Origin of the sequence: Methylobacterium sp. 190mf, assembly GCF_900107945.1 — a bacterium.
In the GTDB taxonomy this organism is placed as follows: domain Bacteria; phylum Pseudomonadota; class Alphaproteobacteria; order Rhizobiales; family Beijerinckiaceae; genus Methylobacterium.
The window spans coordinates 110,943-166,794 of the sequence record NZ_FNVI01000006.1; the positions used below are offsets into that span (position 1 = coordinate 110,943).

Annotated in this window: 51 protein-coding genes and 1 pseudogene (2 of these 52 only partly in view); 23 read left to right on the forward strand and 29 right to left on the reverse strand. The window is 73.8% G+C overall.

Features of this window, described 5'->3' with window-relative positions:
• Positions 1-507: the 3' portion of a DUF502 domain-containing protein gene (locus C4T42_RS09035; RefSeq protein ID WP_042672775.1), read on the forward strand. 288 nt of this gene lie to the left of the window's left edge; only the last 507 of its 795 coding nucleotides appear in the window; its start codon lies beyond the left edge, outside the window; the stop codon is at positions 505-507.
• 311 nt (positions 508-818) lie between these two features.
• Here the strand turns inward: C4T42_RS09035 and C4T42_RS09040 are convergent, their stop codons facing one another.
• A complete protein-coding gene (locus tag C4T42_RS09040; RefSeq protein WP_042672773.1) occupies positions 819-1,142 on the reverse strand; it encodes a hypothetical protein in 324 nt (107 codons plus the stop codon).
• Between the two features lie 297 nt (positions 1,143-1,439).
• Positions 1,440-3,659, reverse strand: a complete 2,220-nt coding sequence (recG, locus tag C4T42_RS09045) for an ATP-dependent DNA helicase RecG (protein ID WP_244603191.1) — start codon at positions 3,657-3,659, stop codon at positions 1,440-1,442.
• 98 nt (positions 3,660-3,757) lie between these two features.
• Between recG and C4T42_RS09050 the strand changes: the two genes are divergently transcribed.
• Complete coding sequence (locus tag C4T42_RS09050; protein ID WP_042672765.1) at positions 3,758-4,642, forward strand: alpha/beta hydrolase; 885 nt, start codon at positions 3,758-3,760, stop codon at positions 4,640-4,642.
• Positions 4,643-4,923: 281 nt separating this feature from the next.
• Positions 4,924-6,138 (forward strand): UbiH/UbiF family hydroxylase, encoded by a 1,215-nt coding sequence (locus C4T42_RS09055; protein ID WP_042672770.1) that lies wholly within the window; start codon positions 4,924-4,926, stop codon positions 6,136-6,138.
• Positions 6,139-6,315: 177 nt separating this feature from the next.
• On the opposite strand, the gene C4T42_RS09060 is transcribed toward C4T42_RS09055, so the two are convergent.
• Positions 6,316-6,660 (reverse strand): hypothetical protein, encoded by a 345-nt coding sequence (locus tag C4T42_RS09060; RefSeq protein WP_020093275.1) that lies wholly within the window; start codon positions 6,658-6,660, stop codon positions 6,316-6,318.
• Between the two features lie 161 nt (positions 6,661-6,821).
• The gene (locus C4T42_RS09065) at positions 6,822-8,165 is read right to left on the reverse strand and encodes an AMP-binding protein (protein WP_244603192.1); all 1,344 of its coding nucleotides are present in this window, start codon (positions 8,163-8,165) and stop codon (positions 6,822-6,824) included.
• A 487-nt stretch (positions 8,166-8,652) separates the two neighbouring features.
• Here C4T42_RS09065 and C4T42_RS09070 point away from each other — a divergent pair, with 487 nt between their 5' ends.
• Positions 8,653-9,432 carry an invasion associated locus B family protein gene (locus C4T42_RS09070; protein WP_020093277.1) on the forward strand — a complete coding sequence of 260 codons (780 nt, stop codon included), beginning with the start codon at positions 8,653-8,655 and terminating at the stop codon, positions 9,430-9,432.
• Between the two features lie 89 nt (positions 9,433-9,521).
• On the opposite strand, the gene C4T42_RS09075 is transcribed toward C4T42_RS09070, so the two are convergent.
• Genes C4T42_RS09075 through C4T42_RS09090 form a run of 4 tightly spaced genes read right to left on the reverse strand, consistent with a single transcriptional unit; the run spans position 9,522 to position 12,137 of the window.
• On the reverse strand, positions 9,522-10,628 hold the full coding sequence (locus C4T42_RS09075) for a DUF4424 domain-containing protein (RefSeq protein WP_103985012.1): 1,107 nt from the start codon (positions 10,626-10,628) through the stop codon (positions 9,522-9,524).
• Positions 10,629-10,640: 12 nt separating this feature from the next.
• A complete protein-coding gene (gene hspQ / locus C4T42_RS09080) occupies positions 10,641-10,979 on the reverse strand; it encodes a heat shock protein HspQ (protein ID WP_012318638.1) in 339 nt (112 codons plus the stop codon).
• A 47-nt stretch (positions 10,980-11,026) separates the two neighbouring features.
• The gene (locus C4T42_RS09085) at positions 11,027-11,404 is read right to left on the reverse strand and encodes a hypothetical protein (RefSeq protein ID WP_042672764.1); all 378 of its coding nucleotides are present in this window, start codon (positions 11,402-11,404) and stop codon (positions 11,027-11,029) included.
• 10 nt (positions 11,405-11,414) lie between these two features.
• Positions 11,415-12,137 carry a DJ-1/PfpI family protein gene (locus C4T42_RS09090; protein ID WP_020093280.1) on the reverse strand — a complete coding sequence of 241 codons (723 nt, stop codon included), beginning with the start codon at positions 12,135-12,137 and terminating at the stop codon, positions 11,415-11,417.
• Between the two features lie 53 nt (positions 12,138-12,190).
• On the opposite strand from C4T42_RS09090, the gene C4T42_RS09095 reads away from it, so the two are divergent.
• Positions 12,191-13,174: a helix-turn-helix domain-containing protein gene (locus C4T42_RS09095; RefSeq protein ID WP_042672762.1), complete on the forward strand. Its 984-nt coding sequence runs from the start codon at positions 12,191-12,193 to the stop codon at positions 13,172-13,174.
• 174 nt (positions 13,175-13,348) lie between these two features.
• On the opposite strand, the gene C4T42_RS09100 is transcribed toward C4T42_RS09095, so the two are convergent.
• The 6 genes from C4T42_RS09100 to C4T42_RS09125 form a co-directional block, all read right to left on the reverse strand.
• The gene (locus C4T42_RS09100) at positions 13,349-14,398 is read right to left on the reverse strand and encodes a CoA ester lyase (protein ID WP_042672761.1); all 1,050 of its coding nucleotides are present in this window, start codon (positions 14,396-14,398) and stop codon (positions 13,349-13,351) included.
• Positions 14,399-14,540: 142 nt separating this feature from the next.
• Positions 14,541-15,920, reverse strand: a complete 1,380-nt coding sequence (locus tag C4T42_RS09105; protein WP_103985013.1) for a DUF2778 domain-containing protein — start codon at positions 15,918-15,920, stop codon at positions 14,541-14,543.
• A gap of 187 nt (positions 15,921-16,107) precedes the next feature.
• Positions 16,108-17,460 (reverse strand): MFS transporter, encoded by a 1,353-nt coding sequence (locus C4T42_RS09110; RefSeq protein ID WP_042672758.1) that lies wholly within the window; start codon positions 17,458-17,460, stop codon positions 16,108-16,110.
• Between the two features lie 65 nt (positions 17,461-17,525).
• Positions 17,526-21,116, reverse strand: coding sequence for a transcription-repair coupling factor (gene mfd, locus C4T42_RS09115; RefSeq protein ID WP_042672757.1), 3,591 nt, complete (start codon positions 21,114-21,116; stop codon positions 17,526-17,528).
• 380 nt (positions 21,117-21,496) lie between these two features.
• On the reverse strand, positions 21,497-21,727 hold the full coding sequence (locus C4T42_RS09120) for a hypothetical protein (RefSeq protein ID WP_020093287.1): 231 nt from the start codon (positions 21,725-21,727) through the stop codon (positions 21,497-21,499).
• Positions 21,728-21,752: 25 nt separating this feature from the next.
• Positions 21,753-22,049 carry a succinate dehydrogenase assembly factor 2 gene (locus C4T42_RS09125; protein ID WP_020093288.1) on the reverse strand — a complete coding sequence of 99 codons (297 nt, stop codon included), beginning with the start codon at positions 22,047-22,049 and terminating at the stop codon, positions 21,753-21,755.
• 190 nt (positions 22,050-22,239) lie between these two features.
• Here C4T42_RS09125 and C4T42_RS09130 point away from each other — a divergent pair, with 190 nt between their 5' ends.
• The 3 genes from C4T42_RS09130 to C4T42_RS09140 all read left to right on the forward strand — a co-directional run bounded on the left by C4T42_RS09130 (position 22,240) and on the right by C4T42_RS09140 (position 24,153).
• The gene (locus C4T42_RS09130) at positions 22,240-23,217 is read left to right on the forward strand and encodes a quinone oxidoreductase (protein WP_020093289.1); all 978 of its coding nucleotides are present in this window, start codon (positions 22,240-22,242) and stop codon (positions 23,215-23,217) included.
• A gap of 9 nt (positions 23,218-23,226) precedes the next feature.
• Positions 23,227-23,853 carry a bifunctional nicotinamidase/pyrazinamidase gene (gene pncA / locus C4T42_RS09135; protein ID WP_103985014.1) on the forward strand — a complete coding sequence of 209 codons (627 nt, stop codon included), beginning with the start codon at positions 23,227-23,229 and terminating at the stop codon, positions 23,851-23,853.
• 99 nt (positions 23,854-23,952) lie between these two features.
• Entirely contained in the window at positions 23,953-24,153 is a 201-nt protein-coding gene (locus C4T42_RS09140; RefSeq protein WP_056523028.1) for a hypothetical protein, read from the forward strand.
• A gap of 48 nt (positions 24,154-24,201) precedes the next feature.
• On the opposite strand, the gene C4T42_RS09145 is transcribed toward C4T42_RS09140, so the two are convergent.
• The 3 genes from C4T42_RS09145 to rimO all read right to left on the reverse strand — a co-directional run bounded on the left by C4T42_RS09145 (position 24,202) and on the right by rimO (position 27,332).
• Positions 24,202-24,426, reverse strand: a complete 225-nt coding sequence (locus C4T42_RS09145; protein ID WP_091978295.1) for a hypothetical protein — start codon at positions 24,424-24,426, stop codon at positions 24,202-24,204.
• Positions 24,427-24,710: 284 nt separating this feature from the next.
• A complete protein-coding gene (gene dinB, locus C4T42_RS09150; protein WP_042672746.1) occupies positions 24,711-25,793 on the reverse strand; it encodes a DNA polymerase IV in 1,083 nt (360 codons plus the stop codon).
• A gap of 192 nt (positions 25,794-25,985) precedes the next feature.
• Positions 25,986-27,332: a 30S ribosomal protein S12 methylthiotransferase RimO gene (gene rimO / locus C4T42_RS09155; RefSeq protein WP_100252102.1), complete on the reverse strand. Its 1,347-nt coding sequence runs from the start codon at positions 27,330-27,332 to the stop codon at positions 25,986-25,988.
• Positions 27,333-27,689: 357 nt separating this feature from the next.
• On the opposite strand from rimO, the gene pabB reads away from it, so the two are divergent.
• From pabB to C4T42_RS09185, 6 genes are all read left to right on the forward strand, one after another.
• Entirely contained in the window at positions 27,690-29,063 is a 1,374-nt protein-coding gene (gene pabB / locus C4T42_RS09160; RefSeq protein WP_103985015.1) for an aminodeoxychorismate synthase component I, read from the forward strand.
• A complete protein-coding gene (locus C4T42_RS09165; RefSeq protein WP_042672743.1) occupies positions 29,060-29,674 on the forward strand; it encodes an aminodeoxychorismate/anthranilate synthase component II in 615 nt (204 codons plus the stop codon). Before pabB ends, C4T42_RS09165 begins: the two co-directional genes overlap by 4 nt.
• Positions 29,661-30,512 (forward strand): aminotransferase class IV, encoded by an 852-nt coding sequence (locus tag C4T42_RS09170; RefSeq protein WP_103985016.1) that lies wholly within the window; start codon positions 29,661-29,663, stop codon positions 30,510-30,512. The genes C4T42_RS09165 and C4T42_RS09170 overlap by 14 nt, the downstream gene beginning before the upstream one ends.
• Before the next feature lie 35 nt (positions 30,513-30,547).
• On the forward strand, positions 30,548-31,039 hold the full coding sequence (locus tag C4T42_RS09175; protein WP_103985065.1) for a DoxX family protein: 492 nt from the start codon (positions 30,548-30,550) through the stop codon (positions 31,037-31,039).
• A gap of 126 nt (positions 31,040-31,165) precedes the next feature.
• Positions 31,166-31,348, forward strand: coding sequence for a hypothetical protein (locus C4T42_RS09180; RefSeq protein WP_026604943.1), 183 nt, complete (start codon positions 31,166-31,168; stop codon positions 31,346-31,348).
• Between the two features lie 116 nt (positions 31,349-31,464).
• A complete protein-coding gene (locus tag C4T42_RS09185; protein ID WP_042672733.1) occupies positions 31,465-32,010 on the forward strand; it encodes a ferritin-like domain-containing protein in 546 nt (181 codons plus the stop codon).
• Between the two features lie 78 nt (positions 32,011-32,088).
• Here C4T42_RS09185 and C4T42_RS09190 read toward each other — a convergent pair whose 3' ends face one another.
• The 6 genes from C4T42_RS09190 to C4T42_RS09215 form a co-directional block, all read right to left on the reverse strand.
• On the reverse strand, positions 32,089-32,418 hold the full coding sequence (locus C4T42_RS09190) for a hypothetical protein (protein ID WP_020093301.1): 330 nt from the start codon (positions 32,416-32,418) through the stop codon (positions 32,089-32,091).
• A gap of 133 nt (positions 32,419-32,551) precedes the next feature.
• Entirely contained in the window at positions 32,552-32,929 is a 378-nt protein-coding gene (locus C4T42_RS09195) for a hypothetical protein (protein WP_103985017.1), read from the reverse strand.
• A gap of 140 nt (positions 32,930-33,069) precedes the next feature.
• A complete protein-coding gene (gene mazG / locus C4T42_RS09200; RefSeq protein WP_103985018.1) occupies positions 33,070-33,987 on the reverse strand; it encodes a nucleoside triphosphate pyrophosphohydrolase in 918 nt (305 codons plus the stop codon).
• 85 nt (positions 33,988-34,072) lie between these two features.
• Positions 34,073-34,309 carry a hypothetical protein gene (locus C4T42_RS09205; RefSeq protein WP_020093304.1) on the reverse strand — a complete coding sequence of 79 codons (237 nt, stop codon included), beginning with the start codon at positions 34,307-34,309 and terminating at the stop codon, positions 34,073-34,075.
• Between the two features lie 127 nt (positions 34,310-34,436).
• A complete protein-coding gene (locus C4T42_RS09210) occupies positions 34,437-34,682 on the reverse strand; it encodes a hypothetical protein (protein ID WP_042672728.1) in 246 nt (81 codons plus the stop codon).
• A 130-nt stretch (positions 34,683-34,812) separates the two neighbouring features.
• Entirely contained in the window at positions 34,813-36,708 is a 1,896-nt protein-coding gene (locus C4T42_RS09215) for a glycosyltransferase family 2 protein (RefSeq protein WP_103985019.1), read from the reverse strand.
• A gap of 45 nt (positions 36,709-36,753) precedes the next feature.
• On the opposite strand from C4T42_RS09215, the gene C4T42_RS09220 reads away from it, so the two are divergent.
• The 4 genes and pseudogenes from C4T42_RS09220 to C4T42_RS09235 all read left to right on the forward strand — a co-directional run bounded on the left by C4T42_RS09220 (position 36,754) and on the right by C4T42_RS09235 (position 40,739).
• Positions 36,754-37,731, forward strand: a complete 978-nt coding sequence (locus C4T42_RS09220) for a transporter substrate-binding domain-containing protein (RefSeq protein WP_091677468.1) — start codon at positions 36,754-36,756, stop codon at positions 37,729-37,731.
• 72 nt (positions 37,732-37,803) lie between these two features.
• Positions 37,804-38,017 (forward strand): annotated as a pseudogene (locus tag C4T42_RS32370) (hypothetical protein); the annotation flags it as partial.
• Positions 38,018-38,413: 396 nt separating this feature from the next.
• Positions 38,414-40,120, forward strand: coding sequence for a lysine--tRNA ligase (locus tag C4T42_RS09230; protein ID WP_103985020.1), 1,707 nt, complete (start codon positions 38,414-38,416; stop codon positions 40,118-40,120).
• A 7-nt stretch (positions 40,121-40,127) separates the two neighbouring features.
• Complete coding sequence (locus C4T42_RS09235) at positions 40,128-40,739, forward strand: pyridoxamine 5'-phosphate oxidase family protein (RefSeq protein ID WP_091677465.1); 612 nt, start codon at positions 40,128-40,130, stop codon at positions 40,737-40,739.
• Positions 40,740-40,862: 123 nt separating this feature from the next.
• Here C4T42_RS09235 and C4T42_RS09240 read toward each other — a convergent pair whose 3' ends face one another.
• From C4T42_RS09240 to C4T42_RS09250, 3 genes are all read right to left on the reverse strand, one after another.
• Complete coding sequence (locus tag C4T42_RS09240; RefSeq protein ID WP_042672736.1) at positions 40,863-41,762, reverse strand: transglutaminase family protein; 900 nt, start codon at positions 41,760-41,762, stop codon at positions 40,863-40,865.
• Between the two features lie 115 nt (positions 41,763-41,877).
• A complete protein-coding gene (locus tag C4T42_RS09245) occupies positions 41,878-44,415 on the reverse strand; it encodes a circularly permuted type 2 ATP-grasp protein (protein WP_103985021.1) in 2,538 nt (845 codons plus the stop codon).
• A 175-nt stretch (positions 44,416-44,590) separates the two neighbouring features.
• A complete protein-coding gene (locus C4T42_RS09250; RefSeq protein WP_103985066.1) occupies positions 44,591-47,881 on the reverse strand; it encodes a transglutaminase family protein in 3,291 nt (1,096 codons plus the stop codon).
• Between the two features lie 197 nt (positions 47,882-48,078).
• On the opposite strand from C4T42_RS09250, the gene C4T42_RS09255 reads away from it, so the two are divergent.
• A complete protein-coding gene (locus C4T42_RS09255) occupies positions 48,079-49,275 on the forward strand; it encodes a putative zinc-binding metallopeptidase (RefSeq protein ID WP_026604947.1) in 1,197 nt (398 codons plus the stop codon).
• A gap of 80 nt (positions 49,276-49,355) precedes the next feature.
• Here the strand turns inward: C4T42_RS09255 and mntR are convergent, their stop codons facing one another.
• Positions 49,356-49,817, reverse strand: a complete 462-nt coding sequence (gene mntR / locus C4T42_RS09260; RefSeq protein ID WP_020093314.1) for a manganese-binding transcriptional regulator MntR — start codon at positions 49,815-49,817, stop codon at positions 49,356-49,358.
• A 187-nt stretch (positions 49,818-50,004) separates the two neighbouring features.
• On the opposite strand from mntR, the gene C4T42_RS09265 reads away from it, so the two are divergent.
• Complete coding sequence (locus tag C4T42_RS09265) at positions 50,005-51,333, forward strand: Nramp family divalent metal transporter (RefSeq protein WP_020093315.1); 1,329 nt, start codon at positions 50,005-50,007, stop codon at positions 51,331-51,333.
• Between the two features lie 57 nt (positions 51,334-51,390).
• On the opposite strand, the gene C4T42_RS09270 is transcribed toward C4T42_RS09265, so the two are convergent.
• Positions 51,391-53,079, reverse strand: coding sequence for a thiamine pyrophosphate-binding protein (locus tag C4T42_RS09270; protein ID WP_103985022.1), 1,689 nt, complete (start codon positions 53,077-53,079; stop codon positions 51,391-51,393).
• 205 nt (positions 53,080-53,284) lie between these two features.
• On the opposite strand from C4T42_RS09270, the gene C4T42_RS09275 reads away from it, so the two are divergent.
• Together C4T42_RS09275 and C4T42_RS09280 are read left to right on the forward strand one after the other, a co-directional pair.
• Positions 53,285-53,719: a DUF1236 domain-containing protein gene (locus tag C4T42_RS09275; RefSeq protein WP_170868094.1), complete on the forward strand. Its 435-nt coding sequence runs from the start codon at positions 53,285-53,287 to the stop codon at positions 53,717-53,719.
• A gap of 122 nt (positions 53,720-53,841) precedes the next feature.
• Positions 53,842-54,129, forward strand: coding sequence for a hypothetical protein (locus C4T42_RS09280; protein ID WP_020093318.1), 288 nt, complete (start codon positions 53,842-53,844; stop codon positions 54,127-54,129).
• Between the two features lie 42 nt (positions 54,130-54,171).
• On the opposite strand, the gene C4T42_RS09285 is transcribed toward C4T42_RS09280, so the two are convergent.
• A complete protein-coding gene (locus C4T42_RS09285) occupies positions 54,172-55,056 on the reverse strand; it encodes a LysR substrate-binding domain-containing protein (protein WP_082557748.1) in 885 nt (294 codons plus the stop codon).
• 443 nt (positions 55,057-55,499) lie between these two features.
• On the opposite strand from C4T42_RS09285, the gene C4T42_RS09290 reads away from it, so the two are divergent.
• Positions 55,500-55,852, forward strand: the start of a protein-coding gene (locus tag C4T42_RS09290) for an HD domain-containing phosphohydrolase (RefSeq protein WP_103985023.1). It continues 1,114 nt past the right edge of the window; only the first 353 of its 1,467 coding nucleotides appear in the window; the start codon lies at positions 55,500-55,502; its stop codon lies off the right edge, out of view.

Below are 55,852 nucleotides of genomic sequence, written 5' to 3' on the forward strand. Positions count from 1 at the left end.
CTGGGCTTCCTCACGGCGAACCTCGTCGGACGCTCGGTGATCGAGTTCGGCGAGGTCCTGCTGGCGCGGACCCCCGTGATCTCCGGCCTCTACAAGGGCCTGCGGCAGATCTTCGAGACGCTGTTCTCGGCCAACGGCACCTCGTTCCGCACGGTGGGGCTCGTGGAGTTCCCCGTGAAGGGCACGTGGTCGGTGGTGTTCCTGTCCGCCCCGGCGGCCCACGAGGTCGAGGGGGCGCTGCGGGCCCGGGGGGCGCCGGCGGACGACCTCGTCGGCGTCTTCCTGCCCTGCGCGCCCAACCCGACCACGGGCTTCTTCTTCTACCTGCCGCGCGCGGAGGTGGTGGAGCTCGCCATCAGCGTCGACGACGCCGCCAAGCTGGTGATGTCGGCCGGGGTGATCCAGCCGGAGGACCCGCAGGGCCGCCTCAACGCCATGGCGGCCACCTTGCGGACGGCCCAGCAGGCCGGCGGACCGCTGCCCCGCCGGGAGCCGCAGGACGCGTGATGCGGCGCCCGGTCGCCGGCTTCGTCGCCGTCTCGGCGGCCGGAGCCACCCCGTGTCGCGCCACGGTGCAGGACGTCCCGCTGCCCTGGGTCGCTGCGCTGCGCTCGCGATGACGGCAGCGTCGAAGCGGGGACGACCTCCGGTCCGCTCAAGGGGCCTTCCCGAGGCGCCGGCGCGCGATCCAGGCCTCCTGCGCGCCGAGCTCACCGCTCCTCGGCTTGAGGGAGACCGTGGGATTGGCGGCCATCGTCCACGAGAAAGGCCGCCCCGCGCGCGCGGGACGGCCCTGAAATGATCAGACTGCTATCGGCTCAGCGCTGCAGCGAGGCGGTCTGCGGCGCGATGGTCGGCGGCGTCGCCTGCGCGACCGTCACGGCGCTGCGGGGCGCCGTCGGGCCCCAGCCGGAGGCGCATTGCAGGGTGAGGGCGAGGCCCAGCGCGATGCAGAGCCCGTTGGCGGCCAGCCAGAAGGGCCGGGACGCCCGACGCACGGCGGCCTGCAGCTCGTCCGCGGTCTTGCCCGCCGCCTCGGCGGCGCTATCCGAGATCGGCAGGAGCCAGGGCTCGGTCGGCAGGGCGTGGGCACCGGCCATCTCGTGGGAGCCCGGCAGGCCTTGGAACAGTCCGTTCGACATGTCCGTCCTCCAGATTCGTCCGTGATGTCCCGGCTTACCGGGCCATTCGTTCATCTCCAGTTAAGGGAAGAATATGGCTGATGCAAGGTCACGAGGCCTGTCCGGAGCCTCCCGGACCGCCCGTACGGCGCCGCCAAGCTTCCGCGCGATCCCGTCAAACCTCTGAAACGAAACACTTTTCCAGAGAGCCTGTGACATCGGCGCATCGGAGTACCGATCCGGTCGCGCGGCGGCGATTCCGGATCCGGCCGTTCAGGAAGGCCGGACTTTCCTGAACGAATCCGTTCAGGAAACCGTTCATCCGGCCCCGATCAGCCGGATCGCGGCCTCCCGCTCGAACAGGTAGAGCAGCACCCGCAGCGCCTGTCCCCGCGGACTCTTGAGGCCGGGATCGCGCTCCACGATCATCCGCGCGTCGTCGCGGGCGGCCTCCAGCAGGGCGGCGTCGCTCTCCAGCCGCGCCAGCCGGAACGCCGCCATACCGGATTGGCGGGTGCCGAGCACCTCGCCCTCGCCGCGCAGCTTCAGGTCGGCCTCGGCGATGCGGAAGCCGTCCTCGCTCGCGCGCATCATCTCCAGCCGGGCCCGGGACACCTGCCCGAGGGGCCCCCGGTAGAGCAGCAGGCACGAGGAGGCCTTCGAGCCGCGCCCGACCCGGCCGCGGAGCTGGTGCAGCTGCGCCAGCCCGAAGCGCTCCGCGTGCTCGATCACCATGATGGTGGCCTCGGGCACGTCGACTCCGACCTCCACCACCGTGGTCGAGACCAGGAGCTTGGTCTCCCCGGCGGCGAACCGCGCCATGGCGGCGTCCTTCTCGGGGCCGGGCATCTTGCCGTGGATCAGCCCGACCGCGTCGCCGAAGTGCTTCCGCAGATCGTCGAAGCGCTCGGCCGCGGCGGCGAGGTCGACGAACTCCGATTCCTCCACAAGGGGGCAGATCCAGTAGACCCGCTCGCCCCCGGCGATCGCCCGGGCGAGGCCGGCCACGACCTCGTCGATCCGCTCGGTCGGCAAGGTGATCGTCCGGATCGGCTGGCGGCCGGCGGGCTTCTCGTCGAGGATCGAGACGTCCATGTCGCCGAAGAAGGTCAGCGCCAGGGTGCGGGGGATCGGCGTCGCGGTCATGACCAGGAAGTCCACCGCCTCGCCCTTGGCGCCGAGCGCGAGGCGCTGGTGGACGCCGAACCGGTGCTGCTCGTCCACCACCGCGAGGCCGAGGTCGCGGAACGTCACCGCCTCCTGGAACAGGGCGTGGGTGCCGACGAGGATGTCGATCTCGCCCGCGGCGAGGTCGGCCAGCGTGCTTTTCCGCTCCGCGGCCCGGTCGCGGCCGGTCATCAGGCGCAGGCGCAGGGGGCCGGCCAGCGGCCTCAGCCGCTCGAAATGCTGCCGCGCCAGGATCTCGGTGGGCGCCATCAGGGCGGCCTGACGCCCGGCCTCGACCGCCGAGGCCATGGCGAGCAGGGCCACCGCGGTCTTGCCCGAGCCGACATCGCCCTGGAGCAGGCGCAGCATCCGCCGGGGCGCCGCGAGGTCGGCGCGGATCTCCGCCACCGCCCGGCCTTGCGCGCCGGTCAGCGCGAAGGGGAGGGCGGCCTCGAGGCGCCCGCTCAGGGCGCCGTCGCCGGCATTGACCCGGCCGGCCTTGCGCCGCTGGCGGGCGCGCAGGAGGGCGAGCGCCAGCTGCGAGGCGAGGAGCTCGTCGTAGGCGAGCCGCTTCCGGGACGGCGTCGCGGGCGGCGGCTGGAGCGGGTCCTCGGCCTTCGGGGGCGCCTCCTCGGGGCGATGCTCGAGGCGGAGCGCGTCCGCGAAGGCGGGCAGGCGGTTCCGCTCCAGCCAGGCCGCGTCCTGCCATTCCGGCAGGACCGGCAGCCGGTCGAGGGCCGCGACCGCGAGCTTGTTGATCGCCCGGGAGGTCAGCCCCTCGGTGGCGCCGTAGACCGGCTCGACGGCGGGGAGTTCCGCGAGGCCCGCCTCGTCCACGATCCGCGACGGGTGGACCATCTGGCGGGTGCCGTCCCAGAGGTCGATCCGGCCGGTGATGTAGCGGTGCGACCCGAGCGGCAGCATCTTCTCCACCCGGGCTCGGGGCATGCCGAAGAAGACCAGGGAGATGTCGCCGGAGGCATCCTCCACCAGCACCCGGTGCGGGCGCCGGCCGGGCCCGGCCTGGGCCGGGCGGTGCGCCACCACGGTGACGCCGATCGTCACCGGCTCGCCGGTGGGGGCCTCGCTGATCGAGCCCATCAGCTTCCGCGCCACGCCGCCCTGGGGCAGGTGGAACAGCAGGTCAACGACCCGGGCCTCGCGCTCGGGGGTGCCGAGCAGCTTCTCGATGAGCGGCGCCATCTTCGGCCCGATCCCCGGCAGGGCGCGGGCCGGCGCGAAGAGCGGGTCGAGGATGCTGGGCCGCAGAGGTGGGGCGACGGCAGGCGCGGGGGCGGCCTCCGCCGCCGGCGCCTCGGCCGCGTCGGAATCGTTCAAGGCCGGGTCCTGAGTCGCGCGTGCATCTGTCATGGCGGTTCGGCGGACATGGTGCCGGAGGCGCCTTATCATCCGGTGCATCCCGGCGCGCCAGTGCGGCAGGATGGAGACCGACCCCGGAGACCGAATCCATGGCCCGCGACTTCCTGCCGGGTTTCGACCGGCACCGGATCGAGACCGCGCCCGGCGTGACGATCAACGCCCGCTCGGCCGGGTCCGGGCCGCCGGTGCTGCTCCTGCACGGCCACCCGCAGACCCTGTCGACCTGGCTCCACGTCGCGCCGCGCCTCGCCGAGCGGCACGCCGTGGTGGCGATGGACCTGCGCGGCTACGGCGATTCGGCCAAGCCCCCGGGCGGCGAGCGCCACGTCGCCTATTCCAAGCGCGCCATGGCGGCCGACGCGGTGGCGGTGATGCGGGCGCTCGGCCACGAAAGGTTCGCGGTGGTCGGCCACGATCGGGGCGGGCGCGTCGCCCACCGCCTTGCCCTGGATCATGCGCAGGCCGTGGAGCGGATCGCCGTGTTCGACATCGCGCCGACCGCGACCATGTACGCGCGCACCGACAAGGATTTCGCCACGCGCTATTTCTGGTGGTTCTTCTTCATCCAGCCCTATCCCCTCCCGGAGATGCTGATCGGGGCCGATCCGGAATACTTCCTGCGCCACCACGTCGAGGGCCAGTCGAAGACCCCCGGCTCGACCCCGCCGGAGCTCTTCGCCGAGTACCTGCGCTGTTATTCCGACCCGGCGTGCCGCCACGCGATCTGCGAGGATTACCGGGCGGCCGCCGGGATCGACCTGGAGCACGACGCGGCCGATGCCGAGGTCCGGATCACCGCGCCGCTGCTGGCGCTCTGGGGCGCGAAGGGCGTAGTCGGCCGGACCTACGACGTGCTGGAGACGTGGCGCGAGAAGGCGACCGACGTCTCGGGCCGGGCGCTGGATTGCGGTCACACCCTCCAGGAGGAGCGGCCGGACGCGGTTGTCTCGGAGCTTGCGGCGTTCCTGGGTTGACGGGCTGCGGCGCCGTGGCCCCGCGTCGCCGGTCTTGGCAGATCCGCTGAAAAGCGCAGATACGAGACGTGCCGGGCTCGCGAACAGCGTCCCCGGTTGATGACTTCGACACCGCCGTCATCGCGAGCGGAGCGAAGCGACCCAGGGTGGCACCACGCTTCCTGACGTCCCGCTGCCCCGGGTCGCTCCGCTCGCGATGACGGGGCCGCGCATCAACCGGAACCTTGGGAAGCCCGACGCCACACTGTCCCGAGTGGGACGCGTCGATCGTGCAGGACACCATGCCGGAGGACACCAACACCGTCTTCGAGGTCGCCGTGGTCGGGGCCGGGGCCGCGGGGCTCGCCGCCGCCCTGGCGGTCGCCCGCGAAGGGATCCCCACGGCGCTGGTCGGGCGCCACGCCCCGGTGGCGGACGGACGGACCGTCGCGCTCCTCGACGGGTCGGTGCGCTTCCTGGACGCGATCGGCGCCTGGGAGGCGGTGGCGCCGCACGCGAGCCCGCTCTGCACGCTGCAGATCGTCGACGACACCGGCAGCCTGTTCCGGCCGCCGCCGGCGCGGTTCCGCGCCGCCGAGATCGGCCTCGACGCCTTCGGGTGGAACGTCGAGAGCGCCCGCTTGGTCGAGAGCCTGCGCGCCCGCGCCCGGGCGCAGGACAACCTCACCCTGGTCGAGGCGGACGCCGCCGGCGCCGTGCCCGGCGAGGCGGCGGCCCGCGTCGCGCTGGCGGACGGGCGTGCCGTCGAGGCCCGGCTCGTGGTGGGGGCCGACGGGGCCCGCTCGCCGCTGCGGGCCGCCAGCGGCGTCCGCGTGCGCGACTGGACCTACCCGCAGAGCGCCATCACCACGATCCTGGCCCACGCGCGCCCGCACCGCGACGTCTCCACCGAGTTCCACACCCGGTCGGGGCCCTTCACCCTGGTGCCGCTGCCCGGCGGCCACCGGTCCAGCCTCGTCTGGGTGACCGGGGAGGGGGCGGCCCGGCGGCTCGCCGCCCTCGACGACGCGGCGCTGGGGCAGGCGGTGGAGCGGCAGGCCCGGGCGATGCTCGGCGCCATGCGGGTCGACGGCCCCCGCGGCCTCGTGCCGATGCGCGGCCTCGCGGTGGCGACCCCCGTGGCCCCGCGGCTGGCGCTGATCGGGGAGGCGGCCCACGTCTTCCCGCCGATCGGCGCGCAGGGGCTCAATCTCGGCCTGCGCGACGCCGCGACCCTGCGCGACGCGGTGCTGGCCGCCGTCCGCGACCGACGCGATCCCGGCTCCCGCGCCGTGCTCGACGGCTACGCGCGGGCGCGCCGCGTCGACACGGCCGCGCGCACCGCCGCGGTCGATCTCCTCAATCGCAGCCTGCTCACCGACCTGCTGCCGGTCGACGCGCTGCGCGGTCTCGGCCTGCTGGCGATGACGCAGCTCGGACCGCTGCGGCGCCTGGTGATGCGGGAGGGCGTGCTGCCCCGGATCGGCGCGCCGGAGCTGATGCGCGCGGCGCGCTAGGACCGTTCCCGATCGTCTCGCGCCAGCGGCGCCCCCTTTCCCGCGCGGGAGAGGGGACCCGCGCCTCGTGCGGCACCGGCAGTGACAGGGAGCGGTCGGACGGCGCTTCCCGGAGGCGGCCTCAGTCCCGGCGCGAGCGCCCGGACGCCGCGACCTCGGCGCGCGCCGGAGGGGGCCTCAGAGATCCGGCTGGGCGGCGACGTAGGCGCCGAGCCGGGTCGCGAGATCGACCGGGCCGCCGCCTCGGGCCTCGCCCGAATCACCGATGAGGATCACCGGGATGCCGCGCTCGCGCAGCTGGCCGCGGAGGCGGGCCGCGCGGCGGGCGTAGGCGGGATTCCGGCGGGTGGGCGCCTGGAGCAGCACGGCCGCCGGACGGGCGATCACGGTCAGGACGTCGTCGGCCGCCTCCATCGAGGCGGTCACGCTCGCGTATCCGAGGCTGGCCAGCTCGCCCGAGAGGGACCGGTCCACGGCGCGGACGCCGTCGTCGACCACGAGCACTTGTTGCAGCGCACCCATAAGCTTGAGCGGTACTCCATCCCGGACGGCTTGGAAAGATAGCCGTCACGACAATCCGATGCAGAACCCGCGAAGAGGCGGATCGGATCCGTCGGTTCGTGTGCAGATGCGAGATTATCCGCGCCGCCTGAGTGCCGGATGAACCGGCGATCGTCCGCCGTTCAGGCGGAGGGGACGGTCGCGACGGTGGCGGCGATCGCCGCGACCGCCCCGTTCGCGCCCCCGTCCGCGCGCCCGTCCGCGCGGAGCGGGCGGAAGCCCGTGCTTCGCCACGCCAGGGGGTCCGTCGCCGGGATCGCGCCGCGGGTGAGCGGGGAGGCCGCGCAGGCCGCCCCCCGGCAGGCGAGGTCGCCGTCGGCGCCGGCGGCGAGGTCCAGGAGGTCGCGGGGCAGGAAGGCCTGCCCGGGCTCGGCCAGGGTCGCGGCGAGGTCGTCCGGGCCGGGGCGGGTCAGCACGAGCGCCTCACCCAGGACCAGCGAATCGAGGCGCTGCGGGCCCGCGGGCCCGGCGCCCCGCGGGGTCAGCCGGGCGGGCGCGCGGTGGACCACGTCGAGGACCCGGACGGTCCAGGGCAGCGGCAGGGCGGCGAGGGCCGATTCGACCCGCGCCGGGACCACCAGCCGGGTCGGAACCGGCCGCAGCAGGGCGGCGCGGAACCCGGTCTCGTCGAAGGGCAGAACGGTCTCTAGGCCGGCGCCGGCCGCCAGGGCGGTGCCCAGGCCGGTCACGAGGCCGCGCAGGTCGTGGCCGGGCAGGAGCGTCAGGACCCGCTCGTCCGCGGTCAGGGGCAGCGCGTCGAGATGGGCGGCGACCGCCGCCGCCAGCGCCGCGGCGGTGCGGTAGACCGGCCGGCCGGGATCGCCGCCCGCGAAGGTGACGAGGCCGCGGCCCGGCGCCGGCTCGACCACGCCCCGCTCCAGGGCCATCGCGTCGAGGCTGATCACGCCGTCCGGCACGCTCGGGCCGAAGGCCGCGAGGTAGCGCAGGGCGAAATGGCGCATGGCCGCGCGGGTGAGGTCCTCGGCGGGCCGGCGCGCGCCGCGGCGGCCCTCCGTCAGCACGGCCACGAGGCCCGCGGCCTCGATCCCGGCGGAGAGCTCCGCCTCGTCCCAGAGGGCGGGCATCGCGCAGGGCAGGTGGCCGGCCGCCTCGACGGCGAGGTGGGCGAGGGCCGATTCGGCACCGCCCGAATACCACAGCCCGATCCGGCTGCCGGCCGGGAGCCGCCACGCGGCGATCCCGCGGGCGAGCCGCCCGACGATCTCGGCGGCGGCCGCGTAGGTCCAGGTGATGGACGGGCGCCCGCACCACGCGACCCGGTCCCCCGAATCACGCAGGAGGGTGCGCTGCGGGCCCGCCAGGGCGGCGGCGAACAGGCGGGTCGCGAGACCGTCGGACAGGCGTCCGGACAGGACTCCGGACAGGCCGTCGGGCGCATCCTCGGATCGCGCGGACGCGTCCGGTGCGGCGTCTTCCGCCCACTCCGCCACCGCCAACGCGCTCAAACCCGCCGCCCCCGCCGATCCTGCAGAACGCCTATCATCTCGGCCCGACAGGGTTAACCGACCGCTAAGAGCGGCCGCGCCGCCGATCGCTGCCGATCGCTGCCGGAGGGCGTCCGGAAGGCCTTCGGCGGCGTCCGGCGGCGCGGCCCGATCACGCGCTCGTGCCTCGCGGCCGCGCAACGTCGCGCTTGCGGCCGGGCGGATGGGAGCCTATCGGGGGCCGGGCGCGGTCGGGACGGTTGCGACAGCTTCCCCGGCCGCGGTGTCATGCCTTCGCCTCATTCGAGGGGAAAGGCAGGCCGCCCGGTCGCCGGGGAGAGGGATGCGCGCAGACGGCGCCCGTCCCGCCCGATGGCCGGACCGATTCATCCGGAGTTCCGGGCGGCGCGCCAACGCGGCGGGCAGCCGGACGCTCCGGCGGACCTGCCGCCAGGCCGGCTCCGCATCCTGCCAGCCACACCACGTCTCTTCCAAGGGGTCAGAGCCGATGTCCTTCACCCGCACCGCGACGCTCGCCCGCGCCGCCCTCCTCGGCCTCGCGGGCCTCGGTCTCGCGGCCGCGCCGGCCCTGGCGCAGCCGAAGAAGCCCGCCGCGCCCGCGCCGGCCGCCCCGGCGCCGACCGCCCCGGGCACCCCCGCGGCCAACACCCCGGCCGCCCAGACGGGCCCGCAGATCGTCGCGGTGAAGTCCGAGCCGAGCCAGGCCGACTGGACCAAGGTCTGCGGCAAGGACCAGGGTTCGGGCACCGACATCTGCTACACGACCCGCGACTTCGTGTCCGACCAGGGCCAGCCGGTGCTGGCCGTGGCGGTCTACGAGATGAAGAACGCCGCCCAGAAGCAGGAGGTGCGCGTGGTGCGCTACCTGCTGCCGCTCGGCCTGCTGCTGCAGCCGGGCATCCGCTTCAGCGTCGACGGCCAGGCGGCGACCGCCGGCCGCTTCGCGGTCTGCTTCCCGAACGGCTGCTTCGCCGAGGCCGGCGGTGTCGATGCCGGCGTGATCGCCGCGATGAAGAAGGGCACGACCCTGAACGTCTCGGTCCAGAACCAGACCCAGCGCGAGGTCACCTTCGCGGTGCCGCTGGCCGGCTTCGGCAAGGCCTTCGACGGCCCGGCCATCGACCCGAAGGTCCTCGAGGAACAGCAGAAGAAGCTCCAGGCGGAGCTGGAGAAGCGCTCCGAGGATATGCGCAAGAAGCTCGAGCAGCAGCAGGGCGCCGCCCCGGCCGCCGGCGCGGCTCCGGCGCCGGCCCCGGCCGCCAAGTAAGCGCCATCGACCCGCCGCGCGGCGGGTCCGTACCGGGGGCCGGGCCGCGAGGTCCGGCCCTTCGCGTTCGAGCCGCCCGGCGACGAGACCTAACGCGTCCCCGGGGTCGCCGAAGCCGGCTGGACGATCAGCACGCGTAGGTCCTGGTCGGGCACGTAGTCCCGGGCCTCCCAGCGGAACGTGGTCGGCCCGGTCTTCCGGATGTCCGTGCGGCAGAAGCTGACGACCGCCTCCGGGCTGCCCTTGTCGACCGTCAGGGTGAAGCGCCCGATCGGCGCGGCCCAGTTGCGCGCCGTGGTGACGATGTAGGGCACCACGGTCGCCCGCAGGGAGCCGCCGGGATCCGGCGCCTTCGCGTGCAGGCGCCGGATCGCCGCGAGCCCCCCCTCGTCCAGGCAGTAGGTCGCCCGGTAGGCCGCGCGGGACGCCGCCTTCGGCTCGAGCAGGTGGAAACCGGTCACCGGCGCGTAGCTGTGCGCGATGCGGACCTCCTGCCCGGGCGGGAAGGTCTGGAGCCAGTGGAACTTGGCCTCGCCGCGCCACAGCCCCTCGGTCATCCGGTCCGGCGTGTCGGGGACGTCGGGGAAGAGCCCGGCCTTGACCAGCGCGGCCCATTCGGGCGCGCCGATCCGCTTGGCCGCCGCGCTGATCGCCTCGAAGCGCAGCGGGTTCAGCGGCAGGCCGTGACGGCGCAGCAGGTCCGTCACCTCGCGCTCGCCCACGAAGGCGCGCTCCTCCAGCTCGGGCTCGAGGGGCTTGCCGTCCACCGTGACGGTGAAGCCGACGAAGTTCGGGCTGTCGGGCCGGGGCAGCGCCAGGGCCGAGAAGCTGAGTTCCCGCCCGTCGATCGGCGGCAGCGGGAAGGCGATCCGGACCGTGCGCGCCTCCTGAACCTGATTGCGGAACAGGTAGGACACGTCGATCCGATCGCGGGCGATCGACAGGTCCTCGCTCACCAGCGCGATCCCGGGCTCGCGCCGCAGGACGAGGCCGCCGGCATCGAGTTCGGCCGCGCTGTCGTTGGCGCGCGCCGTGCCCGTGAGCAGGCCAGCGAGCAGGCCAGCGCGCAGGCCACCGCGCAGGCCACCGCGCAGGAACGCGGCGGCGAAGCGGGGTTTGGCGACTATCGGGCGGGCTCGTCCGACGGCACGGGCCGTCGCGGCAGACGAGCGCCCGCCGCTTGCCAGGACCTTCACGAACAGGGCGCCTCAGTTCGTGGCGCGGTCGCGCATCCGGTACGCGCCGGCGGCGTCGCGCTCGAACATCTCGGCGATGCCGGCGTGGCGCAGGGCCTCGCCCGACGTGTCGGGCAGGAGGTTCTGTTCCGACACGTAGGCCACGTACTCGGTCTCGGCGTTCTCGGCGAGCAGGTGGTAGAACGGCTGGTCCTTGCGCGGCCGGACCTCCTCGGGGATCGACAGCCACCATTCCTCGGTGTTGTCGAACACCGGGTCGACGTCGAACACGACGCCCCGGAACGGGTAGATCCGGTGGCGCACCACGGCGCCGATCGCGAATTTCGCGGTTCTCAGTGTTACGTCCGACATGGTTCAACCCGTCCAGATCGGACAGATAGGTCCGATGACGGATCGTGTCACCCGGTCGCCGCGGAAGTCGGCGTTTCCGCGGCGCGGGCCAAGCGGTCCCGGACGGCGATCGCCTCCGGCAGCGGCCGCCACGGGACGGTCATCTCGGCGATGCGCCCGGCCGCGTCGAGGCGCCGCTCATCCATCCCGTCGAGCCGGTGCGGGCCGGCCGCCGCGCCGAAGAAGGCGGCGACGTGCGCGGGGCCTTCCAGGATCGCGCGGCTCTCGAAGGCGTCGACCACCGGCCGGATCGCCGCCGTCCCGCGCACGGGCTCGGCGGCGAGCGGGGTGTTGAGCACGCCCCCCTCGGCCATCTGCGCCAGCATGGCGTCCCGGTCCTTCGCCGCCAGGACGGCCGCGAAGGCGCGAACGCGGGTCAGGTCCATCGGAGGTCTCCTACGGGATCCGGATGCCGAGCTCGGTCGCGATCGCCCGGGCGGTGGCCTCGCGCCGGGCCGTGATGTCGGCCGCCGCCGCCCGCACCCGCGCCACGGTGTCCGGGGAGGCCGTGTGGGGCGTGCCGCTGTCGAAAGGGGGCTCGGGGGCGTACTGGATCCCGAGCTGGATGGTCCGGGCGGCCTCCTCGCCGCGCAGCGCGGCGGCGAGCTGCAGCGCCCCGTCGATGCCCGCGGTGACGCCGGCCGCGAACACCCAGGTGCGCCCGTCCGCGTCGCGGTCGATCACCACGCGCGCGTCCACCGGCTCGGCGCCGAAGAACGGCAGCAGGTGCACGGCGTTCCAGTAGGTCGTGGCCCGCCGCCCGACCAGCAGGCCGGCCGCGCCGAGGATCAGGGCGCCGGTGCAGACCGAGAGGACGTGGCCGGCCCCGGCCGCCTGGTCGCGGATCCAGCCGAGCACGGCCGGGTCCCGCATCAGGGCCTCCTGGCCCGTGCCGCCCGGGACGTGCAGCACGTCGAGCCGCGGGGCTTCCGCGAGCGTGGCATCCGGCAGCATCCGGAGGCCGCGGACGTCGCGGACGGGCTCCGGGCCCGGCGCGTAGACCCGGTAGGTGCTGTTGGGCACCCGGGACAGGACCTCGAACGGGCCGGTGAGGTCGATCTGGTCCAGCCCCTCGAACAGGAGCGAGCCGATCTGCAGGTGGGTGTCGGGCGGGATCATGCCGGGCCTCCGTGGTGGACAGGGTGATCCTAGCGCGTCAGGATCTGGCCGAAATGCCAAAGAGCCCTCGTTTCTCGCCAGATCCGCCGCGCCCGGTCGAGGTGCTGGCCTTCCCGTCGGTGCAGCTCCTCGACGTGGCCGGGCCGCTCCAGGTCTTCGCCACCGCCAACGAGCACGGCGGCGCCGGGATGCCCTACGCGCCGCGGGTGATCGCGGCCGGCGACCCGGGGCTCACCGCCTCGGCGGGCCTGCGGCTGGTCGCCGACCCATTGCCGGAACCCGACGCGCCGGTGGACACGCTGGTGATCGCGGGCGGCCCCGGCGTCGTCGCGGCCTGCGACGACGCCGCCCTGGTGGCCTGGGTGCGGGCCCGGGCGGGCCGGGCCCGCCGGGTCGCTTCGGTCTGCACCGGCGCGTTCCTGCTCGGGGCGGCGGGGCTCCTCGACGGGCGGCGGGCCGTGACCCACTGGAAGCATTGCGGGGCGCTCGCCGCCCGCTACCGGCGCGCCCGGATCGAGCCCGACCCGATCTTCGTGCGCGACGGCCCGGTCTGGTCCTCGGCGGGGGTGACGGCGGGCATCGACCTGGCCCTGGCGCTGGTCGAGGAGGATCTCGGCCGCGCGACCGCGCTGACGGTGGCGCGCCACCTCGTGATGTTCCTCAAGCGCCCCGGCGGGCAGGCGCAGTTCAGCGCGGCGCTGGCGCTGCAGGCGGGCGAGGAGCGGTTCGGGCGGCTCCACGCCTACATCGCCGACAACCTGTCCGGCGACCTGTCGCTGCCGGCGCTCGCCGCGGCGGCCGGGATGAGCGCGCGCAGCCTGAGCCGGCACTATCACGCGGCGACCGGTCTGACCCCGGCCAGGGCCGTGGAGCGCCTGCGGGTGGAGGCGGCGCGGCGCGCGCTGGCCGAGACGGCGCAACCGGTCAAGCGCGTCGCCCGGACCTGCGGCTTCGGCTCCGAGGAGACGATGCGGCGCAGCTTCCTGCGGCACGTCGCGGCGACACCGCAGGAGTACCGGGCGCGGTTCGGCGGGTGAGGGGGGACTAGAGCCGTATCCGACCATGTTGCAACGGTCGGGAAGGACGGCGAGCCCGGTCTCGCCATTCGCTCCAGGCCCCCTCTCCCGCACGGGAGAGGGGGCCCGCGCCTCGTTTCGTCGCCGCGGCGCCGCGCACGACGCCCGAGTCCGGGAGCCCGAACGGCAACCCGCTCACCCCAGCTTGTACACTGCCGCCAGCTCCGGGTCCTTCGCGGCCACGAGCTTCGCCAGGTCCACGATGACCTTGGCCTGCTTCCAGGTGGCGTCGTCCTGCATCTTGCCGTCGAGCATCACGGCGCCGGTGCCGTCCGGCATGGCCTCGACGATCCGGGCCGCGAAGGCGACCTCGGCCGGGTCCGGCGCGAAGACCCGCTTGGCGATCGCCACCTGGCTCGGGTGCAGCGTCCAGGCGCCGGCGCAGCCCATCAGGAAGGCGTTGCGGAACTGCGCCTCGCAGGCGTCGCCGTCGGAGAAGTCGCCGAACGGGCCGTAGAAGGCCTTGATGCCGTTGGCCATGCAGGCGTCGACCATCCTGGCGATGGTGTAGTGCCAGAGATCCTGCTGGGCGGTGGCGCGGGGGGCATCGCCGGAGGGATCGCTGAGCACCCGGTAATCCGGGTGGCCGCCACCGACCCGGGTGGTCTTCATGCCGCGCGACGCCGCGAGGTCCGCCGGCCCGAGGCTCATGCCGTGCATCCGCGGCGAGGCCGACGCGATCGCGTCGACGTTGGCGACGCCCTCGGCGGTCTCCAGGATCGCGTGGACCAGGATCGGCTTCGTCACCCCGTGGCGCGCCTCGAGCTGGGCGAGCAGCTGGTCGACGTAGTGGATGTCCCACGGTCCCTCGACCTTGGGCACCATCACGACGTCGAGCTTGTCGCCGACCTCGGCCACGATCGTGAACAGGTCGTCCAAGATCCAGGGCGAGTTGAGGGCGTTGATCCGGGTCCAGAGGCCGGTGCCGGTGGCGGCGAAATCGGTGGCCTGGGCCATGGCGACGAAGCCCTTGCGGGCCGCCTCCTTCTGGTCGGCCGGGACCGCGTCCTCCAGGTTGCCCAGCACCACGTCGACGGTCCCGGCGAGGTCCGGCACGCGGGCGCGGACCTTGTCGTTGTGGGGCGGCACGAAGTGGATCATCCGCTCCAGCCGCACCGGCAGTTCGCGGAACGGTGCCGGCGCGCCGGTGGCGAGGGGCTGGAAGAAGCGGCGGGGCAGTTTCATCGGGTGCCTCTTGTCAGGGCTGGCGTCTGAGCCCCGTTAAGGCAGCTTGGGCGGGCGCGTAAAGCCGCGCCGCGCGGAAGTGATCTCGGACTTTCGTGACGCTCGGGCTTCCGGCCCGGCGCGCCGCAGGGCCCGCGGAGCCTCAGCCCCGACCGCCCCGGCGCCCGGCGAGGCCGATCCGGTTGAGGATGCCGCCGCCGTCGCCGCTGCCGGCCACCACCACGAGGCGCCGGACCTCGCCCCGCAGGAAGGCCTGCAGGAAGCGGTTGTAGTCGCGGAACGAGACGCAGCCGTTCGAGGCGCCGGGCTGCCGCAGCATGTAGGTGTGGGCCAGCAGGCCGTCGCGGCCGTGGATCGCGGCGCTGCCGCCCACCGGGTTGAGCCGGATCGCCCGGACCCCGTGGAACAGGCGCTCGCGCTCGGTCAGCGTGTAGGTGCCGGGCGGGGTCGAGCCGCGCATGCGCAGGTGGACGTAGCGCGGGTTGTCCATGTGCTCGCCGAGGCCGGAATGGGCCTCCAGCACCTCGCCGGAGGGCAGCGTCACCGTGCGGGCGGTGATGTCGTAGACGGCCGTTCCGGCCACCGAATCGGGCTCCGGGCTGATCCGGGTGCGCGGCGCCTCCTGCGGCAGGGCGTCCGGGCTGGCATAGGCCAGCGCCTGACGGGGCTCCTGGCGGCTGTCCTGGCGGCTGTCCTGAGACGGCGCCGCGGCGCCGACGCCGAACAGCTTCTCGAAGAAGGACGGCTCCTCGGCCATCGCGGCGCGGAACACGTCGCGGGTCCGGGGCAGGGCGCGGCTCGCCACCCGCGCGGGCGGCGCCGGTGCGCGCCGCAGCTCGGGCGGGCGGGCCACCGGCAGCGGCACGAGGGCGGGAACGGGGGCGGGTGCGAGGGCGGCGGGCGTGGGCTCGGCCGCGGCCATCCGGACCGGCGCCCCCGTCCCCGTCTCGCCGGTCCTCTCGCCGGTCCTGTCCGCGACTCTCTCGGCGACTTTTTCTGCAGCTTTGGCCTGGGCCATCCGGACCTGGGCGGCCCGCGCCCGCTCCGCCTGCGCGACCTGCCGGGCGATCTCCCGGACCGCCGGGGACGGGGCGGCGGCGGCGACCTGGAAGCCGGCGACCGGCGGGGTTTCGCCCCCGAAGGCCGTGGCGGTGCCGGCGCCCAGCGCCGGGCTCCGGTCGAGCATCCAGGCGAGGCTCGGCCGCGGCGCCGCCGCGGCCTGCGGGACCGGGACGGCGGCCGGCCCGGCCGCCGCGACGGACTCCGCCTCGGGGCGGGCCGGCCCCTGCGGGTGGCTGAACACGGCCCAGCCGGCGAGGCTCACGCCGGTGAGAGCGATGAGCGTCGTCAGCCGGGCGCGGCGACGGGCGCGCCGCATGGCGCTCGGGTAGGGCGCCCGGGTGCGGACGACCGGGTCGTAGGCGGTCTCGACGTAGCTGGGGCGCGGGGGCGCCGGTCGCCGGGATTCCGCGCTCGGATACGCGGTCTGGAACGCGGCGAGGGACAACGCAGCCTGGGCCATTCGGGAACTCGCGTACGCGCTTCCCCTGGGCAGCCGCCGCCGTTCGTCCGCGAGAGCCGTTCTCGCGCACGTGGCCCGGGTCACCCGTCTGGGGAGGACATCAACCGTCCACCCCATTAAGCCGTGCTGTGGTTAATCCCCGCTAAAGAGACAGTTTCCGCGGGCGTTCCCGTGTTGGGACACAGCCTCAGGTGGCCCGATTCGGCGCGTCCCCGGCCGCGTCGGCCGCCGGCTCCATCGGCCCGTGCCGGCGCGCGACCAGTAGGCAGAGCAGGGCCACCGGCACGCCGATGAGGGACGTGCCGACGAAGAACCACGTGAACCCGGTCCACTCGATCACGAAGCCCGAGAACCCCGCGAGCAGGCTGCCGGGCAGGGCGCAGAGCGAGGTCAGCAGGGCGTACTGGCTCGCCGCGTGGGCGGTGGCCGAGAGCCGCGACATGTAGGTGATCAGCACGATCGACGCGAAGGCGTAGGCGAAGCCGTCGATCCCGACGGTCAGCGCGAAGGTCCAGAACGCCGCGCCGCCGTGGCCGCCGTGCCAGGCGAGGTAGGCCAGCGCGAGGTGGGAGGCCGAGGCCGTCACGGTGCCGATGAGCAGGCTCGCCATCATGCCGATCCGCGGGATGATGGCGCTCGCCAGGAAGGTGCCCCCGAGCGCGATCCAGAAGCCGAACAGCTTCGTCACCGTCGCGATGTCGGTGTTGGTGTAGCCGAGCGTCTTGAACAGCGGGATCGCCATGGCGTTCGAGACGTAGCCGGGCATCCGGAAGCCCGCGACCAGCGCCAGCACCGGCAGGGCGAGCGGCCCGAGCCGGGCGAGGAGGTCGCGGATCGGCGCCCAGACGGTCTCGACGAAGCCGCCGGTGGCGGGGGTCTCGGGGACGGGGGGTTCGGGCGCCAGCAGGGCCGCGACCGTGCCGGGCGCCATGAGCGCGGCCATGCACAGGTAGGCCACGCGCCAGCCATACGCGTCGGACAGGTAGAGCGCGCCGGCGCCGGCCGCGAGGTTGCCGATCCGGAAGCCGACCTCGGCCCAGGACGACATCAGCGCCTGCTGCTCGGGCGGCGCGGCGGTGATGCGCCAGCCGTCGATCACCACGTCCTGGGTGGCGCCCGCGACGCCGAGCGCCAGGGAGAACGCCACCGTCCAGGCGAGCCAGTGGGCCGGGTCGCCGAAGGCGACGCCCGCCAGCGCCAGGGCGACGAGGATCTGCGTGGCGACGATCCAGCCGCGGCGCCGCCCGAGCCAGCGGCCGATGAGCGGCGCGTCGTGGCGGTCGAGGAAGGGGGCCCAGAGGAACTTGAGCTTGTAGGCGATGGTGAGCTCGCTCATCAGCCCGATCGTGGCGAGCGGCACCTTCGCCTGGACGAGCCACGCCGACTGCGTCGCGTAGACGAGCAGGAACGGGATACCCTGCGCGAAGCCGAGCCCCAGCACCGCGGCGACGCGCCGGTCGGTGAACAGGGGCGTGAGGAAGGCGCCCGGCGCGGCCTTCACCGGCTCGGGCGCGCCGGTGATCGGCGCCGGGTCTGCCATCCACGCGTCTCCTCAAGCCGCCCCGCAGGATGAGGGGTCTCGCCGGGGCGCGACGCCCCCGCCCCTCACGCCGCCTTCTTCCCCCGCTCGGCGATCTTCACGAGACTGCGCAGCACCTCGGTAGCGGTCTTGAGCCGGGCCGGGATCGTGTTCAGCTCGCGCACGAACACCACGCTCATGTCGGGCCGCACCTTCGCGAACGACGCCTGCTCGGCGACGAAGGCCACGAGCCCCTGCGGGTTGGCGTACGACCGGTCGCGGAAATGGACCACCACGCCCTTCGGCCCGGCCTCGACCTTCTCGACGTTGGCCTTGAGGCAGAGGATCTTGATCGTGCCGATCTTGAGGAGCTGCTCCACCTCCGGCGGCAGCGGCCCGAACCGGTCGATCAGCTCGGCACCGAAGCTCTCCATCTCGGCATCGTCCTGGATGGTGGCGAGCCGCCGGTAGAGCGCCAGCCGGACGCCCAGATCCTCGACGTAATCCTCCGGGATCGTCACGGGCGCGCCCAGCGCGATGGTCGGCGACCACGCCTCCTCGGGCACGTCCTCGATGCCGGCCTTGAGCGCGGTGACCGCGTCCTCCAGCATCTGCTGGTAGAGCTCGTAGCCGACCTCCTTGATGTGGCCGGACTGCGCGTCGCCGAGCAGGTTGCCGGCGCCGCGGATGTCGAGGTCGTGGGAGGCGAGCTGGAAGCCCGCGCCCAACGTGTCGAGGCTCTGGAGCACCTTGAGGCGCTGCTCTGCCTGGGCGGTGAGCTGGCGGTTCGCCGGCGTCGTGAACAGCGCGTAGGCGCGCGCCTTCGAGCGCCCGACCCGGCCGCGCAGCTGGTAGAGCTGCGCGAGGCCGAACATGTCGGCCCGGTGGACGATCAGCGTGTTGGCGGTGGGGATGTCGAGGCCCGATTCCACGATCGTGGTCGAGAGCAGGACGTCGAACTTGCCCTCGTAGAAGGCCGTCATCACGTCCTCGAGCTGGCCGGCCGCCATCTGGCCGTGGGCGACCGCGACCTTGATCTCGGGCATCTCGGCGTCGAGGAATTTCTTGACCTCGGCCAGATCCTCGATCCGCGGCACGACGTAGAAGGACTGGCCGCCGCGGTAGCGCTCGCGCAGCAGGGCCTCGCGGATGGTCAGCGGGTCGAACGGCGTCACGAAGGTGCGCACCACCAGCCGGTCGACCGGCGGGGTGGCGATGATCGAGAGCTCGCGAACCCCCGTCATGGCGAGCTGGAGCGTGCGCGGGATCGGCGTCGCCGAGAGCGTCAGCACGTGGACGTCCGCCTGGAGCGCCTTCAGCCGCTCCTTGTGGGCGACGCCGAAATGCTGCTCCTCGTCCACGATGATCAGGCCGAGATCCTTGAAGGCGATGTTCTTCGCCAAGAGGGCGTGGGTGCCGACCACGATGTCGACCGTGCCGGCGATGAGCCCGGCGCGGGTCTGCTTCATCTCCCCCGCCGAGACGAAGCGGGAGAGCTGCGCCACCTGGACCGGCAGCCCTTTGAAGCGCTCGGCGAAGGTCCGGTAGTGCTGGCGGGCCAGCAGCGTGGTCGGGACGATCACCGCCACCTGCTTGCCGGAGATCGCCGCCGCGAAGGCGGCGCGGAGCGCCACCTCGGTCTTGCCGAAGCCGACATCGCCGCAGACCAGCCGGTCCATCGGGCGGCCGGCATTGAGGTCGTCCAGCACCGCGTCGATGGCGTTGGCCTGATCCTCGGTCTCCTCGAACGGGAAGCGGGCGGCGAACTCGCCGTAGAGCCCCTCGGGCGCCTGCAGGGACGGGGCCTTCCGGACGAAGCGCTGGGCCGCGACCTTGATCAGCTCGCCCGCCATCTCGAGGATGCGGCGCTTCATCTTGGCCTTGCGGGCCTGCCACGCGCCGCCGCCGAGCCGGTCGAGGGCGACCTCGGAATCCTCCGAGCCGTAGCGGGTCAGGAGCTCGATATTCTCCACCGGCAGGAGCAGCAGGCCGCCGGTGTATTGCAGCTCCAGGCAATCGTGCGGGGCGCCGGCGGCGTGGATCGTCTTGAGGCCCACGAACCGGCCGATGCCGTGGTCGGCGTGGACCACGAGGTCGCCGGGCTGGAGCGCCTGCACCTCCAGGATCACGTCCTGGGGCCGCTTGGCCTTGCGCTTCTGGCGGACCAGCCTGTCGCCCAGGATATCGCCCTCGGAGACGACGGCGAGTTCGCCCGCGGTGAAGCCCGCCTCCAGGCCCCAGACGGCCACGGCCGCGTCGGTTCCGCGCTTGAGCGCGTAGACGTCGGTGAGCCGGGTGATCGCCACGGGCTTCCTCAGGCCGTGGTCGGTGAGCACGCCGCAGAGCCGGTCGCGGGACCCGTCGGACCAGGCTCCCAGGATCACGTGATGACCGGATCCCTGGAGATCGCGGATATGCGCCACCGCGGCGTCGAACACGCTGGCATTCTCGTCGGCCCGCTCGGGGGCGAAGCTCCGTCCGGCCTTGGCGCCGCAATCGATCACCGCGCGCTCGAACGATTCGGGCTGCGCGAACGGGGTCAGCCGCGCCACGGTGGCGGTGCCGATCCGCTCCTTCAGCTCGTTCGGCGTCAGGTAGAGGGCGCGGGGCGGCAGGGGCTTGTAGGGGGCGACGCCGGGCTGCGGCGTCTTCATCGCGCCCTCGCGGGCCTGGTAATAGTCCTGGACGAGCGCGATCCGCTCGGCGGCGGCGTCCTCCACCTGCGGGTCGAAGACCAGCGGCACGCCGCCGAGGTAGTCGAACAGCGTGTCGAGGTGGTCGTAGAACAGCGGCATCCAGTGCTCGAGGCCGGCGTAGCGCCGCCCCTCGCTCACCGTCTCGTAGAGCCGGTCGTCCCGGGTCGCCGCCCCGAAGCTCTGGATGTAGTTCTGGCGGAAGCGGCGGATGGTCTCCGTGGTGAGCTGGACCTCGCTCATCGGCATCAGGTCGAGCGAGCGGAGCTGCCCGGTTGTGCGCTGCGTCTCCGGGTCGAAGGCGCGGATCGATTCCAGCGTGTCGCCGAAGAAGTCGAGGCGGATCGGGGCCGGCAGGCCGGGGGGCGACAGGTCGAGGATGCCGCCGCGAACCGCGTACTCGCCGGTGTCGCGCACCGTCCCGGTGCGCAGGAAGCCGTTGGCCTCGACCCAGGCCACCACGTCGTCCATCGACACGACGTTGCCGATCGCCGCCGAGAACGCCTCCTTGGCGATGTGGGCGCGGGGCGGGACCCGCTGCACCAGGGCGTTGACCGTGGTGCAGAGGATGCGCGGGCGGTCCTCGGCCGAGCGGGTGCGGGCGAGGCGGGCGAGCGCCGTCATCCGGGCGGCGGCGACCGCCGTCGTCGGCGAGACCCGGTCGTAGGGCTGGCAGTCCCAGGCCGGCAGGCTCATCACGTCCATCTCGGGCGCGACGAAGCCGAGGGCCGCCTGGAAGGCCGCCGAGCGCCCGGAATCGCGCGCCACGTGGACCAGCACCGCCGGCGCGTCGACGGTGGGCGCCAGGGCGCGGGCGAGGTCGGCGAGCGCCAGCGCGTCGAAGCCCTCCGGGGCGTTCGCCAGGACCGGGCTGTCGCCGCGCTTGAGGGCGTCGATCGCCCGGGCGAGCGCGGAGGATTTCGGCAGCGCGAAGCGCGCGACCTGCGGCTTGGCGGCGGGGGGCTTCGGCTGAGGCTTGGCCATCGGGTCTTTCGCGGGAAATCCCGCCGGGCGCGTCAGGGGAGGAGGTCGGGTGGCGTTAGCCGATCGGGCCGCCGCGATAAAGCGTCCCCGCGGTCACGGCTGAACGCATCCTATATGGCGGTTCTGCCGCGGCATGGAACGGCTGTTCGGCCGCGCTTCGGGGACACGCGCGGCCCGGCCCAGAGCACCTTGCGGATCGCCTCTCCCAGGGGGAAGAGCCGGCCCCATCGTCTTTGCGAGCGCAGCGAAGCGATCCAGCGGCGCCGCACCTTCGGAATTCGCGCTGCCCTGGGTCACGTCGCTGCGCTCGTGATGACGGAGCGGGTCGCATCGGCCGAGCTTTTCGATCGGATGCGACGGAAGCCCGCGGCTTACGCCCCTCAGGCGTCCGGCCCGACGATCTCCGCCAGCGCCGCCTCGACCCGGCCGCGGAAGAAGTCCGCGTTGGGCATGTGCTCGGTCATCGCGGCGGCGCGCGCCGTCGCCTGCCGCAGGATCTCGGCGCGGAGCGCCGGATCGGAGCGCTCCATCATCTCCAGCATGATGCGCACCACCAGCTCGGTGGCGATCGACCGGGCCGGGTGGTCGTAGTTGGGCTTCGGTTCGTCCATCGCGGGCTCTCTCGACCGGTCGCTCTCAGGAGTGGATCGGCGCGTCGTGCCGGTGGAACGCCCGCACCCGCCGCCAGACCGACGTGTCGTAGTTCGTGGGCGTCTCGACCTCGCCGGTCAGCCACTTGAACAGGTCGCGGTCCGGCACCTCGATCAGCGCCTCGAACTGGTCGAGCTCCGCTTCCGAGAGGTCGCCGATCTCGGCATCGGCGAAGCGGCCCATGATCAGGTCCATCTCGCGGATGCCCCGGTGCCAGGCGCGGTAGAGGAGGCGGCGGCGGCGCGGATCGAGGTCGGCGCTCGTGCGGGTGGTGCCGGACATGGATGTCGGACCTCGGCTCAGGGAATGGCAGGGCCTAGATAGGCGTCCGGGTCCGGCGGATCCAGAACGGGGCCGCGGCCGGGCGGGTTACAACCGGGGCGCGAGAGGCCAAAAACGAATTGCCTCCGGCGGGCGGTCCGTTATCTCGGGCTGCAACGCCCCGGACGGGGCGGCGAGCGGGAGTCCAACGATGCCGAAGGCGATCCGGGTCTACGAGTACGGCGGTCCCGAGGTGATGCGCTTCGAGGACGTGCCCCTGGCCGAGCCGGGCCCCGGGCAGATCCGGGTCAGGCAGGCCGCCATCGGCGTCAACTTCATCGACATCTACTTCCGCACCGGCGCCTACAAGTCCCCGCACATGCCCTACACCCCCGGCAAGGAGGGCGCCGGCACCGTCACGGCGGTGGGCGAGGGCGTGACCCAGTTCAAGGCCGGCGACCGGGTCGCCTACGGCTCGGTGGCGGACGGCTGCTACGCCGAGGAGCCGGTGATCCCGGCCTCGGCGGCCGTGCCGATCCCCGACGGGGTCGACGAGAAGACCGCCGCCGCCATGATGCTCAAGGGCCTGACCGTCGAGTACCTGCTGCACCGGACCTACGCGGTGAAGCCCGGCGACACGATCCTGTGGCAGGCCGCCGCCGGCGGCGTCGGCCTGATCGCGTGCCAGTGGGCCAAGCACCTCGGCGCCACCGTGATCGGCACCGCCGGCAGCCCCGAGAAGGCGGAGCTCGCCAAGCAGAACGGCTGCGACCACGTCATCCTCTACCGCGAGGAGGACGTGGCCAAGCGCGTGCGCGAGATCACCGGCGGCAAGGGCGTGCCGGTGGTCTACGACGGCGTCGGGCAGGCGACCCTGATGGGCTCCCTGGACAGCCTCGCGCCGCTCGGCCTGCTGGCGAGCTTCGGCTCGGCCTCCGGGGCGATCACCGGGCTCGACCTCGGCCTGCTGGCCCCGCGCGGCTCGCTCTACGTGACGCGCCCGACGCTCGCGACCTTCTCGTCGAACCGCGCCACCCTGGAGGAGGCGGCCGCCCGCCTGTTCAAGGTGGTCCGCGACGGCGCGGTGAAGATCGCGGTCAACGCCACCTACCCGCTGGCCGAGGCGCAGCAGGTGCACCGCGACCTCGCGGGCCGGGAGACCACCGGCTCGATCGTGATGCTGCCGTAGGGACCGACCGTGACGCCCGGCAACGCCGACCTGCTCCTCGTCGTCGACGTGCAGGTCGACTTCCTGCCGGGCGGGGCGCTCCCCGTCCCGGGGGGCGACGCGGTGATCGGCCCGATCAACCACCTCCAGCACCGCTTCCGGCACGTGGTGCTGATGCAGGACTGGCATCCGGCCGATCACGTCTCCTTCGCCGAGACCCATCCGGGGCGGGCCCCGTTCGAGACCGTGACGCTGCCCTACGGGCCGCAGGTGCTGTGGCCGCGCCACTGCGTCCAGGGCAGCCCCGGGGCCGCCTTCGCGCCGGACCTCGCCACCGACCGGGCGAGCCTGGTGGTGCGCAAGGGGCTGGATCCGCGGGTCGACAGCTACTCGGCCTTCCTGGAAGCCGACCGGGCCACGCGCACCGGCCTCGCCGGGGCGCTCCGGGAGCGCGGCATCACCCGCGTCGCCGTGTGCGGCCTCGCCACCGATTTCTGCGTCGCCTGGAGCGCGCTCGACGCGCGCGACGCGGGGTTCGACGTCCTCGTGGTGGCGGACGCGGTGCGCGGGATCGACGTGGACGGGTCGCTCGCGCGGGCCTGGGCGCGGATGGAGGCGGCGGGCGTCCGCCGGATCGCCGCGGCGGAGATCGGCTGAGGGCGTGCGGGGACCGGGAGGCGAACCGCCGCACGCCGCGCGGGAGACCGGCCCCGCGCCGACGCGTTGGCCCGACATCAGCATCCGACAGGAGCCTGCATGTCATCCAAGCACCCGAAGACCGACACGCCCACGGACGCCGACCTCAAGGGCAATCCCGGGATCGGCACCTCGAAGGGGATGAGCGGCGCCGACCCGGCGGATCTGCAGGCGGATTCGACCTTCGAGGGCGACGTCGACAACGAGACGAAGCTCGACGGCGGCGTCGACCCCGACCACCGGCCGCGCAAGAACGCGTGACCGAGAACGCGTGACCGGATGCCCGGGCCGGTGCGGCCCGGGTCGATCTCAGCGACTGCGCGCCGGCGCCTTCGGCCGCTGCGGTGCGGGGGCCGCGGGCCTGGCGCTCGGGCCGCCTGCCGGAACGTAGACCTGGGCCGGGCTCGCGGTGTAGCCCCGGAGCTGGGCCGCGTTGGCGGCCCCGAAAGCGGATGTGCCGTCCGCGCGGGCGGCGCCCGCCGCGAGGGCCGATAGAAGCGCGGCGGCCAGGGCCAGGCGGGCGTGCTTCGGCATCGACAGGGTCCTTGTGTTCGCGCGGGCTCGAGAAACCCTGATCCAGACCGGATCGCTCCGCTCTGCGATCGACCCGGCCTTCCCGACGTGCGGAACCGCACAGGCGCCGTGTCGTGCATGACGGCGGCGGCTCTATCACTTTCCGGTTGATCGCTTCCCAACCGTCGTCGTTGCGAGTGGAGCGAGGCGATCCAGGGCAGCGCCACGCTGACCGATGTCCTGCTGCCCGGGGCCACTTCGCTGCGCCCGTGATGACGGAGCGTGGGCCTGCCCCGGAGGCCGTGTCAGAGCGCCAGCCCGAGCTGGAGCGGCGCCTCGGGCGCGTCCTGCGCGAAGCCCGACAGCGACACCCCGATCAGCCGCGCGCTCCGGCGCAGGGGGAACAGGCCGGCGAGCAGGTCGAGGCCGATCCGCTCCAGGGCGGCCCGGTCGGCCACCGGCACGGCGAGGGACTTCGCCCGGGTGACCTGCGCGAAATCCGAGAACTTGAGCTTCAGGGTCACGGTCCGGGCGCGCATGCCCTTGGCGTCGGCGCCCGCCCAGACCTTGTCGAACAGCGGCGCCAGCCGGGCGGCCAGGACCTCGAAGGCGGCCGTGTCGTCCGAGAAGGTGGTCTCGGCGCCGATCGACTTGCGCACCCGGTGGGCGCGCACCGGCCGCGCGTCGATGCCCCGGGCGACCGCGTGGTAGTAGGCGCCCGCGGAGCCGAAGGTCTCGCGCAGGCGCTCCGGCGTCCAGGCGCGCAGATCCGCCCCGGTCTCGATCCCGAGCCGCTTCATCTTCGCCTCGGTGACCGGGCCGACGCCGTGGAACCGGCCGATCGGCAGCGCCGCCACGAAGTCCGGCCCCATGGCGGGGGTGATGACGAACAGGGCGTCGGGCTTGCGGTGGTCGGACGCCACCTTGGCGAGGAACTTGTTGTACGAGACCCCGGCCGAGGCGATGAGCCCGGTGCGCTCCAGGATCTCGGCCCGGATCGCCTTCGCCACGGCCGTCGCCGTCGGGAGGCCCTGGAGGTTCTCGGTGACGTCGAGATAGGCCTCGTCGAGGGCCACCGGCTCGATGATGGCCGTGTGCCGGGCGAAGACCGCCCGGATCTCCTCGGAGACCGCCCGGTAGACCTCGAAGCGCGGCTTCACGAACAGCAGGTCCGGGCACAGCCGCCGCGCGGTGGCCGACGGCATGGCGGAGCGGACACCGAATTTTCGGGCCTCGTAGCTCGCAGCGGCCACCACCCCGCGCTCCCGGGAGCCGCCCACCGCCAGCGGCCGGCCGCGCAGCGACGGGTCGTCGCGCTGCTCCACGGAGGCGTAGAACGCATCCATGTCGATGTGGATGATCTTTCGGAGCGCGACCTCCGGATCCATCGCCGCCTCGGGTCCCGACCAAGTTCCTGATCTGTTCCGAAAGACCGCGCGGGGCGGGCGGGGTCAAGCCGCGCCGGACGCGGCGTCAACAGGAGTCCGGTCCGCGCCCGTCATCGCGAGCGCAGCGCGACGTTCCCGAGCGCAGCGCATCCCTGGATTGCTTCGCTGCGCTCGCAAAAACGGGGTCTGCCGTCAGGCGACGCTGCCGTAGAGGTCGTAGGCCTCGGCCCGGTCGATCTTCACCGTGACGATGTCGCCGACCCGCACCGGGCGCCGGAACGCGGCGTGGACATTGCCGTCGATCTCCGGCGCGTCGGCCTTGGACCGGCCCCGCGCCACCCCGCCCTCGACGGAATCGACGATGACTGGCAGCCGCTTGCCGACCTTGGCCCGCTGCAGCCGGAGCGCGATGCCGTTCTGGGTCTCCATGAACCGGCGCTTGCGCTCGGCCTTCACCGCCGGCGGCACGAGGTCGCCCAGCGCGTTGGCGGTGGCGCCGGCCACCGGCTCGTACTCGAAGCAGCCGACCCGATCGAGCTTGGCCTCCTGCAGCCAAGCGAGCAGCTCCTCGAACTCGGCCTCGGTCTCGCCGGGGAAGCCGACGATGAAGGTCGAGCGGATCGCGAGGTCCGGGCAGGTCTGCCGCCAGCTGCGGATCCGGTCGAGCTGGCGCTCCTGATTGCCGGGGCGGCGCATGCGCTTGAGCACGGAGGGGCTCGCGTGCTGGAGCGGCATGTCGAGGTAGGGCAGCACCTTGCCCTCGGCCATCAGCGGGATGACCTCGTCCACGTGCGGGTAGGGGTAGACGTAGTGCAACCGCACCCAGGCGCCGAGCTCGCCGAGTTCCTTGGTCAGGTCGTAGAACTTCGCCCGGACCTGCCGGTCGCGCCACGGGCTCTCGCTGTAGCGGATGTCGACGCCGTAGGCGCTGGTGTCCTGGCTGACGACCAGCAGCTCCTTCACGCCGGCCTTCACCAGCTTCTCGGCCTCGCGCAGCACGTCGGCGGCGGGGCGGCTGACGAGGTTCCCGCGCAAGCTCGGGATGATGCAGAAGCTGCAGCGGTTGCTGCACCCCTCCGAGATCTTCAGGTAGGCGTAGTGGCGCGGGGTGAGCTTGATCCCCTGCGGCGGCACGAGGTCGAGGAACGGGTCGTGGGCCGGCGGCACCGCCTCGTGGACGGCCGCCACCACCGACTCGTAGGCCTGGGGCCCGGTCACCGCCAGGAGGTCGGGGTACTTCTCGCGGATCTCCTCCGGCTGCGCGCCCATGCAGCCGGTGACGATGACGCGGCCGTTCTCCGCCATGGCCTCGCCGATGGCCGAGAGCGACTCCGCCTTGGCGGAATCGAGGAAGCCGCAGGTGTTGACGATCACCACGTCGGCGCCGTCGTGCCGCCGGGCCAGCTCGTAGCCCTCGGCGCGCAGATGGGTGAGGATCCGCTCGGAATCGACCAGCGCCTTCGGGCAGCCCAGCGAGACGAACGAGATTTTCGGGGCGGCGCCGGGAGCGGGGCCGCGGGGAGCGGGCGTGGCGGTCATGGCATTCGGGTCGGATAGTCCGGCGGGGCGATCGGCCGCCCGGCGCGCGGGACCAAGAATTCGGGGTCGCGCTCCTATACAGGCTCCCGCGCCTCCGCGCGAGGCCGGCCGCCGCAGGGGTGCCCGGCCCTGCGCGCGAGCCTGAGCCCTGACAAAGATCCTATCGCTACGGCAAAGCTTTGCGGCCGGTTCCTCAGACCCCACATCAGGATTGGGCGGCGCGGCCCTGCGCCCCGGACACGGCCCGCCCGCGCGCGGCGGCGGGGCCTGCGTGGAACTGCCGCTTCCCCCGCGGCATCGCCTGTGCGACGGCAGCGCACGACGCACAGCTCGAGGATGGCGGCCCCGAACCCGGTCATGTGGACCCGAGAGATCCCCTTCATCGATCCCGTCGCGGCGGCAGCGCGGCTGCGCGCCCTGCCCGGGCTCGCCTTCCTCGACAGCGCCATGCGGCACGACCCGCTGGGGCGGCACTCGATCGTGGCCGCCGACCCGTTCGCGCGGTTCCGCTACCGCGACGGGCGCGCGACCCTCGACGGGAGGCCGGTGGCGGGCGGCCCGATGGCCGCGCTCCGGGCCTGCCTCGAACCCTACCGGCTCGAGGCAGGCCCGGAGCCGTTCCCCGGCGGGGCGATCGGGTACCTCGCCTACGACCTCGGCGCGGCGCTGGAGCGGGTGGCGCCGCCCGCCCGGCGGGCGGGGCTCACCGACGACATCGCGCTGAACCTCTACGACACCGCGCTGGTCGTCGACCACGCCGTCGGCACGGGCCGGCTCGTCGCCACGGGTTTCCCCGAGACCGCGCCGGACGCGCGGCGGGCCCGCGCGGAGGCGCGGCTCGCCCGCTTCGCCGACCTGCTCGGCGGCGCGGAGCCGCCGGTCCCGGCCCCCGCCCGGCCGGCCCAGCCGCTCGCGTGGCGCTCGAACTTCGACCGCCAAAGCTATGAGGAAGCAGTCGAAAAGGTCCGCGCCTATATCCGGGCCGGCGACATCTACCAGGCCAACATCGCCCAGCGCTTCGTCGCCGACCTGCCGGCCGGCTTCGACCCGTTCGCCCTCTACCGGCGGCTGCGCGAGACCAACCCGGCGACCTTCGGGGCCTACCTGGAACAGGAGGGCCTGACCGTCGCCTCGTCCTCGCCGGAGCGGTTCATCCGCCTCGACGGGCGGCACGTGGAGACGCGCCCGATCAAGGGCACCGCCCGCCGCCTCGACGACCCGGCGGCCGACCGGGCGGCGGCCGAGGCGCTCCAGGCCAGCGTCAAGGAGCGGGCCGAGAACGTCATGATCGTCGACCTGCTGCGCAACGACCTGTCGCGGGTCTGCCGGCCGGGCAGCGTCGCCGTGCCGACCCTGTGCGGCCTGGAGACCTACGCCAACGTCCACCATCTGGTGTCAGTGGTGACCGGCGACCTCCGCGACGGGCTCGACGCCCTCGACCTCCTGGAAGGGACCTTCCCGGGCGGCTCGATCACGGGCGCGCCGAAGATCCGCGCCATGGACATCATCACGGAGATCGAGGGCGACGCGCGGGAACTCTACTGCGGCGCCATCGGCCGGATCGGCTTCGACGGGGCGCTCGACACGTCGATCGCGATCCGCACCGTGTTCATGGACGACCGGCAGGCGGTCCTGCAGGCCGGGGGCGGGGTGACGCTGCTGTCGGAGCCCGGCCCGGAATACGACGAGACCCTGGCCAAGGCCGCCCGCGTGTTCGAGGCCTTCGCATGATCCTCGTCCTCGACAATTACGACTCGTTCGTCTTCAACGTCGTCCGTTACCTGGAGGAGCTCGGCGAGACGGTCCGGGTCGTGCGCAACGACGCGCTGGACGTCCCCGGCATCCGGGCGCTGGAGCCGGAGGCCCTGGTGGTCTCGCCCGGGCCCTGCACCCCCGCGGAGGCCGGGATCTCCCTGCCGGCGATCCGCGACCTGTCGGGCGCGGTGCCGATCCTCGGCGTCTGCCTCGGCCATCAGGCGATCGGCGCGGCCTTCGGCGGCACGGTCGCGCGGGCACAGCGCCCCCTCCACGGGCAGATGACGCCGATCGCCCATACCGGCGAGCGCCTGTTTTCCGGAATCCCGGCGCCGATGCCGGTCGGGCGCTACCACTCGCTGGTCGTGAATCCCGGCCCCGACATGGAAAGACACCTCTCGGTCGACGCGGTCTCGCAGGAGGGGGAGGTGATGGCGCTGTCGCACCGGACCCACCCGACCTACGGCATCCAGTTCCACCCGGAATCGGTCCTGACCGAGGGCGGCCACGCCCTGTTCGCCAATTTCCTGGATCTCGCCCGCGCGTGGCGGGAGAGGCCGGAGGGGCGCCGCGATGCTGTGGCGTGACGGGGCGCTTCTGCCCGGAACCACGGCTCCGCTCGACCACACCGACCGCGGCCTGACGCTCGGCGACGGCCTGTTCGACACCGCACTGGCGCTCGGCGGCCGCGTCGCCTTCGAGGACGCCCATATCGCCCGGCTCGTGGCCTCCGCGGAGACGCTGGGGATCCCCGCCGAACCCGAGCGGATCCGTGCGGCCATGCGGGACCTCGCGGGTCAGGGGGAGCGGCTCGCGATCCGGACCACGCTGACGCGCGGCTCCGGCCCGCGCGGCCTGAGGCCGCCGGACGCGCCGAACCCGACCCTGTTCGCCACCGCGGCCGCGAGCGCCAGGGCCGCGTCCTTCGCGCCCCTGCGCCTGTGGCCGACGGCCATCGCCCGCAACGACACCTCCCCCGCCGCCCGCCTGAAGACGCTGGGCTATCTCGACGCGGTGCTGGCCGCCCGCGAGGCCGCCGCCGCGGGGTTCGACGAGGCGCTGTTCCGCAACACCCGGGGCCGCGTCGCCTGCGCGGGCACCGGCAATCTCTTCGCCCTGTTCGGCGCCAATCTGGTGACGCCCCCGCTCGGGGACGGCGTGCTCGCCGGCATCGTGCGGGCGGAGGTGCTGGGTCTCGCCGCCGGATGCGGGCTGCGGGCCGAGGAACGGTCGCTCGGCCTGCCCGATCTCCTCGGCGCGGAGGCCGTGTTCCTGACCAACTCCCTGCGGCTCCTGGCCCCCGTGACGGCCATCGGCGACACGGCCTTCCCGGGCGCCGGCCATCCGGCGGTGACCCGCCTCGTGGCGGCCCTGCGCGCCCGCCTGGCGCAGGCCTGCGGCGTCACGGAGGACGCGGTCGCGTGACCGAGGGAGCGATCGAGGGAGCGATCGAGGCGTCAATCGAGACTTGGCGGCGCCGGCTGCGCTACGCGCTCGCGGCGATCTACGGGTTCATCGGCGTGGTCCACCTCGTGGCGACCGACGCGATGCTGCCGCTCATGCCCGACTGGGTGCCGCAGCCGCGGCTCGTCATCCTGGCGACCGGCCTGTGCGAGATCGCGGGCGCGGTCGGCCTCCTCACCGGGCGGTTCCGCCGGGCGGCCGCGCTCGGCCTCGCCCTCTACGCGGTCTGCGTCTACCCGGCGAACCTCAAGCACGCGTTCGAGCACGTCCACGTCGAGGGCATCCCGGATTCCTGGTGGTACCACGGGCCGCGGCTCGCGTTTCAGCCGGTCTTCGTCTGGGCGGCGCTCTGGGCCAGCGGCCTGATCGACTGGCCGTTCGGCGGCCGCCGCGGGTCCGGACAGGGCGCGACCGAGATCTCCGGTGATCCGGCACGGCCGCCGAAAGGTCCGAATCCCGACGCGCCGGCAACCATCCGCGAACCTTGATCACAGGATCCCGGGATCCCCGGATCCCGGCAAGCTTTGATCCCAGGATCCTGGCCGATCGACCGGCCGGAAGCCGCCGCGCGGGCCGGAAGACCGGTCGGCCCGGCGGCGATACGGGCGGACGACATGCCGAAGCGCCGCGACCCGGGCCGATCGCCCCCGCCTCCGCCGGACGCGGTGCCGGAGACCGTGCCGGACCGCGACGCGGTGGAGCGCGCCCTGGAAACGGTCCTCGACCGCCTGCGCCCGAAGCCGGGCGGCGCGCCGCGGGGCAGCCGGAAGCCGCGCCCGGACGGGGCGGGCGGCTGAGCCCCGAAAGGTTCCTCCACAGGGCGAAGATATCGCCCGGATACGGCCGGCCGGACCGGAGTTCCCCGGAGGACGCCGCCGAACACGGCGCGTGGACCCCAGCGGAGACAGACCGAATGGCCAAGCAGAAGACGCTGCAGGACGCCTTCTACGAGACCCTGAAGGACGTCTACTACGCCGAGAAGCAGTCGGTGAAAGCCCTCAAGAAATCCGCCAAGGCGGCGGAGCACGACGAGCTGCGCCAGGCCTTCGAGACCCACGCCGAGGAGAGCGCACAGCAGGTGGAGCGCCTGACGCAGGTCTTCGAGATCATCGGCAAGCCGGCCCGGGCCAAGACCTGCGAGGCGATGCAGGGCATCGTCTCGGAGATGGAGGAGGATCTCGACGACTTCGCCGACAGCCCGGCCGCCGACGCGGTGCTGGCCGCCTGCGCCCAGGCGGTGGAGCACTACGAGATCGCCCGCTACGGCACCCTGAAGACCTGGGCGGCCCAGCTCGGCTACGCGGACGCCGCCCAGCTCCTGGACGAGACCCTGCAGGAGGAGAAGCGGACCGACGCGCTGCTCTCGAAGATCGCCGAGTCGATCAACGCCGCGGGCGAGCCCGGCGGGGCGGAGCCGGACGCGGAGCCGTCGAAGGGCCGGGGGAAGAAGGCCGCCTGACCGCGCACCGGCCGCGCGGGCGGGCCGGCGCCCCCGGGCGCCGGTTCGCCGCCGCCCCGCGGGCGCGTCAGTTCGCCGTCAGTTCGTCTTCTCGATGGCGCTCAGCGGCGTCCAGTAGCAGCGATCCTGCGTGTCCTTCAGGGCGAGGCAGCCGTAGCTCATCGTCCGGGACTCGAGCCGGACCTCCTCGCCGGGCTTGAACGACCGGCACTCGCCGCTGGCGAGGCTGCCCTGCAGCAGCTGGCCGAACCCGGACTCGTCGCCCGCCATGACCAGCTTGAACAGGCGGTCCGTGACCTCCTGGGTGTGGCACCCGAACCGCTCCTGGAGGATGGTCTCGGCCGCGGCCGGCCGGGACAGAGCGGCGGTGACGGCGAGGACGGCGAGGGCGGGCAGGGCGAAGCGCATGCGCGGAACATATCCGCGCGCCGCGACGTGTCGAGCCCTCGCCGCGCGGGGGCGCCGCGGAGGTCGCCGCGAAGGGAGCCGCGAAGGCCGCCGGCCCGGTCGGGCGGCGCGTCCGGGCGAGGGCCGATCCGCGCTACCCGGCGACGGGCCTGACCACGACGTCCTCGGCGTAGACGAGGGTTGCCATGACACCGGACCGGATCCGATCGAAGACCGCGTCGAGATCCCCGACGCTCTGCATCAGCACGGCGCACGAGAGGGCGACGATCTGCGGGGTGCGCTCCGTCCCTTCGGCGAGGAACTCGCGGATCGCGTCGACGAGGTACGCGGTGGCGTCCGCCTCCGCGGAGACGTCGAGGACGTGCAGGTAATCCTGCCGCAGGGACACGAGATCGCCGTCCACGACCGAGACCCATTGCCGGTCGTGATCGTAGATGAGCCAGCGCACCGACCCCGCCGCCACGGGGGCCAGTCCCGCGAGGTAGCGCCGAGCGGCCGCGTCGTCGAACATGGCACGGGTTTATCGCCCGCCCGCCGGAACGCCAACGCGTCGGATCACCGTTTCGGAGCCCGACGGATCCGCCGCGACGAGCCGGCATCTCGGGCCGCGAGCGAGCGGGCAGGGCGGGGCGGGGCGGCCTGACAGCGCCGCTACGCCTGTCCCGCCGCCTCGTCGCGCTTGGCCGCCTGCCACGCCGCCTCCATGGCGGCGAGGTCGGAGCGGCCGAGGGCGCCCCCGGACGCCGCGAGATACCGCGCCATGGCGGCGAAGCGCCGCTCGAACTTGGCGGTGCCGTCGCGCAGGGCGGTCTCCGGGTCGATCCCGGCGTGCCGCGCGAGGTTCGCCACCGAGAACAGGAGGTCGCCGATCTCCTCGGACAGGGCCTCCGGGTCGCCCGCCGCCAGGGCCTCGGCGACCTCGTCGGTCTCCTCGCGGACCTTGTCGACGACCTGGGCGGCGTCGTCCCAGTCGAAGCCGTAGGCGGCCGCCCGCCGGGAGATCTTCTCCGCCCGGGCGAGGGCCGGCAGCGCCCGCGCGACGCCGCCGAGGGGGTCGGGCGCCGGGTCCGGCGCGAGCCCCGCGTCCCGCCGCTCCGCCTGCCGGGCCGCCCGCTCCTGCGCCTTGATCGCCGCCCACTGGGCCTCGACCGCCGCGGGGTCGCGCAGGGGCGAGCCGGCAGGCAGGGGCGCGCCGTCCGGGGTGAAGACGTGGGGGTGGCGCCGGACCAGCTTGTCGCCGATGGCGCGGGCCACGTCGTCGAACGCGAAGGCGCCCCGCTCCTCGGCCATGCGGGCGTGGAACACCACCTGGAGCAGCAGGTCGCCGAGCTCGTCGCGCAGGTCGCCGAGGTCCCCCCGCGCCACCGCGTCGGCGACCTCGTAGGCCTCCTCGATCGTGTAAGGCACGATGGTGGCGAAGCTCTGCGCCACGTCCCAGGGGCAGCCGGCGACGGGATCGCGCAGGGTCGCCATCAGGCGCAGGAGCCGGCCCAGGGGCGCCTCCGCGGCGGGCTCGGCGTCCCGCCCCCCGCTCGCCCCGGACCGGCCCGCGTCGCGTGTCTCGCTCATGCGGACGGGGTTAGCGCACGGCGCGGCGCAGGGAAATGCGTGTCGCGGATCGCCGGTCCTCAGCGCCGGTCCTCAGCGCCGGGCCTCAGACCCGGCTCGGGTCGCGCTCGCGCACCTGCTCGGCCTGCAGGCCGTTCAGGTAGCCGGTGAGGCGGCCGCTGACCGCCGGGTCGGCGCACTGCACCCAGAGCGGCGCCGGGAGGGCGCGGACGGGCAGGCGCAGCAGGAAGGCCTCGGCCGAGAGGGCCGCCTCCCGCTCGGAGGCGGCGGCCAGGAGGCGCGCCCCCGCCTGCGTGCCGATCAGGATCGCGATCGTGCTCATGGCAGCTCTCCCGGCAGCTCGCTCGGCCGCGCTCTCGGCCTCTCCGGGCCGCGCCCGTGCGGGACAACGGCGCGCGGGCCGCGGGCGTTGCACGGCGCGCCGATCCGCGCGGGTTCCGTCAAGGCCCTTAGCTCGTCGGCCGGACGCAGAGCGGCTCCCGGGCCAGCGCCAGGGTGAACGACCACAGGATCCGGCCGAGGGAATCGGTCAGCACCGCCCCGGTCAGGAGCATGTTGGCGGCGGTCCGGCACAGGTCGCGGGCGCGGCGGATCGCCGCCTCCGCGTCGTCCGCCTCCAGGCGGTCGCTGGCGAAGGCGAGGCCGCAGCGGCCGTCCGCGTGCTCGAGGGTGCGTCGGAGGTGATAGGCCGGCATCGCTTGGACCACCGCGAGGCGAATCACCGGCCGCCCGCGGCGCGGGCGGGAGCCGGCTGGCCAAGCTAGCGGCCCGGCGCGGGCCCGCGACTGATCCAGATCAAGCCGACGCGCATCCGCTGCCGCCCGGTCACGTCCCGGTGTCGCAGGCTGTCGCAGGGTACGCCCGCCGCCGGCGGCCGCTGCGGGAGGTCCGCGCGAGGCCGTGCCGGGTCTTGTTCCAGCGCAGCGGCGCCCGGACCAGCTCGATCAGCGCCAGCCACGCGGCGAGGCTGACCAGCAGGAAGTAGACCGGCATCCACGGGACCGACCGGGCGAGGTCCCCCCAGCCGCGCCGGGCGCAGCCGACGAGGGCGGGCAGGACCAGGGCGGCGAGTCCCGTCCCGAACAGCGTGATGGCGAGCCCCGTGGAGAGGTTGTCCAGGAAGACGGGGGCGGCCGGGATGTCCCGGACCAGGAAGGACCACGCCGCCGCGGCGAGGCAGGCCGGGTAGGCCAGCGCCGAGACCACCGTCCCGGGGACCAGGGCGGCGGCGCAGAGCGTCTCCAGGCCGCCGAGCCTGCGGGCGTTGGCCAGCGGGTGCCGCCCGTGGGTGAGGCTCGTCTGGACCAGGCCCTTCAGCCAGCGGGTGCGCTGGCCGAGCCAGGGCCCGAGGCGGGCCGGCGCCTCCTCGAAGGTCGGGCTGGGCAGGTCGCCGACGGTGTAGCCCGCCAGCGCGAGGCGCAGGCCGAGATCCGCGTCTTCGGTGACGTTGTGGGCGTCCCAGCCGTGCAGAGCCCGCACCACGTCGGTGCGCAGGTGCATCGAGGTGCCGCCCAGCGGGACCGGCAGGCCGCAGCGGGCGAAGGCCGGGTTCAGCACGTCGAACAGCCCGGCATATTCGAGGGCGAAGGCGCGGGCGAGGCGCGAATCGCCGGCATTGTCGATCACGAGCCGCCCCTGGAGGCAGGCGGTCCGCGCGGGCAGGCGCGCGAACAGGGCGGCCGCCAGCCGCAGCTGGCCGGGATCGGGCACGTCCTCGGCGTCGTAGACCGTGATCAGGGTGCCGCGAGCCAGCGGCAGCGCGGCGTTGAGCGCCCGAGGCTTGGTGCGCGGGCCGCCCGGCGGCACCGTGATCACCTCGAACCGGGCCGGGAGGGTGTCGCGGGGGAGGGCCGCGGCGGTCTCCGCGTCGTCCGCCTCGAGCAGCAGTTTGATGTCGAGCTTGGCGGCCGGATAGTCGAGGGCGGAGAGCGCCCTGAGCAGGTCCGGCACCACCGCCGCCTCGCGGTGGAGGGGGACGAGGATCGTGTAGACCGGCAGGTCGGCCTCGGCGAGGGGCACCACCGCCTCCGCGGCGACCGGAGCCGCGATGGCGAGGGCCGCGATCCGCAGGGTCGCCATGGCCAGGAACAGGACCTGCCCGGCCGTCATCACCGCGCGCGCCAGCGGGGCCGGCAGCGCCGCACACAGGCAGAGCGCGGCGGTCCCGCCGAGGGCGAGGACCAGCAGCCAGCGGAAGGCCGGCTCGGGGGCGGCCGCCCACTCGGGGCCGTGCCGCCGCAGGTCGTGCGCCGCGTGATCCGCCACCTGCCCGGGCACGGACGCGAACACGGCCTCGCGCAGGCGGGTAGGGCTGGTGATCGCCGGCACGGCGGCGTGGCCAGCGGCGTGGCCAGCGGCGCGGCCGGCGGCGTCGAGGAGGTCCGCGATCGCCCGCCCGCGGGGCGCCAGGACCCAGGGCGCCACCGCGCCCGGCGCCAGCGGCGCGAGGCCGGCCACGAGGCTGTCGGGGAAGCGCAGGCCCAGGCCGAACGGGATCGGGCCGTCGAGGTAGGGGGCGCCGAGCGCCCGGGCCAGGGCCGCGTAGTAGGCCGATTCCGCGATCAGGCCGGCATTCATCAGCGCGGTCGCCGCGTCGGTCCCGGCCGCGGTCGCCGCGGCGGCGGCCCGGGCCAGCAGCCGCGCGTCGACGCCCTCGTCCAGCAGGAAGGCGATCTCCGGCGGCAGGCCCTCCGGCCCCGCGGGCGGGCGCTGGAACGACACGCCGCGCGCTCCCCCGGCGGCCCGAGGACGTGGTAGAGGAGGGGGGTGAGCCAGTCCCCGCCCCCGCGCTCCGAGAGGAGCACCGCCCCGTCCCCGTCGTCAAGAGGCGATAGGACAGCCATCCCATCCCGGATCGCGGCGGCCGCGGTCGCGGCGCTCCTCGCGGGGCCGGCCGCCGCCGCGGCGCTCCTCGCGGGGCCGGCCGCCGCCGCGGCGCCCCCGGCCGCGCCGGCCACGGGCGTCACCGCCACCCCCGCCGTCACGATCCCGGATTTCTGGAACCCGCGCAGCCGGGGCGAGCGCGTGGAGGCGCCGCAGACCGGCCGGGCGGTCCGCTTCCTCACGGACGACGAGTTCCCGCCGCTGCACTTCGCCGGCCCCGACGGCAACCCGACGGGCTTCGTGGTCGAGCTCGCCCGGGCGGTCTGCGAGAAGCTGACGATCACCTGCACGGTGCAGGCGCGCCGCTTCGACACCCTGCTCGACGCCCTCGACGGCAAGCAGGGCGACGTGGTCGCGGCCGCCATCCCGCTGACCGCGTCCCTGCGGTCGCGATTCCTGGCGACGCGGCCGTATTTCCGCTGGCCGGCGCGCTTCGCGGCCCGGGCCGACAAGGGCCTGCCGGTCCCCTCCGCGGCGGCGCTCGCCGGCCGCAGCGTCGGGGTCATCGCCGGCAGCGCCCACGCGGCCTACCTCAAGGCGTTCTTCCCGAAGGCCGTGCCGAAGGACTTCACCGATCTCACGGCGGCCGAGAGCGCGCTCAAGCGCGGCGAGATCGACTACCTGTTCGCCGACGGCCTCAACCTCGCCCTGTTCGTCGGCGGCCAGGACGCGGAGAGTTGCTGCGCGCTCACCGGCGGCGACTACCTCGAGAACCGCTATTTCGGGGAGGGGATCGGCCTGATCACCCGCCAGGAGGACGCCGCCCTCTCCCGGGCGCTGGACGACGCGCTCCAGCGGGTCTGGGACGACGGCAAGTACACCGAGCTGTACCTGCGGTTCTTCCCCGTCAGCCCGTTCTGAGGGCTTTCGTCGCCACCAGGAATGGGTATCCTGCTGCCGGCTTCGGTTGTCGGACGGCACGCGGACGGCACCGTGGCGGATCTGCTCGAGCAGGGGGTGGCGAAGGCGCGACCCGTCCCCGGACCCTCAGGACGAGAGCGCCCGGCTCATGCTGGCCTTCGCGGGGGACGAGGCCCCGGTTTACCGGTTCACCCCGGAGGAAGAGGCGGAACTCGACGAATCCGGGGCCGCCGAGGCGCGCGGCGATCGCGCCACCGATGCGGAGATCCGCGCCATCTGGGCCAAGATTCGGCGCCGAGAGCCTGTTCGACTCGGGACTTCCCCTCCTCGCCCTCATCCTGAGGTGCCGCGCAGCGGCCTCGAAGGAGAGCTCCAGCCAGCGCAGCGGTCACTGGAGGGCTCCTTCGAGGCCTCCGCTGCGCTGCGGCACCTCAGGATGAGGGCGAGATTCGGAGATCCGGGATTCGCGATTCGGCCTGGCACGCGTAGGAAGCCGAGCGGATCGGGCGTGCGTCTGCCAAGCCGAAACCGGCCCACGCTGTCATAGGCCGCACGCACAGGCCTCACGCGCGAGCCCGCGATGGAACCCCGCATTGCACCTCCGGGCGTTCCGCTCCGATGCGAACCGCTCTAGGGTGCGCGCTCCCCAACGCGTTCAGCCCTGAAGATCGTCTCCAACGACATGCCCGCCGCTCCCCCAGCCCTGACCCTCGACGCCGACGTGATCGAGGCCGCCGCCAACGCCGCCGCCTGGCCCTTCGAGGAGGCGCGCAAGCTCGTGGCGCGGCTGGAGAAATCCGGCAAGACCGAGGTGCTGTTCGAGACCGGCTACGGCCCGTCGGGCCTGCCGCATATCGGCACGTTCGGCGAGGTCGCCCGCACCTCCATGGTGCGCCACGCCTTCCGGGTGCTCACCCGCGACGCGGTGCCGACCCGGCTGATCGCCTTCTCGGACGACATGGACGGGCTGCGCAAGGTTCCCGACAACGTCCCGAACCGGGAGATGCTGGCCGCGCACCTCAACCAGCCGCTCACCCGCGTGCCGGACCCGTTCGGCACCCACGACAGCTTCGGCGCGCACAACAACGCCGAGTTGCGCCGCTTCCTCGACGCCTTCGGCTTCAGTTACGAGTTCCGCTCGGCGACCGAGTGCTACCGCGCGGGCGTGTTCGACGCGACGCTGCTGCGCGTGCTGGAGCGCTACGATTCCGTGATGGAGATCATGCTGCCGTCGCTGCGGGCCGAGCGCTCGGCGAGCTACTCGCCGTTCCTGCCGCTCCACCCGGTCACCGGCCACGTGATGCAGGTGCCGATCGACAAGGTGAGGGCGGAGAGCGGCACGATCGTGTGGCGCGATCCCGCCACGGGCGAGCGCTACGAGACTCCGGTGACCGGCGGCCACGCCAAGCTGCAGTGGAAGCCCGACTGGGCGATGCGCTGGGTGGCGCTCGGCGTCGATTACGAGATGGCCGGCAAGGACCTGATCGATTCGGTCAAGCTCTCGGCCAAGATCGCCCGGGCGCTCGGCGGCGAGCCGCCGGAGGGCTTCAACTACGAGCTGTTCCTCGACGAGAAGGGCCAGAAGATCTCCAAGTCGAAGGGCAACGGCCTGACGATTGACGCGTGGCTCACCTACGGCACGCCGGAATCGCTCGCCCTGTTCATGTACAACAAGCCGCGCGAGGCCAAGCGCCTGTTCTTCGACGTGATCCCCCGGCACGTCGACGAGTATATCGGCTTCCTCGACCGCTACGCCGGCCAGGACGCGAAGCTGCGGCTGGGCAACCCGGTCTGGCACCTCCACGCCGGCAACCCGCCGGAGCCCGAGAAGGTCGAAGGCGCGAGCCTGACCCTCGCGATGCTGCTCAACCTCGCCGCGGTGGCCAACACCGAGGACCCGGCGGTGCTGTGGGGCTTCATCCGCCGCTACGCGCCGCAGACCGGGCCGGAGACCCATCCGGGCCTCGACCGGCTGGTGAAGCACGCCCTGAAGTTCTTCTCGGACTTCGTGCGGCCGGCCAAGACCTACCGGGCGCCGACGCCCGAGGAGCGGGCCGCCCTGGAGGACCTGTCGGAGACGCTCGGGGACCATGCCGGCTCGACCGACCCGGAGGCCCTGCAGGCGGCGGTCTACGAGGTCGGCCGGCGCCACTTCCCCGACACGTCCGGCAAGGCCAAGAGCCCGGACGGGCGGCCCGGCGTGTCGCAGGCGTGGTTCACGAGCCTCTACAACGTGCTGTTCGGCGAGGCGCGCGGACCCCGGTTCGGCTCCTTCGTGGCCCTCTACGGCGTCGACGAGACCCGGGGCCTGATCGCCTCGGCGCTGTCGGGGGCGCTGGTCGCCGAGCACGAAGCCTTCGCGGCCGGCAAGGCCGCCCCGGTCGCGTGAGGGCGCAATGATCGTCGACGAGCTCGCCGCGCTGGAGGCGCTCTACAGCGCGCCCCTGGCACCCGCCTCGACGGTGAAGGTGGCGGCCGCGATCACGCCGGACTACGCGGCGCTGATCGCGGCCTCGCCCTTCGCGGTGCTGGCGACCGCCGGTCCCGAGGGGCTCGATTGCAGCCCGCGCGGGGACCGGCCGGGCTTCGTGCGGGTCGCCGACCCGCGCACGCTGATCCTGCCCGACCGGCGGGGCAACAACCGGATCGACTCGCTCCGCAACGTCGTGCGCGACCCGCGGGTGGCGCTGCTGTTCCTGATCCCGGGATCCGGCACGACGCTGCGGGTGAACGGCCGGGCGGTGATCTCGGCCGACCCGGACCTGCTCGCCTCGTTCCGGGTCGACGGCCACGCGCCGCGCACCGCCCTCGTGATCACCGTCGCGGAGGTGTACTTCCAGTGCGCCCGGGCGATCATCCGGGCCGGGCTGTGGGATCCGGAAGCCCGCGTCGACCCGGGAAGCCTGCCGACGCCGGGGGCGATCCTGGCGGCGCTGACCGCGGGCGAGGTCGGCGGCCAGCGCTACGACGCGGAATGGCCGGAGCGGGCGGCCAAGTCGATGTGGTGAGGGTGGCGTCCGCGACATCCCCGTCCTTGCGGGCGGAGCGGAGCGATCCGGTGTCGCGCCACCTTCGGGGATGTCGCGCCGCCCTGGGTCGCTTCGCTGCGCTCGCGATGACGGAGCGTCACCTCACCCCACCAGCGCGAGATCCCGCGTCTCGGTGTCGGGGATGACGTCGACCTCGACCTTGAGGCGCTGCTTGCCCGAGCCGCTGACGATGCCGTCGACCGGCGCCACGTCGCCGTAATCGCGGCCGCGGGCGACCACGATGTGGTCGTCCCGGACCGCGACGCCGTTGGTCGGGTCGAGGCCGAGCCAGCCGGCGCCGCACCAGACCGCCACCCAGGCGTGGCTCGCATCCGCCCCGCGCAGGCGCGGCCGGCCGGGCGGCGGCACCGTGCGCAGGTAGCCGCTGACATAGGCCGCGGGCAGGCCCATGCCGCGCAGGGCCGCGATCATCACGTGGGCGAAGTCCTGGCAGACCCCGGCCCGGAGCGCGAAGGAGTCGGCGAGCGGCGTCGAGACGGTGGTGGCCTTGGAATCGAAGCGGAAATCCCGGCCGATCCGCAGCATCAGGTCGTGGGCCGCCCCGAAGGCGCTGCGGCCCGCGGCGAAGCTCGGCCGCGCGTAGTCGGTGATCGCGGGCAGCAGCGGCACCCGGCTGCTCGGGAACAGGAAGTGCACCGGCGCCCGGCCGCCGAGGTCGCGCCCGGCGAGAACGGCGTCGCGGACCCGCTCCCAGGGCATCCCGGATTCGGGCGGCGGCGGGGCCGGGCGCTCGACCCGCACGGTGGAGAGCGCCTCGACGCTGAAGGTGGTGTGGGGCGTCTCCAGGGTGATCGCCACCGCGTCGATCCCGAGATAGTCGCGCCGCATCACCGCGCGGGCGGGGCTCGGGTCGATCGTGACCGCGCTCGCCAGCACGCTCTGGCCCTCGCAATCCTGCGGCTTGAGCCGCAGGGTGCAGCGGGCGAAGTGCACCGGCCGGCCGTAGCGGTAGGCGGTGCGGTGGCGCAGCGTGTAGATCATCCCGGCCACCGCCCATCGCGACGTCCGTCGCCTGCGGTCGCCGGCAAGCGCGAAGACGCGCCGCAGCCCGTGCTGCGGATCGTCCTTGAGGCGGCAGCGTCAAGGACACACAGCATCAAGCCAGCCCCGTCAGCTTCTCGGGGCGCAGCGCGTTCGGCCCGGTGGGGAAATAGCGGGCCGCGATGCCGTCGGCGAGGCGCTCGAGGTCGGTCGCGAGCGCGGTCAGGCGCACGGCGTCGAAATCCGCGGCCTCGCCGCTGCGCAACTCCGCCAGGATCCGGGTCGCGAGGCGGCAATGGGGCTCGGGGATCCCGTCCGCGGCGAGCGCCGGCAGGTCGGCGAGGTGCCGCGTGATCGCCTCCGCCTGGAAGGCGATCGAGCGCGGGTTGTAGGGGTCGAGCAGCACCATGTCGCGCACGGGGTCGAGGGCCGCCCCCTGCAGGTAGCGCCGCCCGTAGCTGATCTGCGAATCGCACAGGGACAGCATCACCCCGAGGCAGCCGGGGGTCGCCTCGTCGTTGGCGAAGGCCAGCGCGAAGGCGCCGGTGTTGATCGCCCGCTCGATCCGCCGCCCGAGCTCGATGAAGTGCCAGCCCTCGGCGCGGCTCATGTTCTCGTGGGTGAGGCCGGCGAGCGCCGCGAGCTGGCTCAGGGCCCGCTCGGCCCGGCCCGCGAGCTGCGACTCGGTGAAGGCCCGCTCGGTGTTGAGGGACAGGAACTCGTTCAGGTCGGCGAGCACCCGCCACGCCTCGCCCGACAGGCGGGCGCGGAGCGCGGCGGCGTTGCGGCGGGCCGCGATGACGTGGGACCGGGCCGAGCCCGGCCGGTCGCGCCCGGCCAGCGCCTCCTGGGCGAGGCGGGCGGTGGGCAGGTCGGCCGCACCGATGGCGCCCCACTCGTGCAGCAGGGCCCGGAGCGCCAGGGCCGCCGGCGTGTCGAGGGCGCCCGAGATGTCGGTCCCGACGGCGTCGCCGACGCTGCGCAGGTGGGCGAGCACCAGCCGGATCACCGCCTCGCCGCGCTCCAGGTAGCGGCCGAGCCAGAACAGGCCGTCGGCGGCCCGGGCGGGGAGGTGCCCGCCGACCCGCCGCACCCGCGGCGCCGCCTGCGTGCCGATCAGGGGCGCGGCGACCGGCTCCTCGGACAGGACCCAGACGTCGGCGGAGCGGATGCCGAGCCGCAGCTCGATCGGGTCGACGTCCTCGCGCTCCGAGACCCGGCAGAAGCCGCCGGGCATGACCTGCCAGCCGAGGGGCGTCCGCGCGGCGAAGACGCGGACCACGAAGGGGCGGGGCGTCAGGAACAGGCCGTCCGGGCCGCGCTCCCAGCCCGGCATCGTCGAGAGCGGCGCCGCCTCCTGGGCGACGTAGTCGAAGGGCCGGTCGCGCAGGGCCGCCACGACCCGCTCGCGCTCCGCCGCCAGGATCGGGCCGGCCAGGATCGCGTCGCGCCCCGCCCCGCGCTGGGGCGTGGCGGCCGGGCGCAGGATCAGGCTGTCGAGGTTGGCCCGCGCGTGCGCCAGGCCCTCGAGGTCGCCGCACCACCACGTGCGCGGATGGCCGAGCCGCAGGGGCTCGCCGAGGACGCGCCGGGCGATGCCGTCGAGGTAGGGGGCGAGGGCGGCCGACTCGACGAGCCCCGCGCCCGGCATGTTGGCCATCACCAGGGAGCCGTTGCGCAAGGCGTCGAGGATGCCGGGCACGCCGAGGCGCGAGGCCGGGTTCAGCTCCAGGGGGTCGAGGAAGTCGGCGTCGATCCGCCGCCACAGGGCGTCGGCCCGCTTCAGGCCCGAGACGGTGCGCACGTGCAGGCGCCCGTCGCGCATGACGAGGTCGTCGCCCTCCACCAGCATCAGGCCGAGGTAGCGGGCGAGCGCCGCCTGCTCGACGTAGGTGCTGCTGTAGGGGCCGGAGGTCAGCAGGCAGATGCGCGGGTCGGCGCGCTCCGCCCCCAGCGCCAGCCCGTCGCGGAACGCCTGGAAGAAGGCCGGCAGGCGCTCGACGTGGAGGTCCTGGAAGAAGTCCGGGAAGGTCCGGGCCAGGACCATGCGGTTCTCCAGCGCCCAGCCGAGGCCCGAGGGCGCCTGGGTCCGGTCGGCGAGCACCTGCCAGCGCCCGTCCGGTCCCCGGCCGAGATCGGCCGCGTAGAGCTTGAGGTAGTGGCCGCCGGGGGGCGCGACACCGTGGAGCGGGTGCAGGAACTCGGGCGTGCCGGCCACGATCGCGGCGGGGAGGAGCCCCTCGGCGACCAGCCGCCCCTCGCCGTAGGCGTCGGCGAGGATCGCCTCCATCAGCTCCGCGCGCTGGACGATGCCGGCACTCAGCGCCGCCCATTCCGGCCCCTCGATCACCAGGGGCAGGCAGCCCAGCGGCCAGGGGTGCTCGCGCTGGTCGCCGGCGATGCGGAACGAGATGCCCGCGTCCCGGATGTGCCGCTCCGCCGCGACGAACCGGGCCATGATCTCCGGCTCGGTGAGGCCGCCGAGACGGTCGAGCAGGCGCGGCCATGCCCCGCGGGGCGCGCCGTCGGGGCCCAGGAACTCGTCCGGCCGGCCGGGGGCGGGGCGGTAGCCCGCGCTCCAGCGGGCGACGCGCTCGCGCGCGCCCTCCGGCCGCTCGGCCCGGCCGCGGCTGCCCGCGAGCGCCGCCTCCATCACGGATCCCGGGTCATCGCGGCTCGCGGATCCACGCAGCGTGGACGACGACGCGGCCGCAGAACGGAGCGCGGGTCCCTCTCCCGCACGGGAGCGGGGGCGGGGGCGGGGGCGGGGGCGCGTCGCGCTCTGTCGACCGCGCCGGTGTCCGCCCCGGATGTCCGAACATCGCGGGTCATTGCGGGGCCGGCGTCCGCAGGTCGAGGGTCAGCGGGAACTCGGCGCTCGATTCCGGGCGGGGCATCTCCAGCCGGCCCGGCGTGTGGCCGTTCGGCTGGAACCGGGCGAGGCGCCGCCCCTCCGCCTCGTAGGCGTTGACCGGGTGGGTCTCGTAGTTGCGCCCGCCCGGATGGGCGACGTGGTAGCGGCAGCCGCCGAGGGAGCGGCCGCTCCAGGCGTCGAGGATGTCGAAGGTCAGCGGCGAGTGCGCGGGGATCGTCGGATGCAGGGAGGAGGCCGGCTGCCACGCCTTGAAGCGCAGGCCCGCCACGGCCTCGCCGCCGCGGCCGGTGGAGGTCATGGGCAGGCGGCGGCCGTTGCAGGCGATGACGTGCCGCTCGGGCACGAAGCCCTCGACCCTGACCTGCAGCCGCTCGACCGAGCTGTCCACGAAGCGCACGGTGCCCCCGCTGGTCCCTTCCTCGCCCATCACGTGCCAGGGCTCCAGCGCCTGGCGGAGTTCCATCCGGACCCCGCCCTGCTCGACCGTGCCGAAGACCGGGAACCGGAACAGGGCCTGCGCCTCGAAGGCGACCGGATCGAAATCGTACCCCGCCGCCCGGAGATCCTCCAGCACCGCGAGGAAGTCGGACCAGAGGAAATGCGGCAGCATGAACCGATCGTGGAGGTTCGTGCCCCAGCGGACACAGCCGCCGGTCTGCGGCTCGCGCCACAGCCACGCCACGAGGGCGCGGAGCAGGAGCTGCTGCGCGAGGCTCATCCGCGCGTCCGGCGGCATCTCGAAGGCGCGGAACTCCAGGAGGCCGAGGCGCCCGGTCGGGCCGTCCGGCGAGTACAGCTTGTCGATGCAGATCTCGGCCCGGTGGGTATTGCCGGTGACGTCGACGAGGATGTTGCGGAAGATCCGGTCGACGAGCCAGCGCGGGATGTTGGGCGCGTCCGGGGCCGGCACCTGGGCCAGCGCGATCTCCAGCTCGTAGAGCCCGTCGTGGCGGGCCTCGTCCATGCGCGGCGCCTGGCTCGTGGGCCCGATATAGAGGCCCGAGAACAGGTACGAGAGCGCGGGGTGGCGCTGCCAGTAGAGCACGAGGCTCTTGAGCAGGTCGGGCCGGCGCAGGAACGGGGAATCGTCCGGCGTGACGCCGCCCATGACCACGTGGTTGCCGCCGCCGGTGCCGGTGTGGCGCCCGTCGGTCATGAACTTCTCCGCGCCGAGCCGGGTCTGGCGGGCCTCGGCGTAGAGGTCGGTGGTGATGGACACCGCCTCCCGCCACGAGGCGGCCGGGTGGACGTTCACCTCGATCACGCCGGGATCGGGGGTGACCTTGATGACGCCGATCCGCGGGTCGTAGGGCGGCTCGTAGCCCTCGAGGTGGATCGGCAGCTTCAGCGCGGCGGCGGCCGCCTCCAGGTGGCCCGCGAGTTCCAGATACTCGTCGGCGCGCTGCACCGGCGGCATGAACACCCGCACCACCCCGTCCCGGGGCTCGAACGACAGGGCCGTGCGCACCGCGACGCCGGTGATGCCGGAGCCGTTGACCACAGCGGCGCCGGGATGGCCCTCGGGGTGCCCGTCGGGGAGGGCGGCGCGGGGCTCCAGCGGGTCCTGCGGCTGGTAGTAGGGATAGTGCTCCGGCGGCACGTAGGGCAGGGACGACAGCGGCAGGCGGAAGCCCACCGGCGAGTCCCCCGGCACCAGGAAGGCGGCGCCGCGCCGGAAGTCCCACGTCTCCGAGATCCAGACGCGGTCGGCCTCGCCGCCCTTGCCGGTGGGCAGGCTCGCCAGCGGCAGGACGTAGCCGGCCGCCTCCCCGAGGCCCCGCGCGTAGACCCGCCTGATCCGGGCGTCGAACTCCGCCGAGCCCGACTTGGCGTCGGCCGGCGTGACGTTGACCGGCAGCGCCGCGGTCTTCCGCTCCCAGAGCTCCCCGTCCTCGAAGGCCGGGAAGACGTAGTCGGCGAGGCCGAGGCGGCGGGCCAGCGCGTCGGCGAGCGCCTCGGCCTGCGCGATGGTGGCGTGCCCCGCCTCCCCGGCGGCCACCTCCGGCGCGATCAGGTCCGGGTCGCGCCAGATCGGCTTGCCGTCCTTGCGCCAGTAGAGCGCGAAGGCCCAGCGGGGCAGGCTCTCGCCGGGATACCACTTGCCCTGACCGTAATGGAGCAGCCCCCCCGGGCCGAACCGGTCACGCAGGCGCCGGATCAGCTGGTCGGCGAGCCCGCGCTTGGTCGGGCCGACGGCCGCGATGTTCCACTCGGGCGATTCGAAATCGTCCACCGACACGAAGGTCGGCTCGCCGCCCATGGTCAGCCGCACGTCCTGCGCGGCGAGGTCGGCGTCGACCCGCTCGCCCAGCGCGTCCATGGCGGCCCAGACGTCCTCCGAGAACGGCTTGGTGATCCGCGGCGTCTCGGCGACGCGGGTGATCGTCATCGCGAAGTCGAAGGTGGTCTCGGCCGGCTCCATCGCCCCCGAGATCGGCGCGGCGGAGTGGTAGTGCGGCGTCGCGGCGAGCGGGATGTGGCCCTCGCCGGTGAGCAGGCCCGACGTGGCGTCCATGCCGACCCAGCCGGCGCCCGGCAGGTAGACCTCGGCCCAGGCGTGCAGGTCGGTGAAGTCCGCCGACGCGCCGGTCGGCCCGTCGACCGCGGTCGTGTCGGGCACGAGCTGGATCAGGTAGCCGGAGACGAACCGGGCGGCGAGGCCGATCCGGCGCAGCACCTGCACGAGCAGCCACGCCGAGTCGCGGCAGGAGCCGCTCTTCAGCCGCAGGGTCTCGGCGGGAGTCTGGACGCCGGGCTCCATGCGGACGCCGTAGGCGGTCTCCCGGGCGATCAGGCCGTTCAGCGCCACCAGGAACTGGACCGTGCTGGTCTCCTCCGGGAGACGGGCCAGCAGCGCCTCCATCTCGGGACAATCCGCGTCGACGGGCGTGAGATACGGGGCCAGCTCCCCGGCGAGGGCGGGGTCGTACGCGAAGGGCCGGACCTGGGCGTAATCCTCCACGAAGAAGTCGAACGGGTTGATCACCGCCATGTCGGCCGTGAGGTCGACCTCGATCCTCAGCTCGTCGGTCTTCTCGGGGAAGACCAGGCGGGCGAGCCAGTTGCCGCTCGGATCCTGTTGCCAGTTCAGGAAGTGGTTGGCGGGCGTCACCGTGAGCGCGTAGGCCGGGACCTTGGTACGGGCGTGGGGGGCCGGGCGCAGGCGGATCACCTGGGGGCCCAGGCTGATCGGCCGGTCGTAGCGGTAATGCGTGACGTGGTGCAGGGCGGCTCTGATCGACACGATGGCTCCGTCGAAAGGATCGAACGCGGTCGCGCTGCCGGTCCCTGGCGCCGGCGCCCACCGCACGGTTATGCGACACGGATCGCGCAACAAGCAATTTCCGTGCGTCGCCCGGCCGTCCGGGCCGCTGGCAGGAACTTTGCCGCCCGGCCCCGCTTGACCGGCAGGTGGGCCGGCCGCCGGCCCGGGACCGCGCGATGAAGATCTTCCAGTGCCAGGCCTGCGACCAGCCGGTCACCTTCGAGGCGACCGCCTGCGAGAGCTGCGCGCGGCCGCTGGGCTACGCCTGCGCGGTCCACGAGGTCTCGGCGCTGGAGCCGCAGGGGCTCTCGGCCCACCCGCTGATGGGCGGCGCGCAGATCTTCCACGCCTACGCGGATCCCGGCCGGCGCTACCGGCTGTGCAACAACGCCCTCGCGCAGGCCTGCAACTGGCTGGTGCCGGAGGACAGCCCCGACATCTACTGCACCGCCTGCCGCCACAACCGCGTGGTGCCGGACCTGTCGCAGCCCTGGAACCTCGCCCGCTGGCGCCAGATCGAGGCGGCCAAGCACCGGCTGTTCTACTCGCTGCTGCGCCTGGAACTGCCGCTCGCCACCCGCGCCCAGTACACGGACGGGCTGGCCTTCGACTTCCTGGTCGACCCTTCCGAGAGCGTCTCCGGCGGGCCGCCGGTGCTGACGGGCCACATCAACGGCCTGATCACCATGAACATCGCCGAGGCCGACGACGTCGAGCGGGAGCGCCGCCGGATCCTGTTCGGCGAGCATTATCGCACGCTGCTCGGCCATTTCCGGCACGAGATCGGGCATTACTTCTGGTACCTGCTCGTGCTGAACAGCCCCGACTGGGACGCCTTCCGGGCGCTGTTCGGCGACGAGCGCCGCGACTACGTCCAGGCGCTGCAGGACCACTACGCGAGGGGCGCCCCCGCCGACTGGGACGAGGCCTACGTCTCGGCCTACGCCACGGCCCATCCGTGGGAGGATTTCGCCGAGACCTTCGCGCATTACCTGCACATCGTCGACACGGTGGAGACCGCCTCGACCTTCGAGCTGCACGTGCGCCCGCGCCTGCGCCAGCGGGGGCCTTCCGGGCCGCAGGCGCCGACCGTGATCGACTTCGACCCGTACAACACGGCCGACCTCGACCGGCTGATCGCCGCGTGGCTGCCGCTCACCTACGCGATCAACTCGCTGTCCCACAGCATGGGCCAGCCGGCGCTCTACCCGTTCAAGCTGACACCCGCGGTGATCGCCAAGCTCGCCTTCGTGCACGAGCGGGTCTACGCCTCCCGCACCGGCACCCTGCCGGATGCCGGCGCGGCGGGCGCCGAGATGCTCCGCGCGGTGATCCTGGGCCTGCGCCAGAAGGTGGCGGCGCCGACGGCTTGAGGGTGGCGGTCGCGGCAGACACAACGTCTCTGCGAGCGTCTCCGCGAGCGGCGCGAGGCGATGACGGTCGGAGGGGCGCCTCACGCCCCCCCGTGCCGCTCCGCGAAGGCGCGGAACGCCGCGAGCGTCTCGGCGCTGACGTGGTGCTCGATCCCCTCGGCGTCCCGCCGCGCGGTCTCGGGGCTCACGCCCAGGGCGCACAGGAAGCGCTCGACGATGCGGTGGCGCTCCCGGGCCTGGGCGGCGAGCCGGCGGCCGGCCTCGGTCAGGAACACGCCGCGATAGGGCCGCTGCTGGACGAACCCGTCCTCGCACAGGCGCTTCAGCATCTTGGCGACGGTCGGCTGCGCCACGCCGAGCCGGGCCGCGATGTCCACCTGCCGCGCCTCGCCGCCGTCGCCGATCAGGTCGTCGATCAGCTCGACGTAATCCTCCACGAGTTCCGAGCGCCGGGCCTCGCGGGCCTGGCGGAAGCTCTCCACGTGGCGCTCGGGATCGACCAGCGCGGTCTCGGGCGAGCCCGGCTCGGACGGTTCCTGCATCGGCTCTCCCCCACCGCGGTCCGCGCGGGCCGCCCCAACCCCTGTCTAGCAAACACCGCCACCTCGAGGGGAGTCCCGCGGGGCCGATACCGGCGGCCGCTGCCGGCCCCTTGAATCCAACCCCTTGAATCCTGGCCGCGAACCCTGAATATAGCCTCCGCTATATCTTTGAGGAGAGGGTTCGAGCATGGTGGCGCCGAACGCCGCGACGGCCCCCGGGCGCGCCGCGCCCGGGGCGATGAGCCGGCGGACCGAGGGCGCGATCCGCGACGTCCTCGACGGCCGTCCCGGCGGCCGGGCCCGGTTCCTGCTGTTCGCCGGCCCCGCCGTGACGGCGTCGATCGCCTACATGGACCCCGGCAATTTCGCGACCAACATCCAGGCCGGCGCCCGCTACGGCTACGGCCTGCTCTGGGTGGTGCTGCTCGCGAACCTGACGGCGATGCTGTTCCAGGCCCTGTCGGCCAAGCTCGGCATCGTCACGGGCAAGAACCTCGCCGAGCACTGCCGGGACGCGACGACGCGGCCGGTGCGCCTCGCCCTGTGGGGCATCAGCGAGGTCGCCGCCATGGCGACCGACCTCGCGGAGTTCCTCGGCGGCGCGATCGGCCTGTCGCTGCTCACCGGCATGCCGCTCATGGCCGGCATGGCGATCACCGCGGTGGTCACCTACGCGATCCTGCTCCTGGAGCACGAGGGCTTCCGGCCGCTGGAGATCGCCATCGGCGCGATGGTCGGCACGATCGGCCTCTGCTACGCGGTCGAGCTCCTGATCGCGCCCGTGGCCTGGGGCGAGGCCGCCAAGGGCCTCGTCACCCCGCGGATCCCGGACGCGCAGGCGCTCACCATCGCGGTCGGGATCATCGGCGCCACCGTGATGCCGCACGCGCTGTTCCTGCATTCGGGCCTGACCCAGGGCCGGGGCAATCCCCGCACCGAGGCCGACCGGCGCCTGCTGGTCCGCTACTCGAACCGCGAGGTGGTGGTGGCGCTGCTGCTGGCGGGCCTCGTCAACATGGCGATGGTGATCATGGCGGCGGCCGCCTTCCACGTCGGCCACAGCGAGGTGGCGGAGATCGGCGAGGCCTACCGCACCCTGACGCCGCTCCTCGGGCCCGCCGCGGGGGCGGCCTTCCTGGTGTCGCTGCTCGCCTCCGGGATCTCCTCCTCGGTGGTGGGCACGCTCGCCGGGCAATTGGTGATGCAGGGCTTCACCGGCTGGCGCATCCCGCTCCTCGTCCGCCGGCTCGTGACCATGCTGCCGGCCTTCGCGGTGGTGGCGATCGGCGTCGACCCGACGCAGGCGCTGGTCCTGTCGCAGGTGGTGCTGTCGCTCGCCCTGCCGGTGCCGATGGTGGCCCTGGTGGTGTTCACCCGGCGCCGCAGCGTGATGGGGCCCTTCGCCAACGGCCCGCTCACCCAGGCCGCCGCCGTGGCGGGGGCCGCCCTGGTGCTCGCCCTCAACATGGTGCTGCTGGCGGTCGCCTTCGGGGTGCCGGTGCCGGGACTGGAGTGAGAGCCCCGCCGGCAGATCCACCGGCAGCCCTGCCGACAGCCCCGCCGACGGCCCCGCTCAGGTCGCCCGCACCACCACCTCCACGAGGTTGGCGCCCCCCGACCGGATCCCGGCCTCGATCGCCGGGGCGATGTCGGCCGCCCGGGTCACCCGCCGGGCGGGCACGCCCATCGAGGCGGCCAGCGCCGGGAAGTCGATCCGCGGGTCGGTGAGGTCCATGGCGATGAAGCGGTTGGCGCGCACCGAGGCGTAGTGCGCCTGACCCTTCATGAAGGTCTTGAGGATGTTGTACTCGGCGTTGTTGATCACCACGAAGGTGACCGGCAGCTTTTCGTGCGCGGCGGTCCACAGGGCCTGCGGCGAGTATAGCGCGGCGCCGTCGCCCACGACACAAACGACAGGCGCACGATCAAGTCCCAAAGAGAAACCCACCGCGGCCGGCATGCCCCAGCCGAGCACGCCGCCGCGCATCGCCGCGTACTGGTGCGCGGAGGGGCTGTCGAGGAAGGTGCGCAGGTGGGTGAGCGTCGCGGGCGCCTCGTCCACGATGGTGGTCTCGGCCCCGACCGCGCGAGCGACCTCCCGGGCGGCGACCAGCGGCGCGATCACCGGATCCTCGAAGGCCGCGTCGGCGGCGGCGGCGAGCTTCGCCCGGCGCTCGGCCCGGGCGGTCACCGCCCCGGAGCGCAGGCCCGCGAAGGCGTCGGCCCGGTCGGCGAGGCGGGGCGCGAGGAGCGGCAGCAGGGCGTCGAGGGAGGCGCGGATGTCGCCCACCGTCGACAGGCAGGTGGCGTAGGTGCGCCCGAGGTCGCGCACGTCCGCCGAGAGCTGGAACACCTGCACCCCCGGCGGCACCGCCGAGACCTCCGAGTAGAGCACGGTGATCAGCGACTTGCCGCCGAGCGCGAACACCGCGTCGTAGCGCCCGAGGATGTCGGCGATGGCGTCGGCCCGGGTCGGCAGGTTCCCGGCCCAGAGCGGGTGCGCGGTGGGGAAGGGGATGTGGGCCGGCCAGGACGAGCCGTAGACCGGCGCCGCCAGCAGGTCGGCGAGCGCCACCATCTGCGCCGAGGCGTCCGAGGCGTCGATCTCGTCGCCCGCGATCAGCGCGAGGCGGCCCGGCGCGATGGCGGCGAGCTTCTCCGCGAGGCAGTCGAGGGAGCCCGCCACGGCCCGCTGGTCGATGGTCGAGGTCTCGCCGGCCGGCACCGCCGACAGCGCCTCCATCACGTCCATGGGCAGGGACAGGAAGACCGGCCCGGAGGGGGCGGCCCCCGCGTCGTGGAAGGCCCGGCGCAGCAGGATCGGGATCTGGTCCGGGCTCGTCACCTCGCGGGCCCACTTCATCACCGGGTCGGCGATGGCGACGAGGTCGCCCATCAGCAGCGGGTCGGTCAGGGCGTGGCGGAGATCCTGCTGCCCGGCGGTGACCACCAGCGGCGTGCCGGAGACCTGGGAATTCACCAGCCCGCCCATGGCGTGGCCGAGGCCGCCCGCCGTGTGCAGGTTGAGGAAGGCGGGCCGGCGGGCGCCCTGCGCGTAGCCGTCCGCCATCGCCACGGCGGTCGCCTCCTGCAGGGCGAGGATGTAGGCGATGTCCGGCGCCTCGGTGAGCGCGTCGATGAGCGGCAACTCGGTGGTGCCGGGATTGCCGAAGATGTAGCGCACGCCCTCCGAGCGCAGCACCTCCACCAGGAGGTCGGCGCCCCGGCGGCGGCCGGCGGTCTCCACGGTCTCGATCGGCATGCCCTGTCCTCTCCGACGGAATCAGCCGGAGGCTACCCCATGGGCGGACTGGGGCAATGCCGGCGCCGCCCCGCGCCGCCCCGCGCCGGGCGGCAACTGACCGGCAACCGATCGGCAGCCTTTTCGGCGTAGCCTCCGGCCGGGACGCGCCCGCGCCCCCGGGCGCAGGCCCGCCGATCCACGCCACCGACCAGGACGACACATCATGCGGATCGCGGCGCCCCTCGCGCTCCTCGCCACCCTGGTGGCTCCCCCGATAGCCCTCCTGAGCCTCGCCGCGGACGCGCGGGCGCAGGGGCTCGAGCGCGGGGCCCAGGAGGGCGCCTCGCGCGGCGAGGAGATGGCGGGTCCCCTCGGGGCGATCGTCGGCGGCGCGATCGGTGCGGCCGTGGGCACGGCCAACGGCATCCTCGGCGTCGACCGGCGGGAGCGGTTCCGCATCTACGCCCGCGGCGAGCGCCGCCCCTCCATCGCGCTCGCGGGACCCGTGCGGGTCGGCACGGTGCTCCCGGAGGACGGCATCGTGTACTACGATGTCCCGCGGGAGTTCGCCCTGCCGGATTACAGCTACACGATCGTCAACGACCACCCGGTCCTCGTCGACCCGCGGTCGCGCCGGATCGTGGAGGTGATCGACTGACGGCCCGGGCGGCCCGGGCGGCCGGGGATCCGGCGCGAGGGAGAGGGCGAGCCGATGCCGAGAAGGATGGGGATCCGGGCGGTGCTCCCGTCGGCGCTCCCGGTGACGGGCCTGGTGACGGGATGAGCGCGCGCGACGCCGCGGATGCCGGACGGCGGCACTGGTTCTACGACAGCCGGATCCTGGTCTGCACGTTCTGCCTGCTCGCGGTCATGGTCATCTTCTGGCAGGTGAGCCGGTTCGAGGGTTTCCAGCCGATCTTCACCTGCGCGCGCAATCAGGACGTCGATCGCGACCTGCTCTCCGTCGGGATGCGCGCCTGCATGGGCGACGCGCCCTCGCAGGCCGCCCAGGCGCGCTGCATGCACGTCGTCTACCTGCTGGCCTGCACGGACGAGCGGTGGCGCTGACGTCGCCGCGCGCGGGCCCGTCCGCGGCGGGGCGGGTTCCGCTCAGGCGCGCAGCTCCGCCACGAAGGCCCGGATGAACGGCGGCAACCCGTCGAGGTCGCGCAGGCACAGGGTCAGGTCGCGCCGCGCCCAGGCGTCGGCGAGGGGCACCACCGCGAGGGCGAGGCCCTGCGCGGCGCGGGCGGCGGCGCTCTCGGGCAGGATCGCCAGCCCGACCCGCGCCTCGACGAGACGGCAGACGGCGTCGAAGTCCCGGAGTTGGACGCGCAGGCGCATCGGTCGCCCCTCGCGCACCGCCTGGGCGACGAGGAAGCGGCTGATGGCGCTGCGCCGGTCGAGGCCGACGAGGTCGTGGCCGAGCACCTCGGCGAACGGGATGGTCCCGCGCGCGGCCAGGGGATGGTCCCGGGCCGCCACCAGCACGAACCGGTCCTCCCGGAACGGGAAGGTCCGCAGCGAGCCGGTATCCACCGTGCCGGACAGGATGCCGAGATCGGCCGCCCCCTCGGCCACCAGCCCGACGATCTCCTCGGAGGTGCGCTCGTCGATCTCGACGCCGATCCCGGGGTGATCGGCCAGGAAGGCCGAGAGCGCCTCCGGCAGGAATTCGGTGAGCGCGTTGGTATTGGCCAGCACCCGGATCTGCCCGAAGGCGCTCCCCGAGAAGGCCGCCATCTCCTCGCGCAGGCGCTCCACCCCGGCCAGGACCTCCCGGGCATGGACGAGGAGCGCGCGCCCGGCCGGGGTCGGGCTGACGCCCTGCCGGCCCCGGGTCAGCAGGGCGGCGCCGAGGGATTCCTCCATCAGCCGGATCCGCGTCGAGGCGGCCGCCAGGGCGAGGTTCGCCCGCGCGGCCCCGTGGGTGATCGAGCCGGCCTCGACCACGTGCCGGAACAGGCCGAGATCGACGAGATCGAACCGCATCATCGCGAAGGCGCCTCCCGCCGCGCCGTCCGGCCGGCGCGTCCCGGGCCGCCCGGGACCCGTCCTGATCCGCGTCTCCGTCGGGGGGCTTGGCGACCGCGTCAACCCCGCCATCCCGGGGCCGCGCCGGGGCCGCCGCGGCGATCCCGGTTACAGACACGCCGATCCCTCAGGCGCCCCGGAGCGGGCGAAGCCAACTCTCCGCGGGTCGATCGTCGCGGCCCCACCGGTCTCCGACAAACGAAGACCCGAATTCGCACCCACCAAGGCTCCGAGTAAAGTAAATCTCCTCAATATAGCCGAGAACGACGATTTACCGCCCGTTAATGCCGCATCCTTCAATGCTGCTCGACAGTCTTGCGAGGCGTCGCGGCGATGGTTCCTGTGTCGACATACCCGGTCCGGCGGCCGCCCCGGGATCGCCTGCGCCGGCCCGGGAGCCGCTGATGGACGCGCTCCTCGTCGACGACAGCGCCACCATGCGGATGCGGCTGCGCCTCCTGCTGGAGGCCAAGCCCGACGTGTCCGTCACCGATCACGGCGACCCGGTCGCCGCCATGGTCGAGGCGCGGACGCGGGCCTTCGACCTTGTCCTGGTCGACTGCCACATGCCCGACATCGACGGGATCGCCTTCATCCGGCAGATGCGGACCATCCCGCACTACGCCCAGGTGCCCATCGTGATGGTCACCAGCGACATCTCGGACGCGGTGCGGCTCGCCGCCCTGGAGGCCGGGGCGACCGATTTCCTCGACAAGTCCATGCAGGGCGTCGAGCTCACCGTCCGCCTGCGCAACCT

Coding starts and splice junctions, on each gene's coding strand:
- C4T42_RS09205 (WP_020093304.1), bottom strand. CDS start 34,309: ATGAGCACGATCGCGATCCTGATCGGCACGCAGGCGGGGGCGCGCCTC.
- C4T42_RS09105 (WP_103985013.1), bottom strand. CDS start 15,920: ATGGCCCAGGCTGCGTTGTCCCTCGCCGCGTTCCAGACCGCGTATCCG.
- C4T42_RS09125 (WP_020093288.1), bottom strand. CDS start 22,049: ATGTCCGGCACCACCCGCACGAGCGCCGACCTCGATCCGCGCCGCCGC.
- mntR (WP_020093314.1), bottom strand. CDS start 49,817: ATGCAGGAACCGTCCGAGCCGGGCTCGCCCGAGACCGCGCTGGTCGAT.
- C4T42_RS09185 (WP_042672733.1), top strand. CDS start 31,465: ATGGCCAAGCAGAAGACGCTGCAGGACGCCTTCTACGAGACCCTGAAG.
- C4T42_RS09040 (WP_042672773.1), bottom strand. CDS start 1,142: ATGTCGAACGGACTGTTCCAAGGCCTGCCGGGCTCCCACGAGATGGCC.
- mfd (WP_042672757.1), bottom strand. CDS start 21,116: ATGGCCAAGCCTCAGCCGAAGCCCCCCGCCGCCAAGCCGCAGGTCGCG.
- dinB (WP_042672746.1), bottom strand. CDS start 25,793: ATGGATCCGGAGGTCGCGCTCCGAAAGATCATCCACATCGACATGGAT.
- C4T42_RS09100 (WP_042672761.1), bottom strand. CDS start 14,398: ATGAAACTGCCCCGCCGCTTCTTCCAGCCCCTCGCCACCGGCGCGCCG.
- C4T42_RS09280 (WP_020093318.1), top strand. CDS start 53,842: ATGAGCGCGCGCGACGCCGCGGATGCCGGACGGCGGCACTGGTTCTAC.
- C4T42_RS09120 (WP_020093287.1), bottom strand. CDS start 21,727: ATGGACGAACCGAAGCCCAACTACGACCACCCGGCCCGGTCGATCGCC.
- recG (WP_244603191.1), bottom strand. CDS start 3,659: ATGACAGATGCACGCGCGACTCAGGACCCGGCCTTGAACGATTCCGAC.
- C4T42_RS09180 (WP_026604943.1), top strand. CDS start 31,166: ATGCCGAAGCGCCGCGACCCGGGCCGATCGCCCCCGCCTCCGCCGGAC.
- C4T42_RS09210 (WP_042672728.1), bottom strand. CDS start 34,682: ATGCCGGCCTATCACCTCCGACGCACCCTCGAGCACGCGGACGGCCGC.
- C4T42_RS09265 (WP_020093315.1), top strand. CDS start 50,005: ATGGTGGCGCCGAACGCCGCGACGGCCCCCGGGCGCGCCGCGCCCGGG.
- C4T42_RS09095 (WP_042672762.1), top strand. CDS start 12,191: ATGCCAAAGAGCCCTCGTTTCTCGCCAGATCCGCCGCGCCCGGTCGAG.
- C4T42_RS09050 (WP_042672765.1), top strand. CDS start 3,758: ATGGCCCGCGACTTCCTGCCGGGTTTCGACCGGCACCGGATCGAGACC.
- C4T42_RS09060 (WP_020093275.1), bottom strand. CDS start 6,660: ATGGGTGCGCTGCAACAAGTGCTCGTGGTCGACGACGGCGTCCGCGCC.
- C4T42_RS09275 (WP_170868094.1), top strand. CDS start 53,285: ATGCGGATCGCGGCGCCCCTCGCGCTCCTCGCCACCCTGGTGGCTCCC.
- C4T42_RS09195 (WP_103985017.1), bottom strand. CDS start 32,929: ATGTTCGACGACGCGGCCGCTCGGCGCTACCTCGCGGGACTGGCCCCC.
- C4T42_RS09090 (WP_020093280.1), bottom strand. CDS start 12,137: ATGATCCCGCCCGACACCCACCTGCAGATCGGCTCGCTCCTGTTCGAG.
- C4T42_RS09145 (WP_091978295.1), bottom strand. CDS start 24,426: ATGCCGAAGCACGCCCGCCTGGCCCTGGCCGCCGCGCTTCTATCGGCC.
- C4T42_RS09130 (WP_020093289.1), top strand. CDS start 22,240: ATGCCGAAGGCGATCCGGGTCTACGAGTACGGCGGTCCCGAGGTGATG.
- C4T42_RS09230 (WP_103985020.1), top strand. CDS start 38,414: ATGCCCGCCGCTCCCCCAGCCCTGACCCTCGACGCCGACGTGATCGAG.
- C4T42_RS09140 (WP_056523028.1), top strand. CDS start 23,953: ATGTCATCCAAGCACCCGAAGACCGACACGCCCACGGACGCCGACCTC.
- pabB (WP_103985015.1), top strand. CDS start 27,690: ATGTGGACCCGAGAGATCCCCTTCATCGATCCCGTCGCGGCGGCAGCG.
- rimO (WP_100252102.1), bottom strand. CDS start 27,332: ATGACCGCCACGCCCGCTCCCCGCGGCCCCGCTCCCGGCGCCGCCCCG.
- C4T42_RS09110 (WP_042672758.1), bottom strand. CDS start 17,460: ATGGCAGACCCGGCGCCGATCACCGGCGCGCCCGAGCCGGTGAAGGCC.
- C4T42_RS09055 (WP_042672770.1), top strand. CDS start 4,924: ATGCCGGAGGACACCAACACCGTCTTCGAGGTCGCCGTGGTCGGGGCC.
- C4T42_RS09190 (WP_020093301.1), bottom strand. CDS start 32,418: ATGCGCTTCGCCCTGCCCGCCCTCGCCGTCCTCGCCGTCACCGCCGCT.
- C4T42_RS09245 (WP_103985021.1), bottom strand. CDS start 44,415: ATGGAGGCGGCGCTCGCGGGCAGCCGCGGCCGGGCCGAGCGGCCGGAG.
- mazG (WP_103985018.1), bottom strand. CDS start 33,987: ATGAGCGAGACACGCGACGCGGGCCGGTCCGGGGCGAGCGGGGGGCGG.
- C4T42_RS09085 (WP_042672764.1), bottom strand. CDS start 11,404: ATGGACCTGACCCGCGTTCGCGCCTTCGCGGCCGTCCTGGCGGCGAAG.
- C4T42_RS09235 (WP_091677465.1), top strand. CDS start 40,128: ATGATCGTCGACGAGCTCGCCGCGCTGGAGGCGCTCTACAGCGCGCCC.
- hspQ (WP_012318638.1), bottom strand. CDS start 10,979: ATGTCGGACGTAACACTGAGAACCGCGAAATTCGCGATCGGCGCCGTG.
- C4T42_RS09170 (WP_103985016.1), top strand. CDS start 29,661: ATGCTGTGGCGTGACGGGGCGCTTCTGCCCGGAACCACGGCTCCGCTC.
- C4T42_RS09240 (WP_042672736.1), bottom strand. CDS start 41,762: ATGATCTACACGCTGCGCCACCGCACCGCCTACCGCTACGGCCGGCCG.
- C4T42_RS09070 (WP_020093277.1), top strand. CDS start 8,653: ATGTCCTTCACCCGCACCGCGACGCTCGCCCGCGCCGCCCTCCTCGGC.
- C4T42_RS09255 (WP_026604947.1), top strand. CDS start 48,079: ATGAAGATCTTCCAGTGCCAGGCCTGCGACCAGCCGGTCACCTTCGAG.
- C4T42_RS09270 (WP_103985022.1), bottom strand. CDS start 53,079: ATGCCGATCGAGACCGTGGAGACCGCCGGCCGCCGCCGGGGCGCCGAC.
- C4T42_RS09285 (WP_082557748.1), bottom strand. CDS start 55,056: ATGATGCGGTTCGATCTCGTCGATCTCGGCCTGTTCCGGCACGTGGTC.
- C4T42_RS09165 (WP_042672743.1), top strand. CDS start 29,060: ATGATCCTCGTCCTCGACAATTACGACTCGTTCGTCTTCAACGTCGTC.